This is a genomic window from Pseudomonas sp. HP_01, from assembly GCF_055284355.1.
This window is the reverse complement of sequence record NZ_JBTOPV010000011.1, coordinates 52811-104513: the sequence shown is the minus strand read 5'-3', so window position 1 is coordinate 104513 and position 51703 is coordinate 52811. Positions and strand designations below refer to the sequence as shown.

The 51703-nt window shown below is 59.0% G+C and carries 71 protein-coding genes and 1 tRNA gene (2 of these 72 cut by a window edge); 48 read left to right on the top strand and 24 right to left on the bottom strand.

Annotation, left to right across the window (positions count from 1 at the left end; translation table 11 throughout):
* From ACYAR8_RS08700 to map, 7 genes are all read left to right on the top strand, one after another.
* Positions 1-148, top strand: partial view of a PepSY domain-containing protein gene (locus ACYAR8_RS08700; protein WP_065991503.1) — the 3' portion only. Its footprint begins 119 nt before the window's first position; only the last 148 of its 267 coding nucleotides appear in the window; the start codon falls outside the window, past its left edge; its stop codon occupies positions 146-148.
* A gap of 158 nt (positions 149-306) precedes the next feature.
* Complete coding sequence (locus ACYAR8_RS08695; protein WP_074887311.1) at positions 307-732, top strand: GNAT family N-acetyltransferase; 426 nt, start codon at positions 307-309, stop codon at positions 730-732.
* Positions 733-824: 92 nt separating this feature from the next.
* Entirely contained in the window at positions 825-1856 is a 1032-nt protein-coding gene (locus ACYAR8_RS08690) for an Ldh family oxidoreductase (protein WP_463579657.1), read from the top strand.
* A gap of 162 nt (positions 1857-2018) precedes the next feature.
* Positions 2019-2267, top strand: a complete 249-nt coding sequence (locus tag ACYAR8_RS08685; protein WP_108120132.1) for a hypothetical protein — start codon at positions 2019-2021, stop codon at positions 2265-2267.
* 388 nt (positions 2268-2655) lie between these two features.
* Positions 2656-3006 carry a helix-turn-helix domain-containing protein gene (locus ACYAR8_RS08680; protein WP_108120134.1) on the top strand — a complete coding sequence of 117 codons (351 nt, stop codon included), beginning with the start codon at positions 2656-2658 and terminating at the stop codon, positions 3004-3006.
* 72 nt (positions 3007-3078) lie between these two features.
* Positions 3079-3333, top strand: coding sequence for a ParD-like family protein (locus ACYAR8_RS08675; RefSeq protein WP_108120136.1), 255 nt, complete (start codon positions 3079-3081; stop codon positions 3331-3333).
* Complete coding sequence (gene map / locus ACYAR8_RS08670; protein ID WP_074887327.1) at positions 3330-4115, top strand: type I methionyl aminopeptidase; 786 nt, start codon at positions 3330-3332, stop codon at positions 4113-4115. The genes ACYAR8_RS08675 and map overlap by 4 nt, the downstream gene beginning before the upstream one ends.
* Positions 4116-4344: 229 nt before the next feature.
* Here map and ACYAR8_RS08665 read toward each other — a convergent pair whose 3' ends face one another.
* Positions 4345-4614, bottom strand: a complete 270-nt coding sequence (locus tag ACYAR8_RS08665) for a hypothetical protein (RefSeq protein ID WP_463579656.1) — start codon at positions 4612-4614, stop codon at positions 4345-4347.
* 83 nt (positions 4615-4697) lie between these two features.
* Positions 4698-4922, bottom strand: coding sequence for a DUF6555 family protein (locus ACYAR8_RS08660; RefSeq protein ID WP_074887330.1), 225 nt, complete (start codon positions 4920-4922; stop codon positions 4698-4700).
* A 478-nt stretch (positions 4923-5400) separates the two neighbouring features.
* Between ACYAR8_RS08660 and ACYAR8_RS08655 the strand changes: the two genes are divergently transcribed.
* Positions 5401-5730 (top strand): hypothetical protein, encoded by a 330-nt coding sequence (locus tag ACYAR8_RS08655; RefSeq protein WP_463579655.1) that lies wholly within the window; start codon positions 5401-5403, stop codon positions 5728-5730.
* A 91-nt stretch (positions 5731-5821) separates the two neighbouring features.
* Here ACYAR8_RS08655 and ACYAR8_RS08650 read toward each other — a convergent pair whose 3' ends face one another.
* Both ACYAR8_RS08650 and ACYAR8_RS08645 read right to left on the bottom strand, forming a co-directional pair.
* A complete protein-coding gene (locus tag ACYAR8_RS08650) occupies positions 5822-6898 on the bottom strand; it encodes a sunset domain-containing protein (RefSeq protein ID WP_463579654.1) in 1077 nt (358 codons plus the stop codon).
* Positions 6899-6942: 44 nt separating this feature from the next.
* The gene (locus tag ACYAR8_RS08645; protein ID WP_074887522.1) at positions 6943-7143 is read right to left on the bottom strand and encodes a DUF1654 domain-containing protein; all 201 of its coding nucleotides are present in this window, start codon (positions 7141-7143) and stop codon (positions 6943-6945) included.
* A 268-nt stretch (positions 7144-7411) separates the two neighbouring features.
* Between ACYAR8_RS08645 and ACYAR8_RS08640 the strand changes: the two genes are divergently transcribed.
* Entirely contained in the window at positions 7412-7636 is a 225-nt protein-coding gene (locus ACYAR8_RS08640; protein ID WP_463579653.1) for a YgdI/YgdR family lipoprotein, read from the top strand.
* A gap of 139 nt (positions 7637-7775) precedes the next feature.
* Complete coding sequence (locus ACYAR8_RS08635; protein ID WP_463579652.1) at positions 7776-10394, top strand: PAS domain-containing protein; 2619 nt, start codon at positions 7776-7778, stop codon at positions 10392-10394.
* A gap of 68 nt (positions 10395-10462) precedes the next feature.
* On the opposite strand, the gene ACYAR8_RS08630 is transcribed toward ACYAR8_RS08635, so the two are convergent.
* Positions 10463-11134 (bottom strand): lipopolysaccharide kinase InaA family protein, encoded by a 672-nt coding sequence (locus tag ACYAR8_RS08630; protein ID WP_108120144.1) that lies wholly within the window; start codon positions 11132-11134, stop codon positions 10463-10465.
* Positions 11135-11507: 373 nt separating this feature from the next.
* On the opposite strand from ACYAR8_RS08630, the gene ACYAR8_RS08625 reads away from it, so the two are divergent.
* The 10 genes from ACYAR8_RS08625 (at position 11508) to ACYAR8_RS08580 (ending at position 20040) form a co-directional block, all read left to right on the top strand.
* A complete protein-coding gene (locus ACYAR8_RS08625) occupies positions 11508-11771 on the top strand; it encodes a DUF1652 domain-containing protein (protein WP_463579651.1) in 264 nt (87 codons plus the stop codon).
* A gap of 266 nt (positions 11772-12037) precedes the next feature.
* Positions 12038-12997 carry a sugar ABC transporter substrate-binding protein gene (locus ACYAR8_RS08620; RefSeq protein WP_074887351.1) on the top strand — a complete coding sequence of 320 codons (960 nt, stop codon included), beginning with the start codon at positions 12038-12040 and terminating at the stop codon, positions 12995-12997.
* Positions 12998-13088: 91 nt separating this feature from the next.
* Positions 13089-14639: a sugar ABC transporter ATP-binding protein gene (locus ACYAR8_RS08615; protein WP_108120148.1), complete on the top strand. Its 1551-nt coding sequence runs from the start codon at positions 13089-13091 to the stop codon at positions 14637-14639.
* A complete protein-coding gene (locus tag ACYAR8_RS08610; RefSeq protein WP_463579650.1) occupies positions 14639-15634 on the top strand; it encodes an ABC transporter permease in 996 nt (331 codons plus the stop codon). Before ACYAR8_RS08615 ends, ACYAR8_RS08610 begins: the two co-directional genes overlap by 1 nt.
* 1 nt (position 15635) lies before the next feature.
* Positions 15636-16658: a LacI family DNA-binding transcriptional regulator gene (locus ACYAR8_RS08605; protein ID WP_463579649.1), complete on the top strand. Its 1023-nt coding sequence runs from the start codon at positions 15636-15638 to the stop codon at positions 16656-16658.
* A 59-nt stretch (positions 16659-16717) separates the two neighbouring features.
* Positions 16718-17656 carry a ribokinase gene (rbsK, locus tag ACYAR8_RS08600; RefSeq protein WP_463579648.1) on the top strand — a complete coding sequence of 313 codons (939 nt, stop codon included), beginning with the start codon at positions 16718-16720 and terminating at the stop codon, positions 17654-17656.
* On the top strand, positions 17653-18057 hold the full coding sequence (rbsD, locus tag ACYAR8_RS08595) for a D-ribose pyranase (RefSeq protein WP_463579647.1): 405 nt from the start codon (positions 17653-17655) through the stop codon (positions 18055-18057). The genes rbsK and rbsD overlap by 4 nt, the downstream gene beginning before the upstream one ends.
* Before the next feature lie 42 nt (positions 18058-18099).
* On the top strand, positions 18100-19128 hold the full coding sequence (locus ACYAR8_RS08590) for a nucleoside hydrolase (protein WP_463579646.1): 1029 nt from the start codon (positions 18100-18102) through the stop codon (positions 19126-19128).
* Between the two features lie 61 nt (positions 19129-19189).
* A complete protein-coding gene (locus ACYAR8_RS08585) occupies positions 19190-19495 on the top strand; it encodes a hypothetical protein (RefSeq protein ID WP_463579645.1) in 306 nt (101 codons plus the stop codon).
* Positions 19496-19701: 206 nt separating this feature from the next.
* Positions 19702-20040 carry an I78 family peptidase inhibitor gene (locus ACYAR8_RS08580; protein WP_074887374.1) on the top strand — a complete coding sequence of 113 codons (339 nt, stop codon included), beginning with the start codon at positions 19702-19704 and terminating at the stop codon, positions 20038-20040.
* Between the two features lie 71 nt (positions 20041-20111).
* Here ACYAR8_RS08580 and ACYAR8_RS08575 read toward each other — a convergent pair whose 3' ends face one another.
* Together ACYAR8_RS08575 and ACYAR8_RS08570 are read right to left on the bottom strand one after the other, a co-directional pair.
* Positions 20112-20324 (bottom strand): cold-shock protein, encoded by a 213-nt coding sequence (locus ACYAR8_RS08575; RefSeq protein WP_065991529.1) that lies wholly within the window; start codon positions 20322-20324, stop codon positions 20112-20114.
* A 297-nt stretch (positions 20325-20621) separates the two neighbouring features.
* Positions 20622-20936, bottom strand: coding sequence for a hypothetical protein (locus tag ACYAR8_RS08570; protein WP_074887376.1), 315 nt, complete (start codon positions 20934-20936; stop codon positions 20622-20624).
* A 399-nt stretch (positions 20937-21335) separates the two neighbouring features.
* Here ACYAR8_RS08570 and thrS point away from each other — a divergent pair, with 399 nt between their 5' ends.
* The 9 genes from thrS to ACYAR8_RS08525 all read left to right on the top strand — a co-directional run bounded on the left by thrS (position 21336) and on the right by ACYAR8_RS08525 (position 28809).
* The gene (thrS, locus tag ACYAR8_RS08565) at positions 21336-23258 is read left to right on the top strand and encodes a threonine--tRNA ligase (RefSeq protein ID WP_074887381.1); all 1923 of its coding nucleotides are present in this window, start codon (positions 21336-21338) and stop codon (positions 23256-23258) included.
* Positions 23258-23809 (top strand): translation initiation factor IF-3, encoded by a 552-nt coding sequence (gene infC / locus ACYAR8_RS08560; RefSeq protein WP_172613086.1) that lies wholly within the window; start codon positions 23258-23260, stop codon positions 23807-23809. The genes thrS and infC overlap by 1 nt, the downstream gene beginning before the upstream one ends.
* Positions 23810-23869: 60 nt before the next feature.
* Positions 23870-24064: a 50S ribosomal protein L35 gene (gene rpmI, locus ACYAR8_RS08555; protein ID WP_003442181.1), complete on the top strand. Its 195-nt coding sequence runs from the start codon at positions 23870-23872 to the stop codon at positions 24062-24064.
* Between the two features lie 28 nt (positions 24065-24092).
* Positions 24093-24449 carry a 50S ribosomal protein L20 gene (rplT, locus tag ACYAR8_RS08550; protein ID WP_007905879.1) on the top strand — a complete coding sequence of 119 codons (357 nt, stop codon included), beginning with the start codon at positions 24093-24095 and terminating at the stop codon, positions 24447-24449.
* Positions 24450-24553: 104 nt separating this feature from the next.
* A complete protein-coding gene (gene pheS, locus ACYAR8_RS08545; protein ID WP_065991532.1) occupies positions 24554-25570 on the top strand; it encodes a phenylalanine--tRNA ligase subunit alpha in 1017 nt (338 codons plus the stop codon).
* A 32-nt stretch (positions 25571-25602) separates the two neighbouring features.
* A complete protein-coding gene (pheT, locus tag ACYAR8_RS08540) occupies positions 25603-27981 on the top strand; it encodes a phenylalanine--tRNA ligase subunit beta (RefSeq protein ID WP_463579644.1) in 2379 nt (792 codons plus the stop codon).
* A gap of 3 nt (positions 27982-27984) precedes the next feature.
* A complete protein-coding gene (ihfA, locus tag ACYAR8_RS08535) occupies positions 27985-28287 on the top strand; it encodes an integration host factor subunit alpha (protein WP_002553164.1) in 303 nt (100 codons plus the stop codon).
* Entirely contained in the window at positions 28268-28624 is a 357-nt protein-coding gene (locus tag ACYAR8_RS08530; protein ID WP_074887387.1) for a MerR family transcriptional regulator, read from the top strand. Before ihfA ends, ACYAR8_RS08530 begins: the two co-directional genes overlap by 20 nt.
* Before the next feature lie 108 nt (positions 28625-28732).
* Positions 28733-28809 (top strand) — tRNA-Pro (locus ACYAR8_RS08525).
* Positions 28810-28897: 88 nt separating this feature from the next.
* Here the strand turns inward: ACYAR8_RS08525 and ACYAR8_RS08520 are convergent.
* The 6 genes from ACYAR8_RS08520 to ACYAR8_RS08495 form a co-directional block, all read right to left on the bottom strand.
* Positions 28898-30010 carry a tyrosine-type recombinase/integrase gene (locus ACYAR8_RS08520; RefSeq protein ID WP_463579664.1) on the bottom strand — a complete coding sequence of 371 codons (1113 nt, stop codon included), beginning with the start codon at positions 30008-30010 and terminating at the stop codon, positions 28898-28900.
* Complete coding sequence (locus ACYAR8_RS08515) at positions 30010-30222, bottom strand: hypothetical protein (RefSeq protein WP_282372619.1); 213 nt, start codon at positions 30220-30222, stop codon at positions 30010-30012. Before ACYAR8_RS08515 ends, ACYAR8_RS08520 begins: the two co-directional genes overlap by 1 nt.
* Positions 30223-30247: 25 nt before the next feature.
* A complete protein-coding gene (locus tag ACYAR8_RS08510) occupies positions 30248-30619 on the bottom strand; it encodes a hypothetical protein (RefSeq protein WP_463579663.1) in 372 nt (123 codons plus the stop codon).
* 343 nt (positions 30620-30962) lie between these two features.
* The gene (locus ACYAR8_RS08505; RefSeq protein ID WP_463579643.1) at positions 30963-31892 is read right to left on the bottom strand and encodes a phosphohydrolase; all 930 of its coding nucleotides are present in this window, start codon (positions 31890-31892) and stop codon (positions 30963-30965) included.
* 273 nt (positions 31893-32165) lie between these two features.
* Positions 32166-32756: a hypothetical protein gene (locus ACYAR8_RS08500; RefSeq protein ID WP_463579642.1), complete on the bottom strand. Its 591-nt coding sequence runs from the start codon at positions 32754-32756 to the stop codon at positions 32166-32168.
* A complete protein-coding gene (locus ACYAR8_RS08495; protein ID WP_463579641.1) occupies positions 32753-33079 on the bottom strand; it encodes a hypothetical protein in 327 nt (108 codons plus the stop codon). Before ACYAR8_RS08495 ends, ACYAR8_RS08500 begins: the two co-directional genes overlap by 4 nt.
* A gap of 250 nt (positions 33080-33329) precedes the next feature.
* Here ACYAR8_RS08495 and ACYAR8_RS08490 point away from each other — a divergent pair, with 250 nt between their 5' ends.
* On the top strand, positions 33330-34133 hold the full coding sequence (locus ACYAR8_RS08490; RefSeq protein WP_463579640.1) for a hypothetical protein: 804 nt from the start codon (positions 33330-33332) through the stop codon (positions 34131-34133).
* A 111-nt stretch (positions 34134-34244) separates the two neighbouring features.
* Here the strand turns inward: ACYAR8_RS08490 and ACYAR8_RS08485 are convergent, their stop codons facing one another.
* Genes ACYAR8_RS08485 through ACYAR8_RS08475 form a run of 3 tightly spaced genes read right to left on the bottom strand, consistent with a single transcriptional unit; the run spans position 34245 to position 37545 of the window.
* The gene (locus ACYAR8_RS08485) at positions 34245-35177 is read right to left on the bottom strand and encodes a hypothetical protein (RefSeq protein ID WP_463579639.1); all 933 of its coding nucleotides are present in this window, start codon (positions 35175-35177) and stop codon (positions 34245-34247) included.
* On the bottom strand, positions 35174-35491 hold the full coding sequence (locus ACYAR8_RS08480) for a DUF4406 domain-containing protein (protein ID WP_463579638.1): 318 nt from the start codon (positions 35489-35491) through the stop codon (positions 35174-35176). Before ACYAR8_RS08480 ends, ACYAR8_RS08485 begins: the two co-directional genes overlap by 4 nt.
* Positions 35488-37545: a DNA cytosine methyltransferase gene (locus ACYAR8_RS08475; protein ID WP_463579637.1), complete on the bottom strand. Its 2058-nt coding sequence runs from the start codon at positions 37543-37545 to the stop codon at positions 35488-35490. Before ACYAR8_RS08475 ends, ACYAR8_RS08480 begins: the two co-directional genes overlap by 4 nt.
* Before the next feature lie 68 nt (positions 37546-37613).
* Between ACYAR8_RS08475 and ACYAR8_RS08470 the strand changes: the two genes are divergently transcribed.
* Both ACYAR8_RS08470 and ACYAR8_RS08465 read left to right on the top strand, forming a co-directional pair.
* The gene (locus tag ACYAR8_RS08470) at positions 37614-38432 is read left to right on the top strand and encodes a hypothetical protein (protein ID WP_463579636.1); all 819 of its coding nucleotides are present in this window, start codon (positions 37614-37616) and stop codon (positions 38430-38432) included.
* A gap of 35 nt (positions 38433-38467) precedes the next feature.
* The gene (locus tag ACYAR8_RS08465; protein ID WP_463579635.1) at positions 38468-38671 is read left to right on the top strand and encodes a hypothetical protein; all 204 of its coding nucleotides are present in this window, start codon (positions 38468-38470) and stop codon (positions 38669-38671) included.
* Here the strand turns inward: ACYAR8_RS08465 and ACYAR8_RS08460 are convergent, their stop codons facing one another.
* Positions 38672-39376 (bottom strand): hypothetical protein, encoded by a 705-nt coding sequence (locus ACYAR8_RS08460; protein ID WP_463579634.1) that lies wholly within the window; start codon positions 39374-39376, stop codon positions 38672-38674.
* 247 nt (positions 39377-39623) lie between these two features.
* Here ACYAR8_RS08460 and ACYAR8_RS08455 point away from each other — a divergent pair, with 247 nt between their 5' ends.
* Positions 39624-40316, top strand: coding sequence for a hypothetical protein (locus ACYAR8_RS08455; protein ID WP_463579633.1), 693 nt, complete (start codon positions 39624-39626; stop codon positions 40314-40316).
* A 54-nt stretch (positions 40317-40370) separates the two neighbouring features.
* On the opposite strand, the gene ACYAR8_RS08450 is transcribed toward ACYAR8_RS08455, so the two are convergent.
* From ACYAR8_RS08450 to ACYAR8_RS08440, 3 genes are all read right to left on the bottom strand, one after another.
* Positions 40371-40697, bottom strand: coding sequence for a hypothetical protein (locus ACYAR8_RS08450; RefSeq protein ID WP_463579632.1), 327 nt, complete (start codon positions 40695-40697; stop codon positions 40371-40373).
* An 84-nt stretch (positions 40698-40781) separates the two neighbouring features.
* Positions 40782-41096 (bottom strand): hypothetical protein, encoded by a 315-nt coding sequence (locus ACYAR8_RS08445; protein ID WP_463579631.1) that lies wholly within the window; start codon positions 41094-41096, stop codon positions 40782-40784.
* Positions 41093-41359 (bottom strand): hypothetical protein, encoded by a 267-nt coding sequence (locus ACYAR8_RS08440; protein WP_122537651.1) that lies wholly within the window; start codon positions 41357-41359, stop codon positions 41093-41095. Before ACYAR8_RS08440 ends, ACYAR8_RS08445 begins: the two co-directional genes overlap by 4 nt.
* 133 nt (positions 41360-41492) lie before the next feature.
* Between ACYAR8_RS08440 and ACYAR8_RS08435 the strand changes: the two genes are divergently transcribed.
* Positions 41493-41957, top strand: coding sequence for a DUF1652 domain-containing protein (locus ACYAR8_RS08435; protein ID WP_342742142.1), 465 nt, complete (start codon positions 41493-41495; stop codon positions 41955-41957).
* A 241-nt stretch (positions 41958-42198) separates the two neighbouring features.
* Here the strand turns inward: ACYAR8_RS08435 and ACYAR8_RS08430 are convergent, their stop codons facing one another.
* The 4 genes from ACYAR8_RS08430 to ACYAR8_RS08415 all read right to left on the bottom strand — a co-directional run bounded on the left by ACYAR8_RS08430 (position 42199) and on the right by ACYAR8_RS08415 (position 44366).
* Positions 42199-42381: a hypothetical protein gene (locus ACYAR8_RS08430; protein WP_463579630.1), complete on the bottom strand. Its 183-nt coding sequence runs from the start codon at positions 42379-42381 to the stop codon at positions 42199-42201.
* Between the two features lie 3 nt (positions 42382-42384).
* On the bottom strand, positions 42385-42696 hold the full coding sequence (locus tag ACYAR8_RS08425; protein WP_463579629.1) for a hypothetical protein: 312 nt from the start codon (positions 42694-42696) through the stop codon (positions 42385-42387).
* A gap of 610 nt (positions 42697-43306) precedes the next feature.
* Positions 43307-43558, bottom strand: a complete 252-nt coding sequence (locus tag ACYAR8_RS08420; protein ID WP_463579662.1) for a DUF1654 domain-containing protein — start codon at positions 43556-43558, stop codon at positions 43307-43309.
* Between the two features lie 154 nt (positions 43559-43712).
* Positions 43713-44366: a LexA family protein gene (locus ACYAR8_RS08415; protein ID WP_074893364.1), complete on the bottom strand. Its 654-nt coding sequence runs from the start codon at positions 44364-44366 to the stop codon at positions 43713-43715.
* Positions 44367-44453: 87 nt separating this feature from the next.
* On the opposite strand from ACYAR8_RS08415, the gene ACYAR8_RS08410 reads away from it, so the two are divergent.
* The 14 genes from ACYAR8_RS08410 to ACYAR8_RS08345 form a co-directional block, all read left to right on the top strand.
* Positions 44454-44669: a hypothetical protein gene (locus tag ACYAR8_RS08410; protein ID WP_463579628.1), complete on the top strand. Its 216-nt coding sequence runs from the start codon at positions 44454-44456 to the stop codon at positions 44667-44669.
* 87 nt (positions 44670-44756) lie between these two features.
* A complete protein-coding gene (locus ACYAR8_RS08405; protein WP_463579627.1) occupies positions 44757-45179 on the top strand; it encodes a phage regulatory CII family protein in 423 nt (140 codons plus the stop codon).
* 146 nt (positions 45180-45325) lie between these two features.
* Entirely contained in the window at positions 45326-45988 is a 663-nt protein-coding gene (locus ACYAR8_RS08400) for a Rha family transcriptional regulator (RefSeq protein WP_074893607.1), read from the top strand.
* 11 nt (positions 45989-45999) lie between these two features.
* Entirely contained in the window at positions 46000-46776 is a 777-nt protein-coding gene (locus tag ACYAR8_RS08395; RefSeq protein WP_463579661.1) for a helix-turn-helix domain-containing protein, read from the top strand.
* 20 nt (positions 46777-46796) lie between these two features.
* Positions 46797-47432, top strand: a complete 636-nt coding sequence (locus ACYAR8_RS08390; RefSeq protein WP_463579626.1) for a replication protein P — start codon at positions 46797-46799, stop codon at positions 47430-47432.
* Entirely contained in the window at positions 47429-47653 is a 225-nt protein-coding gene (locus ACYAR8_RS08385) for a DUF3310 domain-containing protein (RefSeq protein WP_463579625.1), read from the top strand. The genes ACYAR8_RS08390 and ACYAR8_RS08385 overlap by 4 nt, the downstream gene beginning before the upstream one ends.
* Before the next feature lie 106 nt (positions 47654-47759).
* Positions 47760-48062: a DUF1364 domain-containing protein gene (locus ACYAR8_RS08380; protein ID WP_463579624.1), complete on the top strand. Its 303-nt coding sequence runs from the start codon at positions 47760-47762 to the stop codon at positions 48060-48062.
* Positions 48059-48442: a phage protein NinX family protein gene (locus ACYAR8_RS08375; RefSeq protein ID WP_074893617.1), complete on the top strand. Its 384-nt coding sequence runs from the start codon at positions 48059-48061 to the stop codon at positions 48440-48442. The genes ACYAR8_RS08380 and ACYAR8_RS08375 overlap by 4 nt, the downstream gene beginning before the upstream one ends.
* A 228-nt stretch (positions 48443-48670) precedes the next feature.
* Positions 48671-49081: a VRR-NUC domain-containing protein gene (locus ACYAR8_RS08370; RefSeq protein ID WP_463579623.1), complete on the top strand. Its 411-nt coding sequence runs from the start codon at positions 48671-48673 to the stop codon at positions 49079-49081.
* Positions 49078-49344 carry a hypothetical protein gene (locus tag ACYAR8_RS08365; RefSeq protein ID WP_074893621.1) on the top strand — a complete coding sequence of 89 codons (267 nt, stop codon included), beginning with the start codon at positions 49078-49080 and terminating at the stop codon, positions 49342-49344. The genes ACYAR8_RS08370 and ACYAR8_RS08365 overlap by 4 nt, the downstream gene beginning before the upstream one ends.
* Positions 49341-50630: a tyrosine-type recombinase/integrase gene (locus tag ACYAR8_RS08360; protein WP_463579622.1), complete on the top strand. Its 1290-nt coding sequence runs from the start codon at positions 49341-49343 to the stop codon at positions 50628-50630. The genes ACYAR8_RS08365 and ACYAR8_RS08360 overlap by 4 nt, the downstream gene beginning before the upstream one ends.
* Positions 50627-50896, top strand: coding sequence for a hypothetical protein (locus ACYAR8_RS08355; protein ID WP_463579621.1), 270 nt, complete (start codon positions 50627-50629; stop codon positions 50894-50896). Before ACYAR8_RS08360 ends, ACYAR8_RS08355 begins: the two co-directional genes overlap by 4 nt.
* Before the next feature lie 3 nt (positions 50897-50899).
* Positions 50900-51214, top strand: coding sequence for a hypothetical protein (locus ACYAR8_RS08350; protein ID WP_463579620.1), 315 nt, complete (start codon positions 50900-50902; stop codon positions 51212-51214).
* A 3-nt stretch (positions 51215-51217) separates the two neighbouring features.
* Positions 51218-51703: the 5' portion of a hypothetical protein gene (locus ACYAR8_RS08345; protein ID WP_463579619.1), read on the top strand. It continues 78 nt past the right edge of the window; the window shows 486 of its 564 coding nt (coding positions 1-486); the start codon lies at positions 51218-51220; the stop codon falls past the right edge of the window.

Here is a 51703-nt window from a genome sequence, read left to right as displayed (position 1 = left end):
CAAGTCGGCAGGTTACACAGAGATCTACAGCATCGAAGCCGACGACAAAGGCTACTGGGAAGGCGAAGGCCGCAAGGCTGACAGCCTGACGTACGAATTCCGCATCGACGGCACCTCCGGCAACGTCCTGCGCGATCAGAAAGACTGATCGACCCAGCGCTTGAGCGCGTGTGGAAGCCCCCGGGCTTCCACGTCCATTCACACTCACCCCGTCGCTACTTTTTTGCTTTAACTCCTCGCAGCTTTACTCCCTCCTGTATATCCGACAACCTTGCGTTCCCCATTTCCGTCAGCAGGAAGCGACGCATGAGTGTCCGGATCGAATTCAAATCCAACCCCTCCGAAGAAGAACGTCTGCAGATCCTCGAGCCACTGAGGGACTACAACGCAGCCATGGCCGGCGACGGCAAGCACGAAAAGTTTGCCTTGTTCGTCCGTGACGAGCAGACCAATGTTGTCCTCGGCGGCCTGCATGGCCGAATCCTCTACAGCTGGCTGTTCATTGAACTGCTCGTGGTGCCTGAACAGGCCCGGGGAAAGCGCACGGGCAGCCAGTTGATGACGATGGCCGAGGACCTCGCCCGCGAACGGGGCTGCGTTGGCGTATGGCTCGACACCTTCGATTTCCAGGCGCCCGAGTTCTATCGCAAGCATGGCTATGAGCAGTTCGGTCAACTCGATGACTACCCGCCCGGGCACCAGCGGCTGTTCTTTCAGAAGCGCTTGCTCTAACACCGGGCTGCGTGTCATGGGCAACGGCGGGCCTGCCTGAACCGGGCGGGGCTGTTCCGCTTCCACCTCCAATAATCACAGCGGAGCTTCAGATGCCTTCAACCCACGACAACCAGACCACCCGGACGATTTCCTTTGCCGAGCTGACAGAGCTGCTGCGGCAGATTTTCGTGCGCCACGGCACCTCGCCCGAAGTTGCGCAAGTGCTGGCCGCCAACTGCGCGGCCGCCGAGCGCGATGGCTCCCACAGCCACGGCATCTTCCGCCTCAAGGGTTATCTGTCGTCGCTGGCAGCCGGTTGGGTCGACGGCCGGGCCGAACCGAAGGTCGAGGACGTGGGCGCAGGGTTTGTGCGCGTCGATGCCATGGGCGGCTTTGCCCAGCCGGCGATGCAGGCGGCCAAGGCCCTTGTCATAGAGAAGGCGCGGGCCGCAGGGATCGCCATTCTGGCCATCCGCAATTCCCACCACTTCGCCGCGCTGTGGCCGGACGTCGAGCCGTTCGCCCAGGAAGGGTTGGTGGCGTTGAGCGTCGTCAACAGCATGACCTGCGTCGTGCCCCACGATGCGCAAAAGCCCTTGTTCGGCACCAACCCCATCGCTTTCGCCGCGCCGCGCGCCGGTGGCCAGCCCATCGTCTTCGACATGGCCACCAGCGCCATCGCCCATGGCGACGTGCAGATTGCCGCCAGAGAGGGGCGCATGCTCCAGCCCGGGATGGGGGTCGACCGTAACGGTGAGCCGACCGAAGACCCGAAGGCCATTCTCGACGGCGGTGCATTGCTGCCATTCGGCGGCTACAAGGGATCGGCGCTGTCGATGATGGTGGAGTTGCTGTCCGCCGCGCTCACCGGCGGCCATTTCTCCTTCGAGTTTGATATGTCGAAGTCTCCCGGGGCGCAAACCCCCTGGACCGGTCAGGTGATCATCGTCATCGATCCGGACAAGGGCAGCGGTCAGGCATTTGCCGAACGCTGCGAAGAGCTGGTCAGGCAGATGCACGGGGTTGGCCAGCAGCGCATGCCGGGTGATCGCCGTTATCGTCAGCGTGAGCGTTCGTTGAACGACGGGATTGTGTTGTCCGCTGCTGATCTTGATCGACTGGAAGCGCTGGCCCGGGTTTAAGCGGTCGGCTGCGGATTCAACCTGGGTAAGGGCAAGAAGGCGTGTGTTGATGGGCACAACACCGGGTCTTTTCCGCACGACCATTCGTCGCGACAGGACTTGCGTTCGAGGGGCGTTGAAAATACTGTATGTTTAAACAGTATCGAGAAGAAGAGAGCGAACATGCAAACCAATCAAGTCGACACCCGTCAGGACTTCACCGCGCAGAAAAACGAATCCTCGTTCAGCAGCGTATGGGGCAACGAGATGCAGCGTGAGGATTTTCTTGCCCTGGCATCGGGACTTCGCCAGTTCAGCGCCAGTCAGGCCGACCTGGCTTTTGTGCCATCCAGCGCAGGCTATGCAACGGGTTATGCCAAGGGCAGCGCAAGCGGCTTCGTGACTGAGCAGGGTCAGCTCGCGGGAGAGTGATGTCGGAGGGGTGCTCCCGGCAAGACAGCCGGGACAGATTCAGGGCTTGAATCGCACCAGGACAGGGACGGGCGTTTGACCAGTCATCGTGTCATCTGCGTCTGGCTGACGCGTTTTACCGGTGCGAATCATCGCCAGGGCAATCAGTGTGCCCACGGCCGACAGCGCCAACCAACCTAGTAAGAAAGAAATCATTGTCTGGTTCTCCGAACTACAAAAATCGGGCTGCCATTCAAAAAGAATAGCGGTACATCAGAACCTATCGGCCACGAAGGGAATTCCTTGAGCCGTCAATTCGGAAGATTGACCAAATGAGCCCAAGGGCGCAACTCCCTCGGACCAATGGGGTCTTGCTCTTTGAACATAGTCAACTTCAGGACCCTCGTTTATGAAAGATCTCGGCTCACGTCTGAAAGAAGAACGCAAACGGCTCGGGCTGTCGCAACAGGATTTTGGTTCCATCGGTGGGGTAGAGGCCAATGCCCAGGGCAAATACGAGAGCGGTGAGCGCATCCCGCGTTCTGATTACCTGGCGGCGCTAGGCAAAAAAGGCATCGACGTCATGTACGTGCTGTCGGGCGAGCGAACGCCGATCGCCACCGACACACTGAACGAAGCGGAGCGGGCGGTCATTACCCATTACCGGGCGCTCAGCGAAGACGACCGAGAGGCGATTTCGCAGTTGGCCACGTCGCTTTCCGAGTGTGCGACCGAGTTTTCCCAGTCGCGCTCCGAGTAGCAGAGCTACGAAGGCCGGTTGCGAGAAAATATATGGAACGTATATGATCCGTATATTCTTCGAGAGGTCGGTATGGGACTGGTAAAAATTTCCGAACAGATGCACGCGAACATTCGTTGCGCCAGCGCGGCCTTGAGTCGCTCGATCAACGCTCAGGCCGAGCACTGGATGCGGGTGGGCATGCTCGCCGAGCTGCACCCCGGTCTGAATTACAGCGAGATCTGCCAGCTGCTGATCCGCGCCGAAACATCAGGCGGCGCCGTGTTGAGCCTTCAGCCCTGCGATCTCGTACCGGATCTGGCCCCCGCCAGGGCGGTGTCCCAATGAGCATCAGTATCAAGACCGAAGCCGACCTGGTAGGGCTGCGTGTGGCGGGGCGTCTGGCGGCAGACGTGTTGGCGATGATCGCAGAGCACGTCAAGCCGGGCATCAGCACCGAAGCGCTGGATGACATCTGCAACGCCTACATCGTCAACGAACTGAAAGTAATCCCTGCCAATGTCGGCTACCACGGGTTCACCAAAACCACCTGCATCTCGCCCAACACGGTCGTCTGCCACGGTATTCCTTCGGCGGAAGATGTGCTCAAAGACGGCGACATCGTCAACATCGATGTCGCGGTTATCAAGGACGGCTGGTACGGGGATACCAGCCGAATGTACTACGTCGGGGAAGTGAGTCCGCTCGCGCGCCGTCTGGTCGAAACCACGTACGAGGCGACCCTCGCCGGGATACATGCAGTGAAGCCTGGTGCGACCTTGGGCGACATCGGCAATGCCATCCAGAACGTGGCGTACCGCGAAGGCTTCAGCGTGGTGCGCGAATACTGCGGGCATGGTATCGGTCGTAAGTACCACGAAGAACCTCAAGTGCTGCATTACGGCGCGGCGGGCAAGGGGCTCAAACTCAAGACCGGCATGGTCTTCACCATTGAGCCGATGATCAATGCCGGCAAACCGGGCACCTACGTCCTGGACGATGGCTGGACCGTGCTCACCCGCGACCAGTCATTGTCGGCCCAGTGGGAGCACATGGTGGCGGTGACCGAAACAGGTTTCGAGCTGCTGACCCCGTGGCCGGACGGCACCGGCGACTACCCTGAAGTCTGAGCGCAGGCGCCGGGCAAGCGGCTGGACGAGGGGGCTGGACGCATAAAGTCACAATAGCGGGCGTGACGGAAATGCGACTTAGCTTGTAGCCTCTTTCTCGTTCCCCTGTGGTGCTGCTTCCTGACAGGCTTAGGATGATCGGTGTAGGTAGCGCCAGGGGAGAACACCACTTTATCGATCACCTGAAAAAACCGGCCTTGGCCGGTTTTTTTATTGCACGCGTGAATCTCTAGTCCCTGGACTGCTCGGTCTCCAGCTGCTTGGCTGCCTCGACACCGGAAGAACTGAGTTTGATGGGGTACTTCAAAGACCGATCCCCGGCACTGGAATGGTGGACGCAACCGTCGTGAATCAAGCCCGCCGTCTGCAACTGCTCAAGGGTGTCGGCGACTGCGTTCTCCCCTCGGTAGTTGTCCAGAACTTCTTTGCCCAGGCCTGCCGGGTGGGCATGCAGCAACCGGGTCAGGACTTCCTGTTTCAATGCGTTGTCGATGGTCATGTTTACCTCGCTTTGCTGGTGTAATGAGCGCTGCTTGTAAATTCCGACCACGTGAATTCAGGTTCGTTTGCAGTTTTCCTCGATCAGGTGCGTTTCCATTGCACCTGCGTGACGCCCAGCCCTTCAGCGTACAAAAGCGCGCGTTTCACGGGACCGGCGCAAATGTGGCCCTCGACCCCGCCTACCCCTGCGTGCAAGGTCGCAAAATGGAGCGCGTCACTCTCGCATAGATGGTTGCCCTGATGATTGAAGTGCCGCGGCTCACCTTGAAACCGGTAATGAATTTCAAAATCCTTATAGTCATTCATTGTCTTGGCCTGTATGGGCGTACGGTGACGCCGGGTGAATGAGGGCTTCCTTCATGCGCCAGACAGCCTGCATGTCGACTGCATCGACAGTGCTGTCACTTCATTTCGAGATCGATACAGGCTGATCAACTCTCAATGGGCCTCGGATCGTAATGCATCTCCACCTGAGACTGGCCATCCGCAATCGGCTTGCGAGGCGACCGACCGACGCAGAATTGCACACCTTCATGAGCGTTTAATATCCCTCGCCGATAGGCGGCCATGTGCCATATCGATATGGATATTCACTATGCATCCAGACGCATTGAATGCAACACGATGAGGTTTTCGAGGGGGAGCTGCGGATCGAACCAGCCCAGGAAGGGGACCGTTGAAGGGGGCGGAAAAGTTTTGCGCGAAAAAGGCAAATTGATGGCCCGCGGCGGCTGCCTTTTCTGGAAAAATCCTTTTTTATCAATTGATTCCGGGATGAACGTGTATGCGCAGTGTGGGCTTGGCCGTGGTGGCGGCTTTTCTGGCAGCGGTGTCCGTTACCGCGCACGCCAAGGACCTCAGCAAGAATGACCTGCAGGTCTGCAAATGGGGAGCAGGGGTCGCGGGGGCGGCGCAGCAATCCAAGCTCTCTGGCACCACCCTTTACAGCGCGCGCAAAAAACTGCAGAGCCGTAGGTTCGCCAAACCGTGGATGAGCAAGATGGCGCTGGGAATCACCGAGCAGACCTACAAGAGCCCATCCAAGCTGAAGCCCGCCGCTGTGAAGCAGACCTACTACGAGGGCTGCATCCAGCACGATCTGGCGCGTAAGTGACCCCGGAGGTCATTCGGCTTTAACCAGCCCCTCCGCACCTGCCACTGTGTGGCAGGCGCGTTGAGTGGGGATCAGCGTGCGCCGCAGCGGATCAGCGGCAATTGCCCGCCAAGTGGTAATGCTGCGCTTCGGCCGCCGCCGGGCTGTTGAACTCAACGCGGTTTTTCTCGGCGATCGCGTTATAAGAAGGGCAGTCCGGACGATGGTAAATCATGGTCTTTTTGTTCCCGCGTATGGCGAGCGCCAGGTTGGCCGGTGTGCCGCCGACACTTGCCGCGGGCTTCATCGGATTGCGCGCGGTGGGCCGGGCTTGGGCCGTTACCGCGGACGCGCTGGCCGCGCCATTGCCACCGCTTAAATTGGCACTGAGGAAAATCGGCGCGTGGTCGGACACGCTGTCACGGCCTTTGGCATGTGTCAGCCCCAGGAATTTCGGGTAATCGAACACTTCGACCTTGTTGACCCGGATCGCCGATTGCTTGCTGATGAAGATGTTGTCATAGAGGTTGGCGAATTTGCCGTCCTTGGTTGACAGCGTGCTGGCGCCGTCAAGCACCAGCGGCCTGGCGCTGGTGTCGAGCTTGTCCCACGCGGGCGAGTTGGGCGGGGTGTTGAAGTCGCCCATCAACATGATCTGGTTGTTGCCGGCGTAGGTTTCCTGCAGCCAGGTCCAGTAATTGGACAGCGCGACGATTTCCGAAGCCCGGTCTGCCTGGTTCTTGCCGTACAGGATGTGCACGGTGGCCACGACAAAAGTCTTGCCGTCCTTGAGCGAGCGGAACTGTGCGGAGTAGGGCTCGCGTTCAAAGGTGTCGCTGCGGTCCAGGTAGCTCACGGCCCCGTCTTCGTAGGCGACAGCATCATCCCGCCAGACGAACCCATACATTTCCTTGTAGGAAGAGCGGCCCACGGCATGGGATGCCATGGAACTCCAGTGCTTGCCGGTCTGCCGGGTCAGCTCTTTGGCCAGCGCCTCAAGCGCATCTTCGCTCATCAATTCCTGAACCGCGAGAAAATCGACCTTCTGGGCGACCTTGGCGATGCCCTGAAAGTCTTTGTTCGGACGCACGCTCAGGTGCTCCAGGTTCCAGGTGCCAATGTTGACGTCAGCGGACGCGTTTTGCAGGAAAGTAAAAGCCAAAAGCAGGGCGACACAAAATCTGAGCATGTTATCCAACTGGGTAGTTCATCGAGGTGGGTTCGGGTTGCAGGTCAATCTTCCTTGGGCACCGTCCAGAAAATCTGCACGCCGCCGTCGTCTCGCCAGGCCAGGGTCACGTTGTCGTTTTCGTCGATCTCTTCCAGCAACTGTTTCCAGTCGTCCTCGAGTTCGTCCGCCAGCCGGAAAATCAGCGCCGCGCGGGCTTTCTGCGCACTCTGTGAGTTGATGATCTTCTGGACCCGCACGGCCATGCGCTCGTAGTGCCCGGGCGATGCTGCGGTTGATACGTTGGTGTCAGACACGAAGTGACCCTCCTGTTCGCTGTATGCGCATACAGTATTTGAGTGTCGGACGTTTCGCAACAGCGGATCGGACAAAAACCTCCTCTGATCCAACTCGCTGATTTTTCTGATGAATATTCGGGTTGCGAACCAAACTCGATCACGCTGATCTGATCTGCTAGATGACGATTGAGCGTTCAGGCGCACGACGCCTGGGCCACACAAACCAGGAGGCTTTATGAAGATTCAATCATTGCTGATGCCGGTCGCGTTCGCCTGCTGTGCAGCGCTGGCGGGCTGCTCCACGTCGACCGTGGTCACCCTGCAGAACGGGACCCAGTACGTGACCAAGGATGCGCCGAAAACCAAAGGAAAAGATGGCTTCTATGAGTTCGAAGACATCTCCGGGAAAACCATTCGCGTACGCGCTGACGAGGTCGCGACCGTCAAAGAAGAGGATTGAGCCACGGCAGGGCCCGGTTGAAGCAGTCACCGGGCCCGTCTGTATTGCAAACTCGTCCCGATCTGATTGGAACGTCTTCGCATTACCGTCGCTCTAAGCGAGGCAATCTGCTCACGATACTTCCTGTCAGGCCCTAATTATGGATACCCCACCCAACACCGGGTTCAGCGCAGCACCCCTGCGTTTCCTTGCCAACGGCGGTGCGGTCGGTGATCTGCTTCAGTCCCCATTGATCGATGGGTCGCCCCTCGGCGCGCCCTCCGAGTGGCCGGACACTCTGAAAACCCTGATGGGCACAATTCTTCCCGTGCAGGCCCAGATCGTGCTCTTCTGGGGGCCCGAATTTGTGGCGCTGTACAACGACGCCTATGCGCCGAGCATCGGCGAGAAACACCCCCGCGCCCTCGGCCGGCCCGCCCTCGAGAATTGGCGCGAGCTCTGGGACGACCTCGAGCCGCTGCTGCGCGGCGTGCGCGAAACCGGGCAAACCTTTGCTGCCAAGGACCGTGCCTTTTATATCGAACGCCACGGCTACGGTGAAACCGTTTACTTTGACGTTTCCTATTCGGCGGTTTACCAGCCCGATGGGGCTGTTGGCGGCGTGCTCTGCGTTGTCACTGAAACCACCGAGCGTGTGCATTTCGAGCGTTGTCAGGCGCTGCTGCTTGAGCTGGGCCAGGCCTTTCCCTCCAATCGCGACCCCGAGCAGATCGAAGCGGGCGTCATCCGGCGTGTCGGTCGCGAACTGGGCGCCGCCCGTGTCCATCTTGCGGAAGCAGACGACGAGAAGGGCGATTTTTTCATTCGCCGTGAATATCGCCAGGGTGACGTGGTGGCCCGATCAGGGCTGATCTGCATCAGCGATGACACCTGCGCTGCGTTGCGCCAGGGCGTCACTGTGCAAGCGACGGCAAAAGCCGATTCCGTTCCTGTTGACCTTCACGCCGTTGCACCTCAGTCGGACGGCTCAGTGAGTCTGTCTGTGCATGTCCCACTGATGCGCCATGACACACTGGCCGGCGTGTTCACCGTTGAGTTCGAAGGGCAGAGGGTCTGTAGCCCCCACGACATCCACATCATTGAAGAAGCCGCCAAGCTGGGCTGGCAATGGATCAATCACACCCGGGCTGAATCGGCACTGCATGCCAGTTCCGCGCAATTGGCCGGGATGTTCGACCAGGCTGGCGCCGGGATTGCGCTGTGCGATCACCGAGGCGTGTTTCAGCAGGTTAATGATCGCTACTGCGACATCATGGGGCTGCAGCGCCGAGCGATCGCCGGTCGTTCGATTCTCCAATTGCAAAACGACCTGGCTGCCGACGCGCAGCCTATGTTTTACGAGAATTTCCTGACCGCCGAGGCGCCCTTCGAACTGACCCAGCACCACGTGCGCGCAAACGGTTCGGTCGTCTGGGTGCAGACCCACGTCACGCCTCTGCTTGATGGGCAGCAGCAACTGAGCGGGTTGCTGTTTGTGTGCGTGGACATCTCCGCCCGAGTCGGCGCTGAACATCAGTTGATCGAGCTCAACGAAAGCCTCGAACAGCGCGTCGCCACCATGGTGGCCGAGCGCGAGGCGGCCATTTCGCTGCTGCACGAGTCGCGCAAGATCGAGATGGTCGGGCAGTTGGGCGGCGGCATCGCCCATGACTTCAACAACCTGCTGACGCCGATCATGACGTCTCTGGAATTGCTGCGGCGCCAGCCGGTCAGCAACGACCGCTCCCATCGGCTTATCGACGCCGCGCTGCAGGCGGCGGATCGCGCGCGAATTCTGGTGGGCCGTTTGCTGACCTTTGCCCGCCGGCAGACGCTCAAGCCTCAGGTCGTGGCGCTGCACAGTCTGGTCAACGACATGCGTGACCTCATTCAGCGTTCGCTGGGCCCGACCATCGAAGTGATTGTCGAGATTCCTGCAGACCTGCCAAACATCCTCATTGATCCCCATCAGCTCGAGCTGGGCGTGCTCAATCTCGCGGTAAACGCCCGTGATGCGATTGCCGAACGTGGTTACCTGAAAATCAGCGCCCGCCCTGAAGTGGTTGCCGACAGCCCGGGGCTGGGCCCGGCGCCGTCGCAGGGTAGCTACGTCAGGCTGACGGTGTCGGATAACGGCAGCGGTATGAGCGAAGAGGTGCTGCAACGCTGTGTTGAGCCGTTCTACTCAACCAAGGGCGTCGGCAAGGGCACCGGTCTTGGACTGTCGATGATGCAGGGCTTGGCCCTGCAATCGGGCGGCGGTTTTGATATTCAGTCGACGCCGGGCCTCGGCACGCGCGTTGACATCTGGCTGCCGGTGTCCAGCGCCGATGTGTTGAAAGTGGCAGAAGGCGATGGCGACTCGGCGCTCGGCGCGGATCACCCATTTCACGTACTGGTGGTCGACGACGAGGAACTGGTCCGCTACACCGTTGCGCTGCAATTGCGTGACTTGGGCTACCGGGTGACCGAGGCAGCGTCGCCGTCCGCTGCCGAGCAAATGGTCGGCGCCGGGTTGCGGCCGGACGTGCTTATCACCGATCAACTAATGGCAGAAAAGAGCGGCACCCAGCTCGCCCTGAGTCTGCGCGAAGTGCTGCCTGCGCTGCCGGTCCTGGTCGTGACAGGCTATACCAGCGAGTCGTCGACGCAGATTGCCGGCTTCGAGGTGCTGGCCAAGCCCTTCAGCCGCGCTGATATTGCATCCAAAGTGGCGCAGGTGATCAGCGGCCCGGCAGTGCCGGCATTGATCAGCGAGCAGGCCGGTCAAGCCTCTTGACCGGCCAAGCCCCTCACGCCCGGTCTTGCCTGGTGTGAAGGGCGCTCTGACTACCGTAGCAGCTTCGCTTAAAAGGCTCGGCCGATGGCCTGCTCGTAGCACGACAGGAAGTACTGCCACTGGGACTCGTCCCAGAAAGAGTGCCTTCTGAGCTGAGGAATGTCGTGACGCGCAGCGCCCATGGTGGTGATCCGCCCGTGGGATTTTTCCAGATCCAGCAGCGCCAGCTCGAAATCAAACCGGGTGTCGGTGACCGTCGCCTTGATGAAGATGTGCTTGGAGCGCATGCAACCATGCTGCCACTTGCCCAGGTGCATCTTCGCCAGCGTTTCAGCGAGACGCTTGAAAAGACGCTGATGCTGCTCGACGCTCAAGGTGCTGGCGCCGCCCTGGGCGTACCAGGTATCGAGGTCGATGAAACCGCCCAGATCCTTCGTCACCAGAACGCCTTGCCATACACCCGCGACCTTGCGTGCGCCGTAAAACACAGGTCGTGGCGCGTTGACGCCCAGCTCCTCAAGTTTTGTCAGCGCGATGCCCTCACGCAGCGCAGTCGGGCGGCCAGTGGGATAACGCAAGCTGCGGAACAGATGGCCGGTCTGGCGTTTGACGTAAAGCGTCTTGCCATCGTGCACCACGCGTTGCACACCGCTGGTGCCGTTGCGGCGCACATTCGGCGGCTCGACCCAAGGCCCTGAAGTGCCCCACCAGAACTCAAACTCGTTGTTCGCCCGACCCATCATGTGCTCCAAATACGGTAGAAATCTTGCTTGTGCAGCGACTGCCATTTTGCAGCGCGAGCCCCTCAGGCCGTGGCGTGCGTGATTAGTTCACTGCCTCTAAAGGATATTGGCTAATGGCCATTTTCGATGGCGCCCAGCTTACTGACTTGTCGGACCGATGACTTCGTCAAACCCGCGCCATTTACGCCATCCAGCAGGTCGTATGTGCAGCGCCGGCCTGATTGAGGCCTAACCCTTAGTCTCTCTGAATCATCCATGGGCTCAGACTTCTTGATCTGAATCATGTCCGTTCGTCCCATTCTTGAGAAACTCTTGGAATTGCTGCTCCCGTGGGATATCCACAGTGCATAACCAAATAAGGAAATTTGCCATGATGTCCACACTTGAACTCTGCCATATCGTCGAATCAGGTTTTCTCCCCGCCAGGTGCAAATGCACCATCGATGCCAAGGATCAAATAATGGTGCAGATATTTGATCGCGAAAGGGGCCACGCCGATTTGCTCGCTGCGGGCATTCCGGTCAGTTCTCTCAATTCCAGTCGCGCCATTGCCAATTTGATTGCCAAGTTGAAAGACGAGCTCAAGCTGCACGCTGCCCGCCGCCGCTCAACCGCTTATCAGGAACGCGCGTAATTCATCAGCAACCTTCATAGCAGCAGCTGCAGGATTCATCTTTCCTTTCTATCCTCCGATTCAGGGTGCAGGCCATCAGCGCTGCAAGGGCGATCGGAGGAGCAGGGCGAGCCCCCGCCCGTACCCTCATTGCTTGATTTGCCCAGTTGACAAAAGTCGAAACGATTCCCATAGTTTCGCTCACGCAAACGTTTGCGATTCCGTCGATTCCGCCCCTGACGCGTAAACGCTGCCGATAACAACAATCATAATATCGGAGTGATTCCATGAAGCTGCCATTCGCTGCACGCCTTCTTGCTGTTGCCATGCTCACCGCTTCCGCTGTAACCCTGCCTCTCTCATCCGCCTTTGCCGACGACGCGAAAAAACCGACCGTCGCGCTGGTGATGAAATCCCTGGCCAATGAATTCTTCCTGACCATGGAAGACGGCGCCAAGGACTATCAAAAACTGCATTCCGCTGATTTTGACCTGATCTCCAACGGCATCAAGAACGAGTCCGACACGGCCGCGCAGATCGACATCGTCAATCAGATGATCGTCAAGAAAGTCGACGCGCTGGTCATTGCCCCTGCGGACTCCAAAGCGCTGGCGTCGGTCCTGAAGAAGGCCATGGACGCGGGCATCAAAGTCGTCAATATCGACAACCAGCTCGACGCCGACGTGCTGAAAAGCAAAGGCATGGAAGTACCTTTCGTAGGCCCGAACAACCGCAAGGGCGCCAAGCTGGTGGGCGACTACCTGGCCAAGCAACTGACTGCGGGTGATGAAGTCGGCATCATCGAAGGCGTACCGACCACCACCAACGCGCAGCAACGCACCGCTGGCTTCAAGGACGCGATGGACGCTGCGCAGATGAAGATTGTTTCCACGCAGTCGGGTAACTGGGAAATTGACAAGGGCAATGCGGTCGCATCCGCCATGCTCAACGAGTACCCGAACCTGAAAGCGCTGCTGGCCGGTAACGACAGCATGGCGCTGGGCGCTGTTTCGGCCGTGCGTGCGGCAGGCAAGGCGGGCAAGGTCCAGGTCGTCGGCTACGACAACATCAATGCCATCAAGCCGATGCTGAAGGACGGCCGCATTCTGGCCACCGCTGACCAGTTCGCCGCGCGTCAGGCTGTGTTCGGTATCGACACCGCTCTGAAAATGGTCAAGGGCGACAAGCTCGAGATCACCAACGGCGTGATCGAAACCCCGGTCGAGCTGGTGACCAAGCCGCAATAAGCCGGCCTGGAATTTCACTCAGCACCTTCCAAACCCGCAGTTTTCCAAATATGTACCGCCTGCCCGTGAGGGCAGGCGCGTGGAGATCGTTATGTCAGCGTCTGCTCAGGCCGCTGTTCTATCTGTCAGTGGTATTGGCAAAACCTACGCCCAACCCGTACTCGGTGACATCGACCTGACGCTGATGCGCGGGGAAGTGCTGGCCTTGACCGGGGAAAACGGCGCCGGCAAAAGCACCCTGTCGAAAATCATCGGCGGCCTGGTCACACCGACCACCGGCCAGATGCAATTCCAGGGGCAACCCTACCAGCCTGCCAGTCGCACCCAGGCCGAAAAACTCGGCGTGCGCATGGTCATGCAAGAACTCAATCTGCTGCCGACGCTGTCGGTTGCGGAAAACCTGTTTCTCGATAACCTGCCCAGCCGCGCCGGTTTCATCAATCGCCGCAAGCTGCGCGAAGATGCGATCAAGGCCATGGCTCAGGTCGGCCTCGAGGCCATCGACCCCGACACGCTGGTCAGCGAACTGGGCATCGGCCATCAGCAGATGGTCGAAATCGCCCGCAACCTGATCGGCGACTGCCACGTGCTGATTCTTGACGAGCCCACGGCGATGTTGACGGCGCGCGAGGTGGAAATGCTCTTCGAGCAGATCACTCGCCTGCAGGACCGTGGCGTTTCCATCATTTACATCTCCCACCGCCTTGAAGAGCTGGCCCGCGTTGCGCAGCGCATCGCTGTGCTGCGAGACGGCAAGCTGGTCTGCGTGGACTTCATGGCCAATTACAACAGCGAGCAACTGGTCACGCTGATGGTCGGCCGCGAACTGGGCGAGCAGATCGATCTGGGCGAGCGCAAGATCGGCGCGGTGGCGCTGTCGGTCAAAGGCTTGAATCGCTCCGACAAGGTCCGCGACGTTTCCTTTGATGTCCGGGCCGGCGAAATCTTCGGCATTTCCGGTCTGATCGGTGCCGGGCGTACCGAGTTGCTGCGGCTGATTTACGGCGCGGACGTGGCCGACAGCGGCAGCATCGAAGTGGGCAGTCCGCTGCGCAGCGTGCAGATCAAATCGCCGGTGGACGCCGTGGGGCATGGCATCGCCTTGATCACCGAAGATCGAAAGGGCGAAGGCCTGCTGCTGTCGCAATCGATCAGCGCCAACATCGCGCTGGGCAACATGGAAGCCATTTCCAGTGCCGGCGTGGTCAATGGCAATTCGGAGATCGCTTTGGCCCAGCGCCAGGTAGGCGCCATGCGCATTCGCAGTTCCAGCCCGACTCAATTGGTGTCGGAACTGTCCGGCGGCAATCAGCAGAAGGTGGTGATCGGCCGCTGGCTGGAGCGCGATTGCCAAGTGATGTTATTCGACGAGCCCACGCGCGGCATCGATGTCGGCGCCAAGTTCGACATCTACGCGCTGCTGGGTGAACTGACCCGTCAGGGCAGGGCGCTGGTGGTGGTTTCCAGTGATCTGCGCGAGTTGATGCTGATCTGCGACCGCATCGGCGTGCTGTCTGCCGGGCGCTTGATCGACACCTTCGAGCGCGACACCTGGACCCAGGACGAACTGCTTGCCGCTGCCTTCGCGGGCTATCAAAAACGTGACGCGCTGCTGTCTGAAGCCGCGCCCAGGATCGACTGATGAAAACTTCTACTACTCCTGCCTCGCTGCCGTCTCCGGGCAAGCGCAGCGGCAACTACTTCGGCCTGGGCACTTACCTGGGGCTGGCAGGCGCCTTGCTGGCGATGATCGTGCTGTTCTCGTTGCTCAGCGATCATTTCCTCTCGTACGAAACCTTCAGCACCCTGGCCAACCAGATTCCCGACCTGATGGTGCTGGCGGTCGGCATGACGTTCATCCTGATCATCGGCGGCATCGACCTGTCGGTCGGTTCGGTGCTGGCGCTGGCGGCGTCGGCGGTCAGTGTGGCCATGCTCGGCTGGGGCTGGGGCGTGTTTCCGTCGGCGTTGCTGGGCATCGCCTGCGCAACGGCGGCGGGCACGCTGACCGGCTCGATCACCGTGGCGTGGCGCATTCCCTCGTTCATCGTCTCCCTTGGCGTGCTGGAAATGGCGCGCGGCGTGGCGTACCAGATGACTGACTCGCGCACCGCGTACATCGGCGACTCCTTCGCGTGGCTGTCCAATCCCTTTGCGTTCGGTATCTCACCGTCGTTCGTCATTGCGCTGATCGTCATCTTCGCCGCCCAGGCCGTGCTGACGCGCACCGTGTTCGGTCGCTACCTCATCGGCATCGGCACCAACGAGGAAGCCGTGCGCCTGGCGGGCATCAACCCCAAGCCTTACAAGATCCTCGTGTTCTCGCTGATGGGCCTGCTGGCGGGCGTTGCTGCGCTGTTCCAGATTTCACGTCTGGAAGCCGCTGACCCCAACGCCGGTTCCGGCCTGGAGCTGCAAGTGATTGCGGCGGTGGTCATCGGCGGCACCAGCCTGATGGGTGGACGCGGTTCGGTGATCAGCACCTTCTTCGGCGTACTGATCATTTCCGTACTGGCGGCAGGGCTGGCGCAGATTGGCGCGACCGAGCCAACCAAACGCATCATTACCGGCGCCGTGATCGTCGTCGCCGTGGTGCTCGATACCTACCGCAGCAATCGCGCGCGGCGGCGCGGCTGACATGGCAACCATCAAGGATGTAGCGGCGATTGCCGGGATTTCCTACACCACGGTGTCACACGTCCTTAACCGCACCCGACCGGTCAGCGAAGCAGTACGCAAGAAGGTCGAGGCCGCCATCGTGCAGCTGGACTACGTGCCCAGCGCCGTTGCACGGTCGCTGAAGGCCAAGGCCACAGCGACGATCGGCCTGTTGATTCCCAATGGCATCAACCCGTACTTCGCCGAACTGGCTCGGGGCATCGAGGATTACTGCGAGCGTAACGGCTTCTGCGTGATCCTCTGCAATTCCGATGACAATCCCGAAAAGCAGCGCAGCTACCTGCGCGTGCTCCTGGAAAAACGCGTTGACGGCCTGATCGTGTCGTCGGTGGGCGGCGGTGACAGCCTCGTCGAAGGCTTGTCCGCAGTGCGCACGCCGATGGTCATCGTCGACCGCGACCTGGACGGCGTAACGGCTGATCTGGTGCGCATCGACCATGAGCTGGGCGGGTATCTGGCGACCTCGCATCTCTTGTCCCTGGGCCACCGGCACATCGCCTGTATTTGCGGCCCGGCGCAGACCAGCGTGGCGAAGATGCGTCTGGCGGGGTATCACCGCGCCATGCAGGAAGCCTCGATCAACGTGCCGGAAGACTGGGTGGTGGAAAGCGATTTCACCGGCCCCAGTGGCTATCTCGCGGCGGTAAAACTGCTGGAGCACCATCCGCCAACGGCGATTTTCGCGGCCAACGACATGGTCGGCATCGGCGTGTTGCGCGCTGCTGCCGAACGTAACGTGCGGGTGCCAGCCGATCTTTCGGTGATTGGCTTCGACGACATCCAGATGAGCCAATATGTCTACCCGGCCCTGACCACCGTCGGCCAATCCATTCTGCAACTGGGCGAGCGCGCTGCCGAAGCGCTGCTGCGGCGGATCTCTTCGCGGGGCGAACCCCCTGTCGAACACCTGATCGTTGCACCGAGCATTGTGCTGCGCGAATCCACCGCGCCTCCACCCCGGGCATTCACCCAGCTTCGTTGAGCCGGGCGCTTTGCCCGGTCTAAAACAGTGTTCTGAAAGCGTTCTGAAGAGTAGACGTCATGCAAGCAAAAGTAGTGATAGTGGGCAGCCTGAACATGGACCTGGTAACGCGTGCGCCGCGTTTGCCGCGAGCCGGAGAAACCCTGGCGGGGCAGTCGTTCGTCACTGTACCGGGCGGCAAGGGCGCCAATCAGGCCGTAGCGGCGGCGCGACTGGGCGCCAGTGTCGCCATGGTCGGCTGTGTCGGCGATGACGCCTATGGCGAGCAGCTTCGCTCCGCGCTGCTGGCCGAAGGCATCGATTGTCAGGCAGTGACCCGCGTTGGCGGAGAGTCCACCGGCGTCGCCTTGATCGTCGTCGATGACAGCAGCCAGAATGCAATTGTCATCGTGGCCGGCGGCAATGGCCACGTCACCGCCTCCGTGGTGGACAGCTTCGACGCCTTGCTGTCCCAGGCTGAAGTCATCATCTGCCAGCTCGAGGTGCCGCTCGACACTGTTGGCCATGTGCTCAAGCGCGGCCATGAACTGGGCAAGACCGTGATCCTCAACCCGGCGCCGGCCAGTGGCCCGCTGCCAGCTGAATGGTTCGCCTGGATTGATTACCTGATTCCCAATGAAAGCGAGGCAACCGCCTTGACCGGTATTCCGGTAGACAGCACCGCCAGCGCAGACGCTGCCGCCTCGGCATTGCTCGCGGCTGGTGTGAGTAAAGTCATCGTCACGCTGGGCGAGCAGGGCGCCTTGTTTGCCAGCAAAACGCGTTCCGAGCACTTCCCGGCGCCGAAGGTCCAGCCTGTTGACACCACGGCAGCGGGCGATACCTTCGTCGGCGGTTTTGCAGCGGCTCTGGCCGACGGCAAGTCCGAATCTGAAGCCATTCGCTTCGGCCAGGTCGCAGCGGCACTGTCCGTGACCCGCTCCGGCGCGCAGCCTTCCATTCCTACGTTCGCCGAGGTTCAGGCCTTTGCTGCACCCGCACAGGGCCATCAATCATGAAAAAAACACCCTTGCTCAACATCGCCTTGTCCCGCGCCATCGCATCTCTGGGCCATGGCGACATTCTGATGATCGTCGATGCGGGCATGCCCGTTCCGGCCGGCGTCGAACTGATCGACCTGGCACTCACACACGGAGTGCCCGACTTCCTCAGCGTGCTGAACGTGGTGCTGACCGAGATGCAGGTCGAGAGTCATGTCCTGGCCGAAGAGATGCTGTCGAAACAGCCTCCAGCCCTGGCTGCAGTCTCGGCCTTGCATGTGTCGGGCGGGCTGGGCGAGCAGCGCCTGGTGAGTCATGACGCGCTGAAACACCTCAGCCGTGGCGCTCGGGCTATCATTCGCACCGGCGAATGCCAGCCATACACCAACATCGCGTTGGTGGCGGGCGTGGTTTTTTAACGTCGGTTCTTTATTTTCAGCAGTCAGGAACAAGGAGTTCCCATGAATACAACCCGTCATTTTTTCACCGGACTGATCAGGAGTGCCGCGCTGTTGGCCATTTTATCCGCCACGTCGGTGCATGCCGCCGAGAAGCGCGACGTGATCATCGATACCGACCCGGGCGCCGACGACGTTGTCGCGTTGCTGCTGGCGCTGGCGTCACCGCAAGAACTGAATGTCATGGCAATCACCACCGTGGCGGGCAACGTGCGCATCGACAAGACCTCGCGTAACGCACGGTTGGCACGGGAGTGGGCTGGTCGCGAAGAGGTGCCGGTTTACGCCGGTGCAGGCCGCCCGCTGGTGCGCACGCCGATCTACGCCGAGAACATCCATGGCAAGGAAGGCCTTCCCGGCGTAGAAGTGCACGAGCCGAAAAAGCCATTGGCTGAAGGCAATGCCGTGCAATATCTGGTCGACACCTTGCGGAAGGCGGCGCCCCACAGCATCACCATCGCCATGCTCGGCCCGCAGACCAATCTGGCGCTGGCGCTGATTCAAGCGCCGGACATCACCCAGGGGATCAAGGAGGTGGTGGTCATGGGCGGCGCCCACTTCAACGGCGGCAACATCACCCCCGTGGCCGAGTTCAATATCTACGCCGATCCCGATGCGGCGAAGGTCGTGCTGGCCAGCGGTGTGAAGCTGACCTACGTGCCGCTGGATGTCACCCATAAGATCCTCACCAGCGAAGCGCGCATCAAGCAGATCGATGGCCTGAACAATCAGGCGGGCAAACTGGTCAGCGGTATCCTCAACGAGTACGTCAAGGCTGACATGGTCCATTACGGCCTGCCCGGCGGGCCGGTACATGATGCGAGCGTAATTGCCTGGCTGATCAAGCCGGAGCTGTTCAGCGGCAGGCAGGTCAATCTGGTGATCGACAACCGTGAAGGCGTCACCCACGGTCAGACCATTGCCGACTGGTACGACACCCTCGCTCAGAACAAAAATGTGTTCTGGGTCGAAAACGGCGATGCTCAGGGCTTTTTTGATCTGCTGACCCAGCGCTTGGCCCTTTTGAAGTAAATCAGAAAGCTGCGCCGCGCGGCATCCCGTCGCGCGGTGCACAGTAACGAGAGTGCAAACCGTGTCTATCGATCTCAATAATCCCGATTCCTTCACCCACGACGCGGTCCGGCAAATGATCGCGGCTGCACGGGATGGCGTTCACAACCAGCTGCGCGTCGGTCGCGACGGCCGCGCGTGGATCTCCAGCGACGTGGTGGGCGGCGTGGACATCGGCGGGCTGCTGTTTCGCCTGGAAACCTGGGCTGCGGGGTCAGGGTGCGTCGGGCCGGTTGCGGCCAGCGACGCGGTCTGGGTGACGCAGATCTACAATGCCCTTCGCGACAACTGGGCCGACCCCTCCACGGATTACGTCGACGTCTATTGAGTCGCGCTCGTCCTGTGCAGCGCGTCCTGCGGGCACCGCTTTAACGTTTTGTCACGATTGATTGCGCCCGGCAGACGATGCCTGGGGCAGACTCCTGCGCTGCCTGCGACGGGGCGCGCTTGCGTGGCCTGGCCCGGGCTTGGCGAAACGAAGCCGCTCGACCGCTGTCGCAGAGGTTCAGCTTTGGAAAAACGTTAGGAGGTTGTATGCCCTGGAAATATGCATCATCGGGTCTGGTGCTCGCCGCAGCGCTGCTGGCCGGTTGCAGCAGCATGTCGCAGTCTTCGAGTCAGCCTGAGGAGGGCGTCGCCAGTTCCCCGGCCAGCTCCGTCGACGGCTACGCCCGCTGTGATGCAGCAGCGGTGCAGTTCGCCGTTGGCAAGCCGGCGTCAGCCGCATTGCTGGATCAGGCCAAGGTCAAGGCCGGCGCACAGACGGCCAGGGTGCTCGGTCCCCATGACATGGTCACGCTGGAATACCGCTCGGATCGTCTGAATCTGAACACCGATGATTCGGGGAAGGTAAACCGCGTCAATTGCGGGTAACGTCACCGCAAGATGAAATCGCAGGCATAAAAAAACCCCGTCAGTGACGGGGTTTTTTCAGATCGCTGGGATTACTCCGCGCGAACCTGAGCAGCTTGCATGCCCTTTTGGCCTTTCTCAGCCACGAAGGAAACAGTCTGGCCTTCTTTCAAGCTTTTGAAACCGTCGGATTCAATGGCTTTGAAATGTACAAAAAGGTCGTCGCCGCCACCCTGTGGGGTGATGAAGCCGAAGCCTTTTTCATCGTTGAACCATTTTACGGTGCCGGATTGGCGATTAGACATGGTGTATCTCCAGGAACATAATTTTCAGTAGTGCTGTGTTGCTCAGGCCAACTGGGCACACGAGCGCTATCATAGTCGAATTGTGTGAATGCTGGACTTTTTCAATTAGAACTTTGCGTCAGCATCTTCGATATAACGCTCCAAATGGGCCTTTCAGGCCTGTTCAGCCCCGTTGGCGCGTTTGGCAGCGAACCTTCTCATCAGCCCTGAAACCCGCTGAATTCGCGGGCTTCAGGGTCGTAGCCGCTACCTGTTTATTTACGCACCGGTCGGGCGCATCAAGGAAATGTAAATTTTTTATTTTTTGCCGTTCAGGCAGTTTTTGCTGACTGCAGCCTGCAGGCGAGAGGTCATATCGGTACTGGGAGGCGTCGTTTTGTCATTCAGCGACGCGATCTCCTTATCCGAGAAATTCTGATTGATCTGCTGAGCGCCGCACTCGCAATGCGCTTTGACGGCGCTTGCGTCCATCGATGGATTGCTCTGGGCGGCTGCAGTGGTGCATTCGTTCATGTAGCTGGTCTTGGTCTTCGCATCCATCGCGGCATGAGCGCTGAGGGGCAGGGTCAGGGCCAGCGGGGCGAGGAGGGCGGCAACGCGTAGAAGCTTCATGGTGGATTCCTTTATGTCGGTTTTGTCGTTGGGCCGTCGAGGTTTCCGGCCTTGAACATGTACTACCGATAATCTGAGGCCTTCGACGCGCACCAGTTCCGTGGACCTCGCCACGTGCGGCTCGGTCGCCGTAAGGCACAAGCCACCTTCTACCGTTTAGCTGACCCCGCCGTAACCCTGTGATAGCATGCGCGCCTGCAGATTAGCTCGCATCTGGCGGGGCCCCGTTGCCCTGCTGCAAGTTCTGTCGATTTCGTAAGTTCCAGTCACTCTGGTTCGGTCTTCAGGTTGGCCTTCGGGCTCCTGCCACTGTGAGGCAGGCATACCACCGAATCGCGTACTGGCTCTATCCCACCCACGTGACCTTTGGTAGGGGTCACCACTAGGAGAGGAGGCGCCATGCCAACTATTACTCTTCCCGACGGCAGTCAACGTTCTTTCGATCACCCGGTATCCGTTGCCGAGGTCGCAGCTTCCATTGGTGCAGGCCTGGCCAAAGCCACCGTGGCCGGCAAGGTCAACGGTCAACTGGTTGATGCCAGCGACATCATCGATACCGATGCGAGCCTGCAAATCATCACCCCCAAGGATCAGGAAGGCCTGGAGATCATTCGGCACTCCTGCGCGCACCTGGTCGGCCATGCCGTCAAGCAGCTGTATCCGACTGCAAAGATGGTGATCGGCCCGGTCATCGATGATGGCTTCTATTACGACATCGCCTACGAGCGTCCTTTTACGCCGGACGACATGGCGGCGATCGAGCAGCGCATGCAGCAGCTCATCGAGAAGGATTACGACGTCATCAAGAAGGTCACGCCGCGCGCGGAAGTGATCGAGGTGTTCACGTCCCGTGGCGAAGACTACAAGCTGCGTCTGGTCGAAGACATGCCGAACGAGCAGGCCATGGGCCTGTATTACCATGAAGAATACGTCGACATGTGCCGCGGTCCGCACGTGCCGAACACGCGTTTTCTGAAATCATTCAAGCTGACCAAGTTGTCTGGCGCCTACTGGCGCGGCGATGCCAAGAACGAGCAGCTGCAGCGCGTTTACGGCACGGCGTGGGCCGACAAGAAGCAGCTGGCTGCTTACATCCAGCGCATCGAAGAAGCCGAGAAACGCGATCACCGCAAGATCGGCAAGCGTCTGGGCCTGTTCCATACCCAGGAAGAAGCGCCGGGGATGGTCTTCTGGCACCCGAACGGCTGGACGCTCTACCAGGTTCTCGAGCAGTACATGCGTAAGACTCAGCGCGAGAACGGCTACCTGGAGATCAAGACGCCTCAGGTCGTCGACCGCTCCCTGTGGGAGAAGTCCGGCCACTGGGCCAACTACGCCGAGAACATGTTCACCACCGAGTCGGAAAACCGCGACTACGCCATCAAGCCGATGAACTGCCCGTGCCACGTACAGGTGTTCAATCAGGGCCTGAAAAGCTACCGCGAGTTACCACTGCGTCTGGCCGAATTCGGCGCTTGCCACCGTAACGAACCTTCGGGCGCGCTGCACGGCATCATGCGCGTGCGGGCGTTCACCCAGGACGACGCGCACATCTTCTGCACCGAAGAGCAAATGCAGGCTGAATCCGCCGCGTTCATCAAGCTGACCATGGCTGTCTACGCCGATTTCGGTTTCAAAGACATCGAAATGAAGCTGTCGACCCGTCCTGAGAAGCGCGTCGGTTCCGATGAATTGTGGGATCGCGCCGAGTCGGCACTGGCTGCAGCCCTTGACAGCGCTGGTCTGCCGTACGATTTGCAACCGGGCGAGGGCGCGTTCTACGGTCCGAAGATCGAATTTTCTCTCAAGGATTGCTTGGGTCGCGTCTGGCAATGCGGTACTCTGCAGCTCGATTTCAACCTGCCGATCCGTCTGGGCGCCGAATTCGTGTCGGAAGACAACGGTCGCAAGCACCCGGTCATGTTGCACCGCGCAATCCTTGGCTCCTTCGAGCGCTTCATCGGAATCCTGATCGAGCACTACGAAGGCGCCTTCCCGGCGTGGCTTGCTCCAACTCAAGCAGTGATCATGAATATCACTGATAAACAGGCTGATTTTGCCCTTGAGGTGGAAAAAACATTGGCGCAAAGCGGATTCCGTGCCAAGTCCGACTTGAGAAATGAAAAGATCGGCTTTAAAATCCGCGAGCATACGTTGCTCAAAATTCCGTATCTCCTGGTGATTGGGGATCGGGAGGTTGAAACACAAACTGTCGCTGTGCGTACACGTGAAGGCGCAGACCTTGGCTCGATGCCGGTCGCCCAGTTCTCGGAGTTCCTTGCACAAGCGGTTTCCCGGCGTGGTCGCCAAGATTCGGAGTAATTATTATTAAGCGTGAAATGAGACAAGATAAACGAGCTGCACCGAAAGCCCCGATCAACGAGAATATCTCGGCACGTGAGGTTCGTTTAATTGGGGCTGAGGGTGAGCAGCTTGGGATTGTGTCAATTGAAGACGCGCTTCTTAAGGCTGAAGAGGCCAAGCTGGATCTGGTGGAAATTTCCGCCGATGCAGTACCCCCTGTTTGCAAACTGATGGACTACGGCAAATCGATCTTCGAGAAGAAGAAACAGGTTGCTGCCGCCAAGAAGAATCAGAAGCAGATCCAGGTTAAAGAAATCAAGTTTCGTCCAGGGACGGAGGAAGGGGATTACCAGGTAAAACTACGCAACCTGGTACGTTTCCTGAGTGACGGGGACAGGGCCAAGATTTCCTTGAGATTTCGCGGTCGTGAGATGGCCCACCAGGAGCTGGGGATGGAGCTGTTGAAGCGGGTTGAAGCTGACCTGCTCGAATACGGCTCGGTCGAACAGCATCCTAAGATGGAAGGACGCCAGCTGATCATGGTCATCGCCCCGAAAAAGAAGAAATAACCACCAGGGCACGGCAGGCCTTGCGGTTATGTTTATCAACTGAATGCGGAGTATCCGAACATGCCAAAGATGAAGACTAAAAGTGGTGCAGCTAAGCGGTTTTTGAAAACCGCGAATGGCATCAAGCACAAGCACGCTTTCAAGAGCCACATCCTGACCAAAATGTCGACAAAGCGTAAGCGTCAATTGCGTGGAAGCAGCTTGCTGCATCCGTCCGACGTGGCAAAAGTCAAGCGCATGCTGCGCCTTTGCTAATTTTGATCAAGAACAGAGGAATTAACTCATGGCTCGTGTAAAGCGTGGCGTCATTGCCCGTAAGCGTCACAAAAAAATTCTGAAACTTGCTAAAGGCTACTACGGCGCGCGTTCACGCGTATTCCGTGTTGCCAAGCAAGCGGTAATCAAGGCTGGCCAATACGCCTACCGTGACCGTCGTCAGAAAAAACGTCAGTTCCGCGCTCTGTGGATCGCTCGTATCAACGCTGGTGCGCGTATCAACGGTCTGTCCTACAGCCGTTTCATCGCTGGCCTGAAAAAAGCGTCGATCGAGATCGACCGCAAGGTTCTGGCTGATCTGGCAGTGAATGAAAAAGCGGCGTTTGCTGCGATTGTCGAGAAAGCTAAAGCCACTTTGGCCTAAGTCCCCGGCAATCACCGGACCCCGCTCGGGGTTCGGTGTTAAACGTCATAAATAGGGGAAGAGCCTTGTAAGCTCTTCCCCTATTTTGTATCTGGAGTCTGTACATGGAAAACCTGGACGCGCTGGTCTCTCAAGCACTTGAGGCCGTGCAAAGCGCCGAAGATATCAATGCCCTGGAGCAAATCCGGGTTCTGTACCTTGGCAAGAAGGGCGAATTGACTCAGGTGATGAAGACCCTGGGAAATCTGCCGGCTGATGAGCGTCCAAAAGTCGGCGCGCTGATCAACGAAGCCAAGGAGCGTGTCACAGAGGTTCTCAATGCGCGCAAGGCGTCGTTCGAGGAGGCTGATCTCGCGGCCAAGCTCGCGGCCGAATCCATTGACGTGACCCTGCCGGGCCGTGGCCAGACCACTGGCGGTCTGCATCCGGTTACCCGCACTCTGGAACGAATCGAGCAATTCTTCACCCACATCGGCTACGGCATTGCCGAAGGCCCTGAGGTCGAAGACGATTATCACAACTTCGAAGCGCTCAACATCCCAGGCCACCACCCGGCCCGGTCGATGCACGACACCTTCTATTTCAATGCGAACATGCTGCTGCGCACCCATACCTCGCCGGTTCAGGTCCGCACCATGGAATCGCAGAAGCCTCCGATCCGCATCGTCTGCCCGGGCCGTGTGTATCGCAGTGACTCCGATATCACCCATTCCCCGATGTTCCATCAGGTCGAAGGTCTGCTGGTCGACCGCGATATCAACTTCGCCGACCTGAAAGGCACCATCGAGGAATTCCTGCGCGTGTTCTTTGAAAAAGAGCTGGCAGTGCGTTTCCGTCCCTCGTATTTCCCGTTTACCGAGCCTTCGGCCGAAGTCGACATGGAATGCGTGATGTGCAGCGGCAAAGGTTGCCGTGTCTGCAAGCAAACCGGCTGGCTAGAAGTCATGGGCTGCGGCATGGTGCACCCGAACGTGCTGCGCATGTCAGGCATCGATCCGGAAGAATTCCAGGGCTTCGCCTTCGGCATGGGCGTGGAGCGTCTGGCGATGCTGCGCTATGGCGTCAACGACTTGCGCCTGTTCTTCGACAACGACTTGCGGTTCCTCGCGCAATTTCGCTAGGTCGCCCGTAACGAATTCTTTAGGAGAGCAGGATGAAATTCAGTGAACAATGGCTGCGCGGCTGGGTTAGCCCGCAGGTGTCCCGCGACGAGCTGGTTGCTCGTCTGTCGATGGCCGGCCTTGAAGTAGACAGCGTCACGCCGGCAGCGGGCGTTTTCAGCGGTGTTGTGGTGGGCGAAGTGCTGAGCACCGAGCAGCACCCGGACGCTGACAAGCTGCGCGTTTGCCAGGTCAGCAACGGTGCCGAGACTTTTCAGGTTGTGTGTGGCGCGCCAAACGTGCGTCCCGGTCTGAAGATTCCGTTTGCCATGATCGGCGCCGCATTGCCGGGCGATTTCAAGATCAAGAAAGCCAAGCTGCGTGGCGTCGAGTCCAACGGCATGCTGTGCTCTCAGGCCGAGCTGCAGGTGGGCGAGGGCAACGACGGCTTGATGGAGCTGCCGGCCGACGCGCCGGTTGGCCAGGATGTACGCGTCTATCTGGAACTGGACGACGCGAGCATCGAAGTCGACCTGACGCCCAACCGTGGCGACTGCCTGTCGGTCGCGGGTCTGGCCCGTGAAGTGGGTGCGCTCTATGACGCAGTCGTCACGCGTCCACAGATTGCAGTGGTTCCGGCCGTGCACGATGAAGTGCGGCCCGTTGACTTGATCGCGTCTGCGGCATGCCCACGTTATCTGGGTCGCGTCATCCGCAATGTCGACCTGTCGCGCCCTACGCCGCTGTGGATGGTAGAGCGGCTGCGTCGCTCGGACGTCCGCAGCATCGACGCCGCAGTCGACATCACCAACTACGTGATGCTTGAGCTGGGTCAGCCGCTGCATGCGTTTGACCTTGCCGAAATCAATGGCGGTATCCGCGTGCGCATGGCAGAAGAGGGCGAGAAGCTCGTGCTTCTGGATGGACAGGAAGTCAGCCTGCGCGCTGATACCCTGGTCATCGCCGACCACCAGCGTGCTTTGGCCATCGCCGGTGTCATGGGTGGCGAGCACAGCGGCGTGTCCGCGACGACCCGCGACATCTTCATCGAAAGCGCCTTTTTTGATCAGATTGCCGTTGCCGGCAAGGCGCGTTCGTATGGTCTGCACACCGACGCGTCCCATCGCTATGAGCGCGGCGTTGACTGGCAGCTGGCCCGCGAAGCCATGGAGCGTGCCACTGGCCTGCTTCTGGAGATCACGGGCGGTGAAGCCGGCCCGGTCATCGAGACCGTCAGCGATCAGCACCTGCCTTCGGTTGAGCCGATCATTCTGCGTGCCGAGCGTATCGAGCAAATGCTGGGCATGAAGATGGACGCCGCGGAAATCGAGCGCCTGCTGACCGCGCTTGGTCTGACCGTCGCGCCTCACGCCAGCGAGCAATGGCGCGTCGAAGTGCCAAGTCATCGCTTTGATATCACCCTCGAAGTCGATCTGATCGAGGAACTGGCCCGCCTTCACGGTTACAACCGTTTGCCGGTTCGTTACCCGCAGGCGCGTCTCGCCCCGCAACCGCGTGCCGAAGCCCAGAGTGATCTGCCGGCCTTGCGTCGTCTGCTGGTGGCGCGCGGTTATCAGGAAGCAATTACTTACAGCTTCATCGATCAGAAATGGTTCGAGCTGTTCAGCCCGGGTGTTGAGCCGCTGCTGCTGGCCAATCCGATCTCGGCTGATATGTCGGCGATGCGTTCGTCCCTATGGCCGGGTCTGGTGAAGTCGCTGCAGCACAACCTCAATCGCCAGCAGGATCGCGTGCGCTTGTTCGAGAGCGGGCTGCGTTTCGTCGGCCAACTGGAAGGTCTGAAGCAAGAACCGATGCTGGCCGGTGTGATCTGCGGCAGCCGTCTGCCCGAAGGCTGGGCGCAGGGCCGCGATGTCGTCGACTTCTTCGACGTCAAGGCTGACGTCGAGGCAGTACTGGGCTTCGCCGGTGCGCAGGATGATTTCCGTTTCGTACCCGGAAGCCATCCCGCATTGCACCCGGGCCAGACCGCGCGTATCGAGCGCGACGGCCGTGAAGTCGGCTACATCGGCGCGCTGCACCCGGAACTGTCGAAGACCCTGGGCCTTGATCGTCCGGTATTCGTTTTCGAACTGGTTCTGGCTGAAGTTGCGACAGGCCGCCTGCCGAAATTCCATGAGCTTTCACGCTTCCCGGAAGTGCGTCGCGACCTGGCGCTGCTGGCCGATCGTGATGTTTGCGCGACCGCCGTGCTGGACGTAATTCGTGAGAATGCAGGGGAATGGCTCACAGACCTCAGGCTGTTTGATGTTTACCAGGGTAAAGGCATTGATCCGCTTAGAAAAAGCCTTGCAGTCGGCTTGACCTGGCAACATCCATCGCGCACTCTTACCGACGATGAGGTAAACGCTTCGACGCAGCAAATTCTCACCTCGCTAGAGGCAAGGTTAAACGCCACGTTAAGGATGTAGCGTATGGGGGCTCTGACGAAAGCTGAGATGGCCGAACGTCTGTACGAAGAGCTAGGCCTGAATAAACGAGAAGCCAAGGAACTGGTCGAGCTGTTCTTTGAGGAAATCAGGCACGCTCTGGAAGATAACGAGCAGGTCAAATTGTCCGGATTCGGCAATTTTGATCTGCGCGATAAACGCCAGCGGCCGGGCCGGAATCCCAAGACAGGGGAAGAAATCCCGATTACCGCTCGCCGTGTGGTCACCTTTCGCCCAGGGCAGAAACTGAAGGCCCGAGTTGAGGCTTATGCTGGAACCAAGTCATAACGACGAGCTACCGCCTATCCCCGGCAAACGCTACTTCACCATTGGTGAAGTCAGCGAGCTCTGCGCGGTCAAACCGCACGTTCTGCGTTATTGGGAGCAGGAGTTTCCTCAACTCAACCCGGTCAAGCGCCGCGGAAACCGCCGGTATTATCAGCGACAGGACGTGCTGATGATCCGCCAGATCCGCGCGCTGCTTTACGATCAGGGCTTCACCATTGGCGGCGCGCGTCTGCGCATGTCCAGCGATGAGGTCAAGGATGATTCGCTGCAGTACAAGCAGCTGATCAAGCAGATGATCGTCGAGCTGGAAGATGTCCTGGTCGTGCTGCGCAAGTGACATAGCGCGGTTTGCCGAAATACTTCCATCATTCAAAAGCTTAGGGTATATTCCTCGACGCTTTCGCAAGAACCCGCAACACAGAAGTAGCAGTGAGTAACGCCTAGTCGGGGCGTAGCGCAGTCCGGTAGCGCACTAGCATGGGGTGCTAGGGGTCGAGTGTTCGAATCACTCCGTCCCGACCATATTTTGTAAAGGGAATCAGCCACTTACCGGCTCGATTCCCTTTTTCATTTCTGGCTTGCGCAAAACCCGCGCAAAACTGGCGCAAAACTATCCGGCGATTTCGCTTATATCGAGGTCCGGAACGGCCTCCGACCAGATCACCTCGGCGTGCTCCTTCTGGTAGTTTTTGGTCATCCCCTCGCTGGCGTGCCCGGCAATCTTCTGCCCATCTTTTCCGGCTTTCTTGTACAGGTGCAGCGACAGCGCCCTGACTTCGTGGAAGCCTGGCATCTCTTCTTCCTTCCATCCTTTGTAGCAATCCGCCGCCTCCCTGGCGTCCTTAAATGCGCGCGTCAGGTAACGCTCTTCAACCTTGGTCCAGTGCTCTTTGGTTTCGGCCTGCTTTTGCCGCTTACGATCAGGTCTGCGATGTACCAGGAATGGGGACACCACGTTGTCACGGCAGTGGCTGATCACGCGCTGCAGCTCGGGCGTTACCCTAAACCTGATCCAAGCTGCGTCACTGGCTTTCGAAGTCTTCTGCTGCACCACGTAGAGATAGCCGTCCTTCACGTCTTCGAACTTCATCGCGAGGATATCGGTGCGCCGCTGCGCAGTGATAAGCGCCAAATCGATCGCGTTTTGCAGCCAAGCGGGCGCCTTGTCTCGAATCGCCTTAAGTCCGTCGACCGTGTGGCGTTTGCGGGTTTTCTTTTCGATGCGGTTGATTGTGCTCGCCGCCGGGTTATCAGGGCACAGTCCCTTGGCCGCCGCATGATTGAAAATGTCGATCAGCAGCGCCCGGCACTGGTTGGCGGTGCGCGGCGTCAATAGGTCGAGCATTTGGGCGATCATGCGGATCGAGATCTGATCAACGGCCTTTCCTTCGAACTCACGTCGAAATCTGCGGAAATGCACGGCATAAAGCCCGAGCGTTCCCTTCGACAGCTCGCGCGGCGGCAGCATATTCTTCTCGTAGTCATCCAGGAAGGCGGTGAACAACTCGGCTGATTCGCCCAGTACCACGCCGACCAGGTCGGCGCCCTGCATGAATGCCAAGTTCAGTTGCTTGGCCGCATCCACAGCCTTGAGCCGGTCGGTGCCGAACTGAAACCACTTCCCATCAGTCGGGCGGCGGTACCGGTAAGTGCCGCGCCGGTCATCAAGGTAAAGATTCTGCGGCAAGCCTTTGTTCGACTTGTTGCGCGGCCGTGGGACCATCATGCAGCTCCTTTCAATACCATAGCGACGAGATCGTTACCGGCGGCTTTGTTGAACGCCGCCCAATCGATATACCAGAGTTTGCCGATCTGCTCGCCCGGGAGCTTGCCGTCTCGGATGTAGTTGCGGATTGCTTGGGGGCAGGGCGGTGTCCCGTTTTCGCCCCAGCGCCGCCGCTGAAATTCGCTGATCTTGATCAGTTCACGCTTCATGGGATGCCTCTTCCCCGTCCGGGGTCTATGCGGGGTTGAGCGGCGGGTACTTGGCCATAACGTCGTCGGCCACCTTCATCGCGGCCTGGGCGTCGGTCACGTAGGCCGGATCGAAGCCGCCGGCATAATGGATGGTGGCCTGGCAGGCGCGAAGGTTCTCGCGGTTCAGCTTCAGCGCCGCGGTCAGCTCTTCACGCATCTCACCTTCGGCCCGGCCCATGTCCCAGAAGCGTTTCGCCCAATGGCCTTCGGGTGGGTGGTTGGTGTTTTGGTATCCGAACGCCATGGTGCCGGCGATGCTGTCGCACAAGTCGCGCTTGTAGGCATTTTCTCCGTCGATGCTGGCGCCCATTCGACGCAGGTTGTTCAGCGTCGCGTCGAAGTCCTCGCGGGTCATATCGATCACGTTTTTGCTAAGCGCGAGAATTTCCGCTTTGGCAGCAATGAGCTCATTCAGATCGGCCTTCCAGCCATTGCGCAGGTACTTGGCATCCTCCGCGTTTTGCTCGGCCAAGGTTTTCCAGTGATCAACCGGAGACCAAGGGCTGACGATCACGATGCACTTCGCCAGCGGCACCAGCTCGTTTTGCTGAGCAGCCAGCGTTTCGGCTTCCTCTTTGGTGGCAGCTGCGTACAGGTCGTCCGGCCCTTGCGCGTGGACGACGTACAGCACTTCTGTTTCATCAGGCATAGGAATTCCTCGCCCGCCGGAATCCAGCGGACTGTTTCGATTGGTTTGGTTACTGAGTCAGTACGTGGCCGAATGGCACGCGGAAGCCGGAAGCGTTGCGGTGACCGCCGCCGCCGTACGTCTTAGCGATCTCGGAAACGTCGAGGCCTTCATCAGTGCTCCGCAGGCTGAACACACGGCCATCGGGTGTATCCCAGTAGCAGGCGGCGAACGGTTCGCCGTGCGCCATCAGGTGTCCTGCGTCACTGGTCAGCGTGTAGGGCAGGCTGGCGGCTGGCACGTTGTGTCCGCCGATCACCAGTCGGCGCTTGGTCACTGCCACTAACTCGGCGACGTCCTTATGGTGCTTCCGCTCGATGGCGGCGCCATCAGACCAAAGCGTCTGCACGTCAGCAGCCATCAGTTGATCCCAGACGTCGAAGTCGTAGGGGTAGCTGAAGAGGTTGGCCTGGATCTCGCGGGTGCCGTCCAGTTTGAACAGCCACAGATCACGGTCCTCGATATGGCGCAAAAGCTGTGGCGGCTCCTGACCCGGGTAGAAGTGGTTCCAGGCCAGCATCGCGCCGCTGTGGTCCATGTCGAAGCAGGCCGCTACCCGCGGTGCGCCGCGCTCCTTGGCGACATAGATTGCAGTCTCCCACCCCAGGTCTTTGTGGTCACCCATACCGTCGGTGCGATCAGTGCGTACGCCGGCGTCAAATGGATCGAAGCAGGCCAGGTCATCTCTGGCGGTCTTGTGGTGATCCAGAATCAGTACCTGGTTGGCCGCTCGACCCATTTCGGCCAGCACGTTACGGTTGTAGCTGAAGTCCACCATGATCACGTCCTTATCGGTGACGTCCGGCGGCTCTTTGCCGTAGACCCCGGCCACAAACTCGACATCGTCACCCAACGCTTTGCGGACAACCCAGGCCGCCCCGAATCCATCGGCGCAGTTGCCGTGATAGATGCACATCGTTTTGCTCTGATTTTCGGACATTCGATTCTCCCGCCCGCCGTACACCGGCAGGCATGTGGATAGATGGGGAAGGGGCAGTGAACGCAAATTTTGGCGCTGAAAGCAGGAATTATCTGGACGTGTAGGATGAATATATCCACCGGCTGAGGTTTCTATGCGCTCAAATCAAACCTATGCATCACAAGAGATACTTGGCGTTGGCGCCTGCAAACCATGCAACGCACCATGCGCCGTGGTTGTTCTGGTATCGAGAACGCCAGGTGTGCTTTACGACGTCCCTGAAGTCCTCGCAGTTTACGAAGGTGACGATTCGCTGGATGGGCCTGATATCAAACGCCCGAGCAGCACGTCGGTCACCACCTCCCACAGCTTGGCCGGCGACCATTGATACCGGTCGAAGTCTGCGTTGGGCTGTACGCCGAAGCGGCATGTCGAGTGGGCGCCCGCTGGGAACTCACTCCGCTTCTGCATGATTGTTGCGACTCGGCCGTCTCCGCCTGGCTCTGTCCGATGGTATTCGTAGGCCCGTGTGCCGTAGTCGTGACCAGCGCGAACCTCGATGACCGGGCCACGCTCCAGAATGGCCCGTCCGTCCGGCGTCCATGGTCGGCCGCCGTTGGCGCTGCGCTTGCCTTCATGCAGGTAAAGGACGAGGTCCCCGGTGTCATGGCGTTGCATGTCAAAGCACTGGTTGACCTGCGTGCCGACCAGCACTCGCGATACGAAGTCGAAGCGGTGATCGTGAATCGCCGAGTTTTCGAAGCAGGCGCGGCGCGGCAGTTCCGGGTGCCAGACGTGCAGGCGTTGATTTCCCTCCAACTGCACCTGGACAAAGCCCAGGCCGTGCAGCGTAATTTTGTCGGTCATGATGTCGTCGATGATCATGGCTGTATCCTCCGAGCCCACCAACACACAGGACCGTCATCTGTATCGTGGATCGCAAGGCAGAACCATTCTTCGCCGTCTGGCCGGTCGGGTTCCCAGTAACTGCAGTCCGGGTCGCCGGCTTCAAAGTAGCGTTCAGACACTGCTTCGTCGCTGTGGTACTCCAGGCTGATCATCTTCACCTGCAGACCTTGTTTGGCGATCCAAGCCTTGCACTTGTCGCCGTCACCTTCATCGAAGTCCGGCAGATCGGGGTGCTGGAAAAAGCCGTTTTCGTCTCGCACCACTGGCGCGACTTGAATCAGTTTGATGTCTTCAGGCATGACTTCGTCCTCGCCGCATACGCAGCAGGCAATAGGGATTGGGTGTGGGAGGGTTGTAAGGGCATCCGCTCGCTGCTATTACTCAGCGGCGGTGCTTTGGGTTGGATCGTTGTGCGGGATTCGATTTGATGCCTGGCGACTGGTCCAGTTATAACGTCCGAGAGGCACTGGAGCGGTCTAAGATACATGTGCAGTGGGATGCACTTTTGTTTCTAAAGAGTATTAGAAGCATTAATCAAGGAGGACACTGATGATTTGCGCATTGTGTGAGAAAGAAAAAGGAAAACTTATAGATAGCCACTTCATACCCTCGGCTGCGTATCCGCATGTTAGGGGGCAAGGTGAGTATATTGGTTTATCGCCTGTTCGAATTGATTCGTTTAAAGGAACTGCCGCGCACAATGATAAGCAAGTGACCATGGAACTCTTGTGCCGCTCGTGCGAAGACCTTTTCTCAAAACATGGCGAGCGGATTATGGGTTATTTATGGGCGACTTCCGACGGTTTCCCACTCCTCGAGAAGCTGCGACGCAACGGGCCTTGCGTAACCACAGATGCGTATCAAGCTTATGATGCGTCCAAGCTCGAAACAGAGATTACAGCGGGGTTGACGTATTTTGCGGCCAGTGTGTTCTGGCGGGCTCAGGTTTGGAACTGGGGCTATGGGGGCGATCCTTACAGAAAATCTCTGGGCGATAAGTACGAGGCTGTGTTTAGAAAGTTCCTCTTAGGTGAGGGTACTTTGGATGCTGTACGTTTCATCCTTGAGGTGAACACTGACGAAGGTATGACGGCGTTTATGTCTTTTCCGACTTCTACCCGGTATAAAGGAGAGATTAGCCATGTTTTCACCATCCTCGGTATCAGATTTAATATGTACGTCGGCGGGACCATAAATAAAGCGACGCTCGATGGCTTTAAGATTTTGAATACGAATATGTTGATCTTTGCTCTTAGCTTTCGCCAATCGCCAGCCTATTCGAAGCTGGCAGAGCAGGTGAAAAACAGGGTGGTCGCTAAAGGCAAGCTCGCCAAGCATTCAGCTCGTGGTTGATGCTGGGGGAAACTGTTAAGTAGCAGGCGCGGGTTGCCATTGAGCTCAAAGGCTGTTGTTCGTTTTGATTTTTCCATGAGTGCACGATCACTCGCCGCATGCGCAGCAGGGTTACTTCGGGTTGGCAGGCTGTGTCGCGTTCCACTGCTCGAAGGCTTCTTGCGTGGTGGTGGCAGTGATCGTTTCGTCGCAGGTGTGACAGAAGGCCTTACCCCCGCACGTGCCGACGTCGCCGTGGCCTTGCTTGCACGGGTTCATGTGCCAGTGTTCTTCGCCCAACGCCGCGTCAAGCTCAGGATATTCCGGCCTGGCTGGCGGGTAGGCGTCCGCTGTCATTGCCTGGTCGATGGCAGCGCGAAGGCTTTCGTTGTAGTCCTCGCCGATCACACGTTCGTGCGGCTTATCCATCCATCGCCCCACGATCTCAACGCCGCCGGTGTAATCACCGGTATCGGCGAGCGGGGCGCTGTGATGCCGCACGTCCCAAAAGTTGCCTCCGAGAGCGTCCAGGCGCTGCTTGTCCTTCTCCAGATCATCGACTCGCTGATCGGCGATGGTCAGGCGGTGCTGTAGGGCTGACACCTCAGCCTGGAGGCGGGTAGCGTGGGCGCGGTCGACCAGCTCAGTGCCGTCGGCCAATCTTTGCAGGCTGAATGGCGCACACCAGTCCAGGTGATTGGCAGGCTCATAGCCGGTGTAGTTCACTGTTGCAACCACCGGCACGACAGTGGGCAGCGCGGGCTTAGCAATGCTGAAGCCGTTGGCGCGGAGCATCATGCAGAAGTTGGCTACGTCTACAGGGTCTCCCTTCTCCACGTGCTCTCGCAGCATCCGGCTAAGGTCTTCCTGCGAGCACTGTTGCCAGCCACTTCGACCTTGCGCTGCCGATTTAGCCATTTTATGCGCCATCAATTTGAAGAATATTTCCAAGGCGTTTTCATCAGATTTGAAGTTGGGTTCGTCATTAAAGGTGGCCGCCTCCGCCCGACACTGCGCCAAACGCTCCGCAGGACAATCGCTCAAACGCTTTGCTTGATTGCTCATAACCCCTCCTGCGGCGAAACGATGCCGCTTGCTGGAATGACAGCCATGCGCAGATGGCCGGCCAGTTCGATTTCGACGTTGGCGCCCCGCGACGTCTGCCAGCCAGGCAGGAACGCCACGGTGTCGCAGGCGAGCATCTGGCGGATCGCGTCACGCATGCACATGTGCCAGGGCGCGTCGGCCGGTAGCGGGTTCTCGGCGGGATTCTCGACGGTGTAGCCGAGTGCGCGGAGGCGAGCGGCCTCCGCGTTGAATGCCGGGTAGTTGTAATCAGGCAGACCCGTCATGGGCCCGCTGAGGTAGATGCGTTTCATGCGGCCACCTGGTGCTGAACGTTGGTACGCCATGGATCATTGGCGCGGGCGAGGGCGGCCATCGGCGGAGGGCTGACGCTATTGCCGCACATGTGGACCTGCTCGGTCTTCGTGAATGGCTTGCCGTCGGCGCCGTGCGTGATGATGTAGTCCGTCGGGAAGCCCTGCGCCCGGTACAGCTCGGCCGGCTGCAGCATCCGCAGTCGGATGTCGACGATCACATACGGCGTGCCCTTCACCATCACGGTGACCAGGCCGAGGCGATCCTTTGTGGTGATCGTCGGGGCAGGTTGGTCGCAGCCGCTCATGTTCTCGGTGCCGTAGTAACTGATCAGGAACGCGGCAACGCGCAACGCGCCTTCTTCATGCTCGGGCGACAGCTCGAAGCTGACCAACGAACTCTTGCCACTGCCACCGGCCGTGATGGTCGGCGCGGGTTCATCCAGGTGCTGGCCGACGCTGGCGCCAAACTGGCGCTCCATGAAAGCCGTCACCAGGCCGTGATGCGTGCCGCCGGCGCTGACCGTGTGAAGCGGATCGGCGGCTGGCCGGGCGTCACAGTTGCCGCGTAGGTGCAGCAGGCTTGCCGTCACCAGCTGCTGCTGACTGCCGGTGTTCGTCACTGTCGTCATCGGTTCGTCAGCGCCCTTAGCGTGCGTGGCGTTGAAACCGCCGTTCATCTGCGCCATGAATGCAGTCGCAATTCCCATGGCGTGCGCGGCGCCGGCCGGGCGCTGATAATTACCGCCGCTTGTGATGGTCGGCAGCGGTTCGTCCAGCGGTTTGCCTTCATCGTCAAACCTGAACTTCACCAAGTGCGCGGCAGCGAGTGCATGTTTCACGCCGCCGGCGACTACCGTCCCAAGCGGCTGATCTACGCCCGGTACGCGCGGCTCCTGCCCCGGGCGCTCGCCGTAACCAGACTGTATGAGGGTCGGGCTGATCAGGGTCAGCTCACCGCGGTTGGCGCACGTCACTGTCGGCAGCGGCTCAAGTGGATCGTTGATGCGGTCGCTGCCTTCGTGCGTGGCTGGCGCGATAACCGGGCTGACGACCGAGAACGCGCCGCCCCTCGGGTATGACGTGACTGTGCGCAGGGGCTGACCTGCCGACTGAACGGTTTCGCCGGACCAGTTGGCAATCGGCACAATGAAGGGCGTCGGGTTATCGATCACAAATTTCTTCATGCCTTTCGCTACGCGCCGCAGCGTGGCGGGGGCGAGGTCTTTCTTGCGGCCGAAAATGCTTTTCCCCAGATCGGAGAAATCGATGCACTCCGCGGCGGTGCGCCAGGGCTTTTGGCCCTTGGCCGGCTTCTTGGCGTGGGTCGGTTCCGGCCAGATGATCGGCTGCCCATCGCAGCGGGCAAGCATGAAAAGGCGTTCGCGGCTGGTTGGCGCGCCGAAGTCACAGGCCTTAATAACCTTCCATTCGACGACGTAGCCCATGCCTTCAAGCAGGGCCACGAATCGGCGCCATGTGCGCCCGCGCTGCTTCGAATCTGGAATCAGGAACTGTTGGTCTACAGGCACGACCTCTCCAGGTGCGGCGATCGCGCCGCCCAGCTTGATGACGCGCCCGGTCGCCTTGTCGCGCTTTGCAATCAGGCGGCCCCATTGCAGGATCTGCTTCACGTTTTCCAGGCTGATGACTCGAGGCTTTTTCTTGCCTGCCCACTTCAGGCCGATCCACGAGAGGTTACGGATCTCGCGCTTGCGCGGTTGCCCGCCAGCGGCCTGGCTGTGGTGGGTGCAGTCCGGCGACATGTGGAACCAGCCCACCGCCTTGCCGCCACATTCGGTGTCCGGATCGCCGTCGAACACGTCGTTGGTGAAGTGCTTGGCGCCCGGGTGATTGATTGTGTGCATGCTGATCGCTTTGGCGCTGTGGTTCTTCGCCACGCTGACCTTGCGACCGAGCCCCATTTCCAGTCCGGTACCGGCGCCGCCACCGCCGCAGAAGAAGTCCACGACGATCTCATCGTCTTGCGGGTCGAAGCCAAGGCCGTACTGAGTTTTGAAATCGAAGGGGTGTTTCTTCTGATGTGCGGACATAGGGGATCCTCGGCAGTGGCGTGCTTGTTTGAAGTGGGATAGGGTTGTTATTCAAAATGGGGGTAAACATGGAAAAAGTGTTCAAAGCTAAGGTTTGGCTTGTTGGCGCTGCTGCTATAGCAGTTATAGTTATTGCCATAGTTGCAGGAAAATATGTTTCAGTATTTTCAATGCACGTATTAAGTGATCAGGAGAAGTGGGGGCAGTTCGGTGATTATTTCGGTGGCGTATTAAATCCAATCCTTTCCTTCTTCGCGTTTGTGGCACTTCTCGTAACTCTTAGGTTTCAGCTAGGCGCCAACGATGATAGCGAACGTAGACATGACGAGCAGGTTCGTGAGCAAAGGCTTTTTCAGCTTGTGGGGCTCATGAATGAGAATGCGGTTGGTATACGCCTTGCAAATTACAGCGGTCAGCCGGACCAGTACTTACATGGCCATCAAGCTCTGCATCATGCAGCTCTCTCGCTACGAACTTCTTTGTCTAAACAGGTGAGGCGCGCTAATCAGATTCACGAAACCCCAATGGACGTATTCGAGTCAGCAGAGTCTGCGTTTAAAAACTGGCGAAAGGACAATTGGCCGGCCGTCGGATCTTACATAGATACGATTTTTTTGATATTGAGATTTGTCTTCGGTGGCGAATCTAGCGAGTCTTTCAGAAAGTTCTCATTTTCGTTATTGACTGCCCAGCTGTCTGAGAGCGAGCGTCTGATGGTATGGTACTCAGCGTTGTTTACCGCAGAATATTCTGTGTATCTGACCCCCCTTCAGACTGGAAAATTTCTTAACGAACAAGGTCACTCGTTTGACGATTTTTTGAAGCAGTGGAGGGGCGACCTAGTTAAATGTTCCATGGTTTGGTCATATATGCAGCGCCCAAAGTAGTCTAGGCTTACCGCTCCACAGGAAGGGATACGGTCATGAGCGAAGACAGGGAAAGGGTTTTGCGGATGGCGCTGAAGGCGGTGCTGGTTGCGGCGCAGGAGTGCTGCGTTGATATCGACGAGCTCACGGAGCTGGCGATTCAGTCGATGTACGCCGAGCAGCTTTACAACCCAGCGGATGTGGCTGAGGCGACTGTGGCGATCGAGGCAGCGGCTGATGCGCTGCCAGCGATCCACTGATCAAGCGGCTTCAGATTCGGTTTCTGCTTTGGTCCAGGCTGGCAGAAACCCTTTCAATTCCTCGCCTCGCATCGGCATGAGCACGCCCACAAAGAGCTCGATCAGGTCAAGGCGATTGAACCGCACGATTACTGAGCCGTTTTCCTCGCCAGTTTCAAGGTGCATCCCGCCAGCTCCGAAACGCTTCTGCCCAGAAAGCATCACGCCGATCTTGTTGAACACCTCCAGGTATTCACCGTTAAAGCACGGATACGAGCCCTCAAATTTCTGGCGTTTCTTTGGAATAACGCGGCGCCAGTTGGGGAACACGCCGTCGACAAGTTCGGTTTTCTCAGTAAGGTGCGAGAATTTTCCGAACAACTCTGGCTCTTCCGAAACGTCGTCCAGGCTGGTGATGAGCGAGAACTTTTCCGCGATCCAGAGCAGCGCGGGTGGATCGCCGTCCGGTCCTTTGCGGGCTGCGCAGGCAGAAAGCATACGCTTCGAGACGGTGCCGATGAGGACCGACTTGTGATCGGGATGAATCCAACCGTCTGGGTCGTGGATAGCGCCCATGAAATGACCGTTTGTGGCGACGATGACGACGCCCCCGGCTGCATGGGGCTCAATCTGTACGGCGTTGAGGTAGTAGCGAACATCACCCTTGGCGGCGCACTGGTGGATGGCTGCGAAGTACTTCGGATTGACGCGGGCGAGGTATTTCATGGGGTTCTCCATGGCATGCGCCGTCCTGCGATACGGGACGGTGGCGAATACGTTGGTGGTGGGCTATACGTGGTGATCCGCATTCAGCGGAAGAAGATCAAAAAAGTCTTTAGGAGGGCAGATGGGTATTTCTGGTCTTATGCAAGCTGAGGTTTTGCCGGACCGCACGCCTAGTCGGCAGTGTTGGCTGCTCTTTCGAGCTGGATCGCTCGCTCGTCTGAAACAATTTCAGAGCGGGAAACTGTATATGAACAGCGTCTCCTTTTTTTGTGAGATGAAAGGTGAGGAAGCAACGGCTTTAAGGAAAGACGAGCTTGAAAAAAACTATTTAACATTTAAGAGCAAGGTAGATGGTGCTAGGGTTGGGGAGCTGTCGATTGTTATCGACGGCCGGGAAATTCCTTTAGGTTCGGACGCCGTGCTACGCGTGGATCTGCCCAGCCCTTCAAATATCTTTATTTTCTGTTTAGCAGCTTTGGCGGACGGGGTAGATGGCCGTATACCCGGAGAGGAAAATCAGCAAGTTTTGATAAGTCATCGGTTCGCGGAGTTTGGCGATCACGTTCTAATAATCAATGATAACGTCGAATTTTCGAAGCGGTTGTCTGCTTCGATCCTTGCGAATCCGCACCTGAGCACCTCGCCTTTTTTTGAGGGCGGCCATGGTCAGGTGGACTATGTTGACATGGCTGGTTACAGCGGGATTGTCGGATTATTCCGTAAGGATATTCAATATTCCTGGCAGCGCGAATACAGGTTATGTCTTGGCTGTACTTCTGCCGGTTTGAACGCTAACGGAGCTTTAGTGCTGGAGATAGGTGATCTGAGCGATATAACGTCTATCTTCCCAGTTCAACACTTGGCCGGCCAGAGCATCCGCTTAAAGCGAGGTGTTGTTAAGATAAAAGATGGAGTTGCAAGCCATCGCTACGTCGACTAACAACGTTGGGCGCAGCTTTTTCTTCTTTAAAGATAAAGCCTGCGCTTTAGGAACTCATTCGTCGTCTGCGTCGAAGTCGAGCTGGGCCAGGCCGGCCGCTACCAGCTTACGCGTCATTTCTTCGGTCACCACAAAACCTGACGCGTGAGGTTTGAGGATTCGCGCGGCTTCTTCGTCTGGCGCCCTGAGCACGTACAGCACCAGCGTTTGATACAGCTCCTGGGCATTGTCGAAGCCGTGCTGCTTGAGAAAATCAGGCAGCTGCGCGGCGATACCCTGGGCGACTTCAATCGTTACCGTCGCGATTCCCAGCTCGGCCTTCTTTTGCTTCTGCCTCAGCCGGTACGCTGCCGCGTGCTTTGCAGCTGGTGTCTGTTCCATCGGGTGGATCTCCGATCTGTTGCGCTGGCAGTTGAAGCCAGGTCTGCCGCCGGCGTTGATTGGCGCACTTGAATAGGCGCCGCATCATTTGGCCGTAGTGAAGGTGATGCCGTGCTCTCGGGCGGTGAGTGCGACGGTGCGGGTATCGACGCCGATCTTCATGCCGATCTGGCGGGCGTTAAGGCCGGCCTCGGCAAGCGCCCGAATCCTCGGTGCACGCTTGGCGCGCTTGGCCTTGAGCGTTTCCAGGTGATTCGTGGTGCCCAGCAGCGGCGCGTTGGCGCTGACGCCTTCGTCGATGTGCTGAATGCGATGGCCGCTGGCGAGGAAGTGATCGATCTGCGCGGAAAGCTGCGCGATGGCCTGCTTGTGCTGGTCCGGTACGCTCTCGCCGATCATTGCACCAACCTCAGAACAGGCTGTGCCTCAAGGTGCTGCGCGAAGTTCACAGCCTCCTTCCAGTTGTTAAACCCGCCGCGCAGTGCGCCGGTTGCGAGCTCAACGACGCTGTACGAGTTGCGCGCTTTGCTCAGTACCTGAAAGCGGACCCTGCTACCAGGCATTGCCCGGTCCGTGCGCTTGCTGAACTCGCCGCGGGCGGCGCTTGAGCGTTGGAGCAAGGCCCCCAGCTCGACGATACGGTCTTGAAATGCCTGATGCATGGCGATTCCTCATGTGGTTATACGTGTACTCGTCAGCACTCTGGCCGCCTGACGTAAGCCGATTGGGCGCAGGGGAGAGTGCTGGCGGGTAAACGCTGGGTGAAAAAAAGCCCCATCGAACGCGGGGCTTTTCATGTCGCTGGTTCACGAGGCCTCCCTACGTGAGCCTTGCTTACCGGCGCCGCCTAATGCGGTAGGCCGGGTCAATGTCGTTTACATGGCTGCAAATCCTCGGGAAGTTGATGTTGCCGTCGCGATACCGCGCCAACGACTAGATTTCTGTTGCTATGATTGTTGGATCGAAGTCGATGTTAAGAAAGGACTCTCCATGATCTCCACTCTCGAATTGCGCCATATCATTGAGTCAAGCTTCCTGCCTCAGAAGTGTATTTGTACCGTCAACTCCGTCGGCACGATGACTATTCAGCTAATGAACCCATCGACAAATCAGGTCGACCTGACCGTGCCAGGCATTCCAATCTCGAGCTTGATAACTATGAGGGCTGTTGCCGATCTCGTTGCTCAGGTGAGGGAGGAACACAGGCTGGTACTGCTAAGCCAGCGGGACTCAAGTTCACCCCTTAACAGTCAGGGATAGCTCTTTATAGCGCCGAAACTGTCTTCTGCCACAAGCTAGGCTCGCGGCAAGGACTCGTCCGCATTGGGCTACGATCTTCGAGGGCGAGCCCTCAACCTGCCGAATTCATTGCCCCGTGCTGGGCTGGCAGGTAACCGGTATGCACGTTCCGGCAAGATCGCACCCCGATGCGGCCTGGTCAGCGTTCAAACGTTCCAGGGGTTCGGGCAGTTTTCGTCAGGCTGACGCTGGCGCTGGTTGTCTATCTGCCGATTGCTTCCAGTTCGGCCTGACTGTCTTGCAGGCGCTGGATGAGCTCCAGCCTTTCATTTCCGTTCAGATGCCGTGCTGCTTGAAACAGCCCCTCAGCCAGGTCGCCGTCGAACTTCATCGAGCCCGCACCGTGTTCCAGCTCAAGGGTGATGTGCTTGGATGTCTGATCCATCGATCAGATAAAGGCTGTGAGCGTCTTAGAGCCTTCAGCGTGGACGGTTGTCAGCTGCATTGCAGGGCCGTTTTGCGAGCGCTGGCCCTGTCGGATGATTTGAGCTGAGCGGGTGAACCGCTCGTTGGGGTTGTCGTCGCCATCGGGCAGATGAGTCGTGCAGGTCAGCGTCGAACAGTCTTCGCCATTTGGGCCCTCACCTTCGTGCGCGATGTCAAAGCTGGCGATCATTGCGATGCCGTGTTCGCGAGTAATCGCAATGATCTGCTGCATCAGCGGGCTGATCTGCTCGTCGTAAATTTCCTCTTTGTTCACGGTGTCACCTCCGGTTGATTTCCCGTCTGGCCCTGAGCATCCAAGGCCAGCCAGTGAAACCTTGTCGCGCTACACCGCCGATGGCTTCGCGCTGCGGCTTGTTCGGCCTTGAGCTTCCCTGTTCACGTCGCATAGATCGGCTTCTGCGTCGTGGTCATTGGGTTCGATATTCGCTACACGACAGCCAACTGCAGCTCGGCGGCCCGGTGGGGTGGGCAGTCCGTCGTGGGTTACCGGTCCGTTTACCGGCTGGTCTTACTACTTCATTGGCTGGTACCTCCTGTGGTTTTTGTTCCTCTCCATACGTTTTGCCGGATTCATATCTCTGCCCAGGTCACACATTTCGTGCTCGGTGTTTTTCTTGGGTGGCTGCATGGTTTGGCGTACTCGCGATATGGCGAGTACGGCAGCTATCCAGAGGCTGCGTGGACGACGATTTAGCTTGTTCCGACCCAATGGGTACGTCGTGGTGGTCACGTCTGGTTGTTAAAGAGCGGTGCCGGTTATGTGTTGGCATGGGCAAAATATAGGTCTGCACATATTTATTGTCAATGGGTATGCCCATAAGTTTTGGCGAAGACGATAAAAAGCCCGCGAAAGCGGGCTCCGTTCATAGGTCGATGTATCTTCTCCATCCTATTCGAACGCAGCCAGGCTGGAGGCGCTCTACCGTTATGCCATCGGTCTCATCCAGTTCCTGAAGTACTTGCTCCCAAGCTTCAGGCGTTTCGTCCTCGCGCCTGGTGATGTCCACGGCTTGGCGTTTCTGCACTTTCGGGTCAGACACTAGGCGCTGAATCCTGCGGCCTACCTGCTCATATGGAGTCGGCGAAAATGTGATGTTCGCGGTGCTTGGTATCATGTCATCCTCCGTAGAAGTACTGTATGGATAGACAGTATTGGATCCGTGTTGAAACGGCAATACGGAGGAGTACATTTGTTCTCCTTGAGCGGGAGCCCAAGAAAAAGCCCGCTCTGGGCGGGCTGATCTTGATTCCTGAATCGGGGCAAAGCACCTATAAGCGGGCGCTCATCTGCACAGCCACACCGATTATCCGGCAGTTCTCATCACATTCGACCATCTTGTATGCCGGGTTGAGCGGTTTCAAATATCGAACGCCGCCGTCCTCAACCAGCTTTTTGAAAGTGGCTTCGTTGCTGGCGGGAAGCTTCGCAATAACCAGTTTCCCGGGCTTCACGTCAGCCTCGGTATCAACCAGGATCATCATTCCTTCCGGTACGCTGACTCCTGCAGGGGCCGTCATTGAGTCCCCTTTGACCTCAAGCCAGAACGCTGGACCCTTAGAGTCGTAATCAGATGTCTCGTACCGGTCTGAAAAACCATCTGGATAGGGCTGGACCGCCTCCTCCCAAGATCCGGCAGAGACCCAGCTGATAACTGGATACCGAAAAAGCATTTCGGGTTGGACCACATCTTTCACGTTCGACGGCTCGGCAGCCTCAACCACCATGGGGCCCGCTCCGCTTTCGATCCAGATAGCAGAAACGCCACACGCTTTGGCGATGGATGCGTTGTAAGACGACCGCTGCGATCTGCCTCGTTCAAGATCCGAAATAGACGCTTGATCGATGCCCACGAGTTTCGCGAGCTGCGCTTGGGTCAGTCCTGCGTGCCGGCGAGCGGCCTTGATTCGGTCTTTGTATTCCATTTGGCGATTATTACTGGCGCACCCATATCGTTGCAAAGTGGTATCCCTATGTTCTACGATATGGGTATTCACATACGGAGGGGCAGCATGAACACTATTTTCAAGGACCTCGTTGCCCACTTCGGCACGCAAGAGGTCACAGCCGAAAAGCTGAAGGTCGATCAAAGCACCGTTTCTGGCTGGGTTCGCGGTAAGCACGGCATGTCTCCTGTCATTGCCAAGCGGGCTGAAGATCTGACCGAGGGTGCTTTTAAGAAAGAGTCCCTCTGTCCCGCTTTTCCTTGGGCAGAGATGGTGGCCTGAGCCCACGTCCCTGTTGTTCTGTTCGGTAGAAACATTTTGCAACGCGTGCTGGCACGCAGCCACTGAAACAAATTTGAGGGTTTACGAATGGAAGATTTCTTGCGGGCCTGCCACACGACGGTGAAGGAAAGCGGCGCCGAGGAGCTGGCCGGGAAGATGTGTCTTGCCCACGTGAGCCTGCTCCAGCGCTCCAACCCGGACAACGCAGCTCACCACCTGACCATCGAGCACCTCTTCGGGATTCTGCTGCACACCCAGGACATGCGTCCTCTGCTGGCGCTGGCGACCGGTTTCAACTTCGACCTCGTCCCAAAGGAAGAGCCGGTAGCGATTGATGTTCACCAGGCGCTGGGGCACGTCGCGCTTGAGATATCCGAGGTGACCGTCGAGACGCACCGTGCAATGGCTGACGGTCGCGTCGACCAGATCGAGCGCGCACGAATCATGCGCGAGATCGCGCATGCACAGAAAGCTCTGGACGTGCTTTTGGCATCGATCAAGGCAGCCTAAATCGCGGGCACAAAAAAGCCGGGATTGCGGCCCGGCTTCTTCAACAACACTTGTGAGGTCCGATTATGCACACCACGAACACCCGTAGCAATACCCCGCGTGATTCGTCAGTTTTCCACCTGCCGCAAGTAATGACGCGTCAGGTCATGTCGTCTCGCGAGATCGCCGAGCTGACCGGTAAGCAGCACAAGAACGTCAAGCGTGACATCGCCTCGATGCTGGCCGACCTGAAAATAGATGCGCTCAGTTTTGAGCGCACCTATTTGGACGGCCAGAACCGCAACCAGACCGAGTACCTGCTGGACCGCGAGCACACCGACTGCCTGCTGACCGGCTACAGCGCACCACTCCGCATGGCAGTGGTTCGCCGCTGGCGCGAACTGGAGCAGCAGGCAGCCCCACGCATCCCGGCCAATTACGCCGAGGCGCTCCAGCTAGCCGCAGACCAGGCCAAGGAAACCCAGCGCCTGCTAGGCGTGCTTGAGCTTCAAGCACCCAAGCTCGCAGCCATCCGCCGGCTTGCCGCAGCTGAGGGCGCGATCTGCATCACCGACGCGGCAAAACAACTCGGCATCGCCCCGTCCAAGCTCTTCGACTGGCTCCAGGCAAATCGCTGGATTTACCGCCGCGGTGGGTCGACTCGCTGGATCGCGATGCAGCCACGCATCCGTGACGGCTTCCTGAAGCACAAGGTGACCGCGCTCAAACCCGATATCGAAACCGGTGTCGAGCGCGCGGCATATCAACCCCTCGTTACCCCGAAAGGCCTCGCACGCTTGGCCGAAAAGAACATTGGAGCCGCGCTGTGAGTGTTCAAGCTATGTCATGGGCTCTCGCATTGCCGAAGGCTTCCCTTGAAAACCCTGCTGCCCGTCATGTGCTGTTGTGCTTGGCGAACTACGCCGGTAGCGATGGCCGCGGGGCGTTCCCCTCTGCGCTGACCCTGTCAGACGACACCGGTCTTTCCGAGCGCACCGTGCGCCTAAAACTGGATGAACTGGAGAAGGCGGGATTTATCACCGAAGGCAATCAGGCCATTGCTGCTGCCTACATCGAGCGCCGCGACCGCCGCCCAGTCGTGTACGACCTCCAACTTAAACGGGGTGCAAATGCTGCACCCCGTAAAGAACGGGGTGCAGATAACCGCACGGGGTGCAGCTCACAGCAGAACGGGGTGCAGGAAAACGCAGAACGGGGTGCAGCAGCTGCACCCAATACACCACTTAACCATCAAGGAACCGAAGAGCAGCAGCTGCAGCGCGATTTGGCCGCTGAGATTGCCGAGCAAGACCTCGCCGCCGCTGAGTGCCCGTCGCCGAACCAACGCTTCGCCATGTTCGCCGCGTGGGAGCCAAACGCTAAAGCCTTGGCCGACCAGATCGCAATCGCCGGCATCCCGGCAGGCTCGGTGCCGGACGCGGCAGTTCGATCGTTCAAGGGTTTCTACGCTGCCCGCCCGAGCACTTTCGATTCGGCGCATGGCTGGTGTTATCGCCTAGTGCAGTGGGTCAAGCGTGAGCGAGTCAAGGCTGCTGGCCAAGGCCACGCGCCAGATTTCGATGACACCAGCTGGGCTGAAAATATGGGAGATCTGTGATGAAGTCCGTCGCGAGCATCATGCAGCAACTGCCGAACGTGCCATGTGCCGAGGTCGTGTCGCTCACGATCGACGCGGGCACCATCCACGTGATCAACCAGCTGTTCCGTGAGCTGAAGGCGATCTTCCCGGCGTGGAAGCAGGCCTGGCCTGACAAGGAAGACATCGGCGCGGCAAAGGCCACATGGGTCAAAGCTTTCATGGCCGAGAACATCACCCGCATTGAGCAAATCCGCTTCGGCATCGAGCAGTGCCGCAAGCTGGGTTCGGACTTCGCACCGAGCGTTGGCAAGTTCATCAAGCTGTGCCAGCCCACGCCGGAAATGCTCGGCATCCCTCCACTGGAGAAGGCTTTCCGCGAGGCCTGCCGCAACGCTCACCCATCCATGGCTGGGCAGGGAAAGTGGTCTCATCCGGCTGTCTGGCACACCGCGAAGGAGTGCGGCTTCGAACCGCTCAACCGCCTCGAAACCTCCCTCGCCATGAAGCTGTTCGAGCGCAACTACGTGGTCACCTGCCGCCGAATGATCGAGGGTCTGCCATTGCAGAAGATGCCCTTGGCGCTGCCGGCCCGCGCCGAAGCCCGGCGCACTCCCGATATCGGAAACAAGGCCTTGGCCGAACTGCGCGCCCGTCGCGCCGGAGCATCAGCATGAGCGCACTCAACACACAAGTGTCCGGTGACCATTACAAGTCGCTGAATATTCAGCCCATCGAGTTCATCCATGCCAATGGCATTCCCTTCGCCGAGGGGAGCGTAATCAAGTACGTGACGCGCTGGCGCGCCAAGGGCGGCATCGCCGATCTGCAAAAGGCCAAGCACTTCCTCGAGCTGCTGATCGAGCTTGAGAAAAAAGCGCAGGGGCTCGCCGAATGAAGACTTTCCATGCGCTGATCCGCGTCTTTTGCTGCGCCGTGTTGCTGATGGAGTTTGGCTATTCGCACCAGGTGCGCGTGGTCGAGTTCCAGTTTGGGGGTGGCCTGTGAAGCAGACGAAGTTCACCAAGGCCGCGCGCGGCCGCGACTGCCAGATCCGTGTGCCGGGCTTGTGCAATGGAAACCCGGAAACCACGGTGCTGGCTCACCTGCGAATGGCCGGGACGCGCTGCGGCACCGGCCTGAAGCCGCACGACTTGCAGGCGGCCTGGGCGTGCTCGGCCTGCCATGAGGCCGTCGACGCGCGCCGCAAGACCGAGTTCAGCCGTGATCAACTCCGCACGATGCACATGGAAGGCATGGTGCGGACCATCGACATTCTGGTGAGCGAAGGGAAGGTTGCAGCGTGAGCGGGTTCGTGGAGGTGAAGACGGCAGAGCTTCAAGGCATGGCGCTGGACTGGGCTGTCACCGGAACCGGTTGCCTCACGATCGAGCAAAACGGGCTGAGGTTCGATCAGCAGCACCGGCCGACCGTTGGCGGCGACTTCGAGATTCCATATCAGCCATCCACCAACTGGGGTCAGGGTGGTCTGCTGATCTCGCGATTCCTGATGGACTTCAGTTGCGATCATACGGAGACCATTGGAGCCGCCCTATGCGACGAAAACGGCATGTATCTGAACGACCACATGTCGTATGGACCTACCCACCTCATAGCTGCTTGCCGAGCACTGGTCACCTACAAGACCGGCGAGTGGGTCTGCATCCCAAAGGAGCTTCTCTCATGAGCGCCTCCCGCATCTGGATCTGCATAGCAGCCATCACTCTGGTAACCGCAGTTGGTACCGGGCGCAAAGTCGATACGGCCGTGAAGCCGGCCAATTTGCAGGAGTTATTTCGATGACCTGGTCCCAGCTCAAAACCCTACTGAACAACTCGACGGTGCTCAGCACGGGGCGAGACACATTTGCTTTCGGTCCAATGAGGGTTCCGGCGAAAGGCGCAGGCAAATGAGGATGTTCAAGGCTTCGTCCACCCGCGCCAAGCCGGTCGATCGCGAAGGTCTGGAGCAGGCCGCGCTGATCAAGGAGCTCGAACTGAGCCTCCCGGCCGTGGCCGCCTTGATCTACCACGTTCCCAACGGCGGGCACCGTCACAAGCTGGTCGCCATCAAGCTGAAGGGGCAGGGCGTCAAGGCGGGCGTGCCAGATCTGGTGCTGCCGATGGCGCGCGGGGGCTACTTCGGCCTTTACCTCGAGTTCAAGGCGACGGCGCCGAACGATGCAGCGGTGTCGGCCAGCCAACACGCGTGGATCCGCCGGCTGAACGATCAGGGCTATCTGGCGATCGTGTGCCGGGGCCACTTCGACGCGATGGAGCAGATCCGCGCTTACCTTCGACTTACTCAGACCATGGTGGCCGCGTGAGCAATCAATTTCAGCCGGGCGACTTGGCGTTGACAAAGGTCTTCGATGCCGACATCCCAGCCGGCAGTCAGGTAGAGCTGACCGAGCGCATCGAGAAAGGCGCCTTGGTTCGCGGCAAAGGCTATTTCCGGGCTCCCTCGCCAGGGTGGTATGTGATTCAGCAGAGCTCGGGCGTAAGCACGGCCTATGCCGATCACGAGCTGATTCCACTCCGGGGCGAGCGCGATTCGGCAGAGCAGAAGGCCAAGGCGGTGTCGGCATGACCACAGCCGCGGTGAAGATCACCGAAGCCGAGATCAAACGGCAAGCGGCCGGCACAGTTCAGGACGTGCGCGACCTCGAAAACAAGGGTCTGTACCTGCGCTTCAACAAGGCCCGCACCGGTGGTTCGTGGTACCTGGTATCGAAAGGGAAGTGGAACCCCATCGGCACGTTCCCCGAGCTGACGTATAAGCAGGTCGTTGCGGCATTGCCCTCGGCTCGCCTGCGTCTGGCCGCCGGCGAAGGTGCGAGTCTGTCGAAGTGGGACACCGTAGGCGAACTGCTGGATTGGTTCTCCGACCGGATGTCGCGCGATCGCAATCTGTCGGCCAAGCGCAAGAACACTGGCGCATCGATGATCAAGTGCCACCTGAAGCCGCGCCTCGGAGAGTTTCCGCTGATCGGCCTGGACAAGGCCACTCTCGACACCCTGCTGATGTGGCCCCTGCAGGAAACCATTTCCATCGACTACGTCCGTTCGGTGTTTCAGCTGCTGGCCCTGGCATTTCGTCAGGCGGCCAAGCTGGGGATGATCACGTCCAATCCGATGGCGGCGATTCGGTTCAACGACTTCTCCAAGGCCAAGGTAGGCATCAAGCCGTCACGACTGCGCGGCGTTCAGCTTGAGGGCCTGATCGGGCAGTTGACCAGGGTCATGGACACCAACCCGCTGGATTCCATGCTCGCGCTGATGATGCTCTGCCACGGCACGCGGATCGGAGAAACCCGGATGGCGCGCTGGGCGCATATCAGCCTGGCCGAGCGTGAATGGTTCATCCCCGCCGAGAACACGAAAACCGGTGTCGAGCATCACTTACCCCTGACCGAGCAAGTGTGCGCGCTGCTGACACGGTATCGCGACGGCCAGTACGCCCGAGGCTATGACGGGCAGTACCTGTTCCCCGCGCGCAACGGCAAGGCATTGGGTGAGGCGCAGGGCTGCGCAGTGTTCCGCCGGTTGGGGCAGGGCGAGTGGACGAGTCACGACCTGCGCAAGGTGGCGCGCACTGGCTGGGCAGACCTGGGCGTGGACCACCTGATCGGCGAGCTGCTGATCAACCATGCGATGGGCCACAACGTGAAGGTTTACATCCAGTCGGACGTGATGAGCCGCAAACGCGATGCCTTGGAGAGGTGGCACGCGCATCTTGATCAGAAAGGGCTTGGACTGATTCACGGATTGACCGGCTTTAGATATGAAGATTCTGGTAATGCGCTGGAAGCCACGGCGCACATGGCCTGCAACCCTATTCAAGAATCAACCATAGGCGAGGTTTCAAAAGCATGAATAACAGCGATCTGATCGATAGAGCCCTCGCCATCAGTGCATGGATGTCCTATGACGTTGACACCCCCAACGGCAACGCGAAGATGATGATGCGTGAGCTCTGCCACCGCCTTGGGCAGAGAACGGTGCGAATCGAAAGGGTGGACGGTGGCTACGCGATGACAACCCTTTTCGGGTTCAAGCGTCGGCTGACCTGGAAGGAACAGCTTATGTGGCGGCTGTTCGGCTGGCCGCCGCTGGGCACGGAACTCCTGCGAGTTGCCTGAGACATGAAAAAGAGCCACGGCCCCGCTTTCCGCAAACAGTTGAGACCGCTGATCGAGTGTGCGGCCTGCCGCGGTAAAGGCGTTACCCAAGGTATTAGCTATGAGCTGGAATGCCTTGCATGCAACGCGTCGGGCTGGGTCTGTGCCGATACGGGCGCCGCGCTGCCGCTGGAAGACCTGGTCCCGCAATTGAACATGAAGCTGCGCAACATCACCGCCGAGTTGAACCGGGCTCGGCACAGCCAGGGCGGCGCGCACGAACAATACGAACAGAACAACCGCCGCGGCGCCGGTGGATCGAACTACACAGGGGATTGATCGATGGGCATGTACAAAGATGTGATGGGTACCCTGGTGCGCGTGCTGGCCGCTGACAACATCGACAACAGCACGAAGCAGTCCTGGCAGAAGCTGATTGACGCCGATCTGCACCAAGGCGGCAATGGCAGCACCCTTTCGCCGCGTGACAAGTTCGATTACGACTGCTGCCTATACGCGCTGCTGCATCGTCAGCTAGAGCCTTCGCAGTGGGACGTGCTGGTCGCAAAGTACTCAACGCACAAGGCGAACAAGGTCGCCGCGATCGGCCGGCTGGTGAGTCGCATTTCATCGCCCGCACCGCAGCTGTTCATCTATAAGGCGCTGACGGCGTGGGCAATCCCAAAGCTCAAGGGCGTCCAGTCCGACAAACGCTCGACTGACATGATCGTGCTGCCCGCCGAGTTCTACGACATGAACACATGGGACGTGGATGCTTCCCCAGAGCGCACCCGCCGCAACTGGAGAGCAGGAATCCATAAGAGGATC

Bases quoted from the DNA above. Each gene is read 5' to 3' on its own strand.
- ACYAR8_RS08695 (WP_074887311.1), top strand. From the start codon at position 307: ATGAGTGTCCGGATCGAATTCAAATCCAACCCCTCCGAAGAAGAACGT.
- ACYAR8_RS08690 (WP_463579657.1), top strand. From the start codon at position 825: ATGCCTTCAACCCACGACAACCAGACCACCCGGACGATTTCCTTTGCC.
- ACYAR8_RS08685 (WP_108120132.1), top strand. From the start codon at position 2,019: ATGCAAACCAATCAAGTCGACACCCGTCAGGACTTCACCGCGCAGAAA.
- ACYAR8_RS08680 (WP_108120134.1), top strand. From the start codon at position 2,656: ATGAAAGATCTCGGCTCACGTCTGAAAGAAGAACGCAAACGGCTCGGG.
- ACYAR8_RS08675 (WP_108120136.1), top strand. From the start codon at position 3,079: ATGGGACTGGTAAAAATTTCCGAACAGATGCACGCGAACATTCGTTGC.
- map (WP_074887327.1), top strand. From the start codon at position 3,330: ATGAGCATCAGTATCAAGACCGAAGCCGACCTGGTAGGGCTGCGTGTG.
- ACYAR8_RS08665 (WP_463579656.1), bottom strand. From the start codon at position 4,614: ATGACCATCGACAACGCATTGAAACAGGAAGTCCTGACCCGGTTGCTG.
- ACYAR8_RS08660 (WP_074887330.1), bottom strand. From the start codon at position 4,922: ATGAATGACTATAAGGATTTTGAAATTCATTACCGGTTTCAAGGTGAG.
- ACYAR8_RS08655 (WP_463579655.1), top strand. From the start codon at position 5,401: ATGCGCAGTGTGGGCTTGGCCGTGGTGGCGGCTTTTCTGGCAGCGGTG.
- ACYAR8_RS08650 (WP_463579654.1), bottom strand. From the start codon at position 6,898: ATGCTCAGATTTTGTGTCGCCCTGCTTTTGGCTTTTACTTTCCTGCAA.
- ACYAR8_RS08645 (WP_074887522.1), bottom strand. From the start codon at position 7,143: ATGGCCGTGCGGGTCCAGAAGATCATCAACTCACAGAGTGCGCAGAAA.
- ACYAR8_RS08640 (WP_463579653.1), top strand. From the start codon at position 7,412: ATGAAGATTCAATCATTGCTGATGCCGGTCGCGTTCGCCTGCTGTGCA.
- ACYAR8_RS08635 (WP_463579652.1), top strand. From the start codon at position 7,776: ATGGATACCCCACCCAACACCGGGTTCAGCGCAGCACCCCTGCGTTTC.
- ACYAR8_RS08630 (WP_108120144.1), bottom strand. From the start codon at position 11,134: ATGGGTCGGGCGAACAACGAGTTTGAGTTCTGGTGGGGCACTTCAGGG.
- ACYAR8_RS08625 (WP_463579651.1), top strand. From the start codon at position 11,508: ATGATGTCCACACTTGAACTCTGCCATATCGTCGAATCAGGTTTTCTC.
- ACYAR8_RS08620 (WP_074887351.1), top strand. From the start codon at position 12,038: ATGAAGCTGCCATTCGCTGCACGCCTTCTTGCTGTTGCCATGCTCACC.
- ACYAR8_RS08615 (WP_108120148.1), top strand. From the start codon at position 13,089: ATGTCAGCGTCTGCTCAGGCCGCTGTTCTATCTGTCAGTGGTATTGGC.
- ACYAR8_RS08610 (WP_463579650.1), top strand. From the start codon at position 14,639: ATGAAAACTTCTACTACTCCTGCCTCGCTGCCGTCTCCGGGCAAGCGC.
- ACYAR8_RS08605 (WP_463579649.1), top strand. From the start codon at position 15,636: ATGGCAACCATCAAGGATGTAGCGGCGATTGCCGGGATTTCCTACACC.
- rbsK (WP_463579648.1), top strand. From the start codon at position 16,718: ATGCAAGCAAAAGTAGTGATAGTGGGCAGCCTGAACATGGACCTGGTA.
- rbsD (WP_463579647.1), top strand. From the start codon at position 17,653: ATGAAAAAAACACCCTTGCTCAACATCGCCTTGTCCCGCGCCATCGCA.
- ACYAR8_RS08590 (WP_463579646.1), top strand. From the start codon at position 18,100: ATGAATACAACCCGTCATTTTTTCACCGGACTGATCAGGAGTGCCGCG.
- ACYAR8_RS08580 (WP_074887374.1), top strand. From the start codon at position 19,702: ATGCCCTGGAAATATGCATCATCGGGTCTGGTGCTCGCCGCAGCGCTG.
- ACYAR8_RS08575 (WP_065991529.1), bottom strand. From the start codon at position 20,324: ATGTCTAATCGCCAATCCGGCACCGTAAAATGGTTCAACGATGAAAAA.
- ACYAR8_RS08570 (WP_074887376.1), bottom strand. From the start codon at position 20,936: ATGAAGCTTCTACGCGTTGCCGCCCTCCTCGCCCCGCTGGCCCTGACC.
- thrS (WP_074887381.1), top strand. From the start codon at position 21,336: ATGCCAACTATTACTCTTCCCGACGGCAGTCAACGTTCTTTCGATCAC.
- rpmI (WP_003442181.1), top strand. From the start codon at position 23,870: ATGCCAAAGATGAAGACTAAAAGTGGTGCAGCTAAGCGGTTTTTGAAA.
- rplT (WP_007905879.1), top strand. From the start codon at position 24,093: ATGGCTCGTGTAAAGCGTGGCGTCATTGCCCGTAAGCGTCACAAAAAA.
- pheS (WP_065991532.1), top strand. From the start codon at position 24,554: ATGGAAAACCTGGACGCGCTGGTCTCTCAAGCACTTGAGGCCGTGCAA.
- pheT (WP_463579644.1), top strand. From the start codon at position 25,603: ATGAAATTCAGTGAACAATGGCTGCGCGGCTGGGTTAGCCCGCAGGTG.
- ihfA (WP_002553164.1), top strand. From the start codon at position 27,985: ATGGGGGCTCTGACGAAAGCTGAGATGGCCGAACGTCTGTACGAAGAG.
- ACYAR8_RS08530 (WP_074887387.1), top strand. From the start codon at position 28,268: ATGCTGGAACCAAGTCATAACGACGAGCTACCGCCTATCCCCGGCAAA.
- ACYAR8_RS08520 (WP_463579664.1), bottom strand. From the start codon at position 30,010: ATGGTCCCACGGCCGCGCAACAAGTCGAACAAAGGCTTGCCGCAGAAT.
- ACYAR8_RS08515 (WP_282372619.1), bottom strand. From the start codon at position 30,222: ATGAAGCGTGAACTGATCAAGATCAGCGAATTTCAGCGGCGGCGCTGG.
- ACYAR8_RS08510 (WP_463579663.1), bottom strand. From the start codon at position 30,619: ATGACCCGCGAGGACTTCGACGCGACGCTGAACAACCTGCGTCGAATG.
- ACYAR8_RS08505 (WP_463579643.1), bottom strand. From the start codon at position 31,892: ATGTCCGAAAATCAGAGCAAAACGATGTGCATCTATCACGGCAACTGC.
- ACYAR8_RS08500 (WP_463579642.1), bottom strand. From the start codon at position 32,756: ATGATCATCGACGACATCATGACCGACAAAATTACGCTGCACGGCCTG.
- ACYAR8_RS08495 (WP_463579641.1), bottom strand. From the start codon at position 33,079: ATGCCTGAAGACATCAAACTGATTCAAGTCGCGCCAGTGGTGCGAGAC.
- ACYAR8_RS08490 (WP_463579640.1), top strand. From the start codon at position 33,330: ATGATTTGCGCATTGTGTGAGAAAGAAAAAGGAAAACTTATAGATAGC.
- ACYAR8_RS08485 (WP_463579639.1), bottom strand. From the start codon at position 35,177: ATGAGCAATCAAGCAAAGCGTTTGAGCGATTGTCCTGCGGAGCGTTTG.
- ACYAR8_RS08480 (WP_463579638.1), bottom strand. From the start codon at position 35,491: ATGAAACGCATCTACCTCAGCGGGCCCATGACGGGTCTGCCTGATTAC.
- ACYAR8_RS08475 (WP_463579637.1), bottom strand. From the start codon at position 37,545: ATGTCCGCACATCAGAAGAAACACCCCTTCGATTTCAAAACTCAGTAC.
- ACYAR8_RS08470 (WP_463579636.1), top strand. From the start codon at position 37,614: ATGGAAAAAGTGTTCAAAGCTAAGGTTTGGCTTGTTGGCGCTGCTGCT.
- ACYAR8_RS08465 (WP_463579635.1), top strand. From the start codon at position 38,468: ATGAGCGAAGACAGGGAAAGGGTTTTGCGGATGGCGCTGAAGGCGGTG.
- ACYAR8_RS08460 (WP_463579634.1), bottom strand. From the start codon at position 39,376: ATGAAATACCTCGCCCGCGTCAATCCGAAGTACTTCGCAGCCATCCAC.
- ACYAR8_RS08455 (WP_463579633.1), top strand. From the start codon at position 39,624: ATGAACAGCGTCTCCTTTTTTTGTGAGATGAAAGGTGAGGAAGCAACG.
- ACYAR8_RS08450 (WP_463579632.1), bottom strand. From the start codon at position 40,697: ATGGAACAGACACCAGCTGCAAAGCACGCGGCAGCGTACCGGCTGAGG.
- ACYAR8_RS08445 (WP_463579631.1), bottom strand. From the start codon at position 41,096: ATGATCGGCGAGAGCGTACCGGACCAGCACAAGCAGGCCATCGCGCAG.
- ACYAR8_RS08440 (WP_122537651.1), bottom strand. From the start codon at position 41,359: ATGCATCAGGCATTTCAAGACCGTATCGTCGAGCTGGGGGCCTTGCTC.
- ACYAR8_RS08435 (WP_342742142.1), top strand. From the start codon at position 41,493: ATGTCGCTGGTTCACGAGGCCTCCCTACGTGAGCCTTGCTTACCGGCG.
- ACYAR8_RS08430 (WP_463579630.1), bottom strand. From the start codon at position 42,381: ATGGATCAGACATCCAAGCACATCACCCTTGAGCTGGAACACGGTGCG.
- ACYAR8_RS08420 (WP_463579662.1), bottom strand. From the start codon at position 43,558: ATGATACCAAGCACCGCGAACATCACATTTTCGCCGACTCCATATGAG.
- ACYAR8_RS08415 (WP_074893364.1), bottom strand. From the start codon at position 44,366: ATGGAATACAAAGACCGAATCAAGGCCGCTCGCCGGCACGCAGGACTG.
- ACYAR8_RS08410 (WP_463579628.1), top strand. From the start codon at position 44,454: ATGAACACTATTTTCAAGGACCTCGTTGCCCACTTCGGCACGCAAGAG.
- ACYAR8_RS08405 (WP_463579627.1), top strand. From the start codon at position 44,757: ATGGAAGATTTCTTGCGGGCCTGCCACACGACGGTGAAGGAAAGCGGC.
- ACYAR8_RS08400 (WP_074893607.1), top strand. From the start codon at position 45,326: ATGTCGTCTCGCGAGATCGCCGAGCTGACCGGTAAGCAGCACAAGAAC.
- ACYAR8_RS08395 (WP_463579661.1), top strand. From the start codon at position 46,000: ATGTCATGGGCTCTCGCATTGCCGAAGGCTTCCCTTGAAAACCCTGCT.
- ACYAR8_RS08390 (WP_463579626.1), top strand. From the start codon at position 46,797: ATGCAGCAACTGCCGAACGTGCCATGTGCCGAGGTCGTGTCGCTCACG.
- ACYAR8_RS08385 (WP_463579625.1), top strand. From the start codon at position 47,429: ATGAGCGCACTCAACACACAAGTGTCCGGTGACCATTACAAGTCGCTG.
- ACYAR8_RS08370 (WP_463579623.1), top strand. From the start codon at position 48,671: ATGTTCAAGGCTTCGTCCACCCGCGCCAAGCCGGTCGATCGCGAAGGT.
- ACYAR8_RS08360 (WP_463579622.1), top strand. From the start codon at position 49,341: ATGACCACAGCCGCGGTGAAGATCACCGAAGCCGAGATCAAACGGCAA.
- ACYAR8_RS08355 (WP_463579621.1), top strand. From the start codon at position 50,627: ATGAATAACAGCGATCTGATCGATAGAGCCCTCGCCATCAGTGCATGG.
- ACYAR8_RS08350 (WP_463579620.1), top strand. From the start codon at position 50,900: ATGAAAAAGAGCCACGGCCCCGCTTTCCGCAAACAGTTGAGACCGCTG.